This window comes from Domibacillus sp. DTU_2020_1001157_1_SI_ALB_TIR_016, assembly GCF_032341995.1.
Taxonomy (GTDB): domain Bacteria; phylum Bacillota; class Bacilli; order Bacillales; family Domibacillaceae; genus Domibacillus; species Domibacillus indicus_A.
In genome coordinates this window covers 2,011,869-2,066,289 of sequence record NZ_CP135439.1, presented here as the reverse complement: position 1 = coordinate 2,066,289, position 54,421 = coordinate 2,011,869, and the positions used below count along the sequence as shown (strand labels likewise).

At 40.8% G+C, this 54,421-nt stretch carries 65 protein-coding genes, 1 pseudogene and 1 riboswitch; of the genes and pseudogenes, 35 read left to right on the top strand and 31 right to left on the bottom strand.

All coding sequences use genetic code 11. From position 1 onward, the window contains the following. The first annotated feature begins 49 nt into the window (after positions 1-49). The 4 genes and pseudogenes from RRU94_RS18530 to RRU94_RS18515 all read left to right on the top strand — a co-directional run bounded on the left by RRU94_RS18530 (position 50) and on the right by RRU94_RS18515 (position 4,298). The gene (locus tag RRU94_RS18530; protein ID WP_315692319.1) at positions 50-319 is read left to right on the top strand and encodes a hypothetical protein; all 270 of its coding nucleotides are present in this window, start codon (positions 50-52) and stop codon (positions 317-319) included. Between the two features lie 319 nt (positions 320-638). Beyond that, positions 639-963, top strand: a pseudogene (locus RRU94_RS18525) (phage terminase large subunit); the annotation flags it as partial. Positions 964-1,752: 789 nt separating this feature from the next. Continuing rightward, on the top strand, positions 1,753-3,957 hold the full coding sequence (locus RRU94_RS18520; RefSeq protein WP_315692317.1) for a S8 family peptidase: 2,205 nt from the start codon (positions 1,753-1,755) through the stop codon (positions 3,955-3,957). Further along, positions 3,957-4,298 carry a hypothetical protein gene (locus tag RRU94_RS18515; protein WP_315692316.1) on the top strand — a complete coding sequence of 114 codons (342 nt, stop codon included), beginning with the start codon at positions 3,957-3,959 and terminating at the stop codon, positions 4,296-4,298. Before RRU94_RS18520 ends, RRU94_RS18515 begins: the two co-directional genes overlap by 1 nt. A gap of 50 nt (positions 4,299-4,348) precedes the next feature. Here RRU94_RS18515 and RRU94_RS18510 read toward each other — a convergent pair whose 3' ends face one another. After that, entirely contained in the window at positions 4,349-5,035 is a 687-nt protein-coding gene (locus RRU94_RS18510; protein WP_315692314.1) for a toxin regulator, read from the bottom strand. Positions 5,036-5,772: 737 nt separating this feature from the next. On the opposite strand from RRU94_RS18510, the gene RRU94_RS18505 reads away from it, so the two are divergent. From RRU94_RS18505 to RRU94_RS18490, 4 genes are all read left to right on the top strand, one after another. Beyond that, positions 5,773-5,976, top strand: coding sequence for a hypothetical protein (locus tag RRU94_RS18505; RefSeq protein ID WP_315692312.1), 204 nt, complete (start codon positions 5,773-5,775; stop codon positions 5,974-5,976). Positions 5,977-6,553: 577 nt separating this feature from the next. Beyond that, on the top strand, positions 6,554-7,699 hold the full coding sequence (locus tag RRU94_RS18500) for an S-layer homology domain-containing protein (protein ID WP_315692311.1): 1,146 nt from the start codon (positions 6,554-6,556) through the stop codon (positions 7,697-7,699). 110 nt (positions 7,700-7,809) lie between these two features. After that, a complete protein-coding gene (locus tag RRU94_RS18495; RefSeq protein ID WP_315692309.1) occupies positions 7,810-9,519 on the top strand; it encodes an S-layer homology domain-containing protein in 1,710 nt (569 codons plus the stop codon). Continuing rightward, on the top strand, positions 9,519-9,776 hold the full coding sequence (locus RRU94_RS18490) for a DUF3006 family protein (RefSeq protein WP_315692308.1): 258 nt from the start codon (positions 9,519-9,521) through the stop codon (positions 9,774-9,776). The genes RRU94_RS18495 and RRU94_RS18490 overlap by 1 nt, the downstream gene beginning before the upstream one ends. A gap of 99 nt (positions 9,777-9,875) precedes the next feature. On the opposite strand, the gene RRU94_RS18485 is transcribed toward RRU94_RS18490, so the two are convergent. Then, entirely contained in the window at positions 9,876-10,337 is a 462-nt protein-coding gene (locus RRU94_RS18485; protein WP_410493053.1) for a CarD family transcriptional regulator, read from the bottom strand. A gap of 473 nt (positions 10,338-10,810) precedes the next feature. On the opposite strand from RRU94_RS18485, the gene RRU94_RS18480 reads away from it, so the two are divergent. The 3 genes from RRU94_RS18480 (at position 10,811) to RRU94_RS18470 (ending at position 15,411) form a co-directional block, all read left to right on the top strand. Then, a complete protein-coding gene (locus tag RRU94_RS18480) occupies positions 10,811-12,163 on the top strand; it encodes a 3' terminal RNA ribose 2'-O-methyltransferase Hen1 (RefSeq protein ID WP_315692306.1) in 1,353 nt (450 codons plus the stop codon). Continuing rightward, entirely contained in the window at positions 12,160-14,754 is a 2,595-nt protein-coding gene (locus RRU94_RS18475) for a polynucleotide kinase-phosphatase (RefSeq protein WP_315692304.1), read from the top strand. The genes RRU94_RS18480 and RRU94_RS18475 overlap by 4 nt, the downstream gene beginning before the upstream one ends. A 453-nt stretch (positions 14,755-15,207) precedes the next feature. Continuing rightward, the gene (locus RRU94_RS18470; protein ID WP_315692303.1) at positions 15,208-15,411 is read left to right on the top strand and encodes a DUF6366 family protein; all 204 of its coding nucleotides are present in this window, start codon (positions 15,208-15,210) and stop codon (positions 15,409-15,411) included. A 1,053-nt stretch (positions 15,412-16,464) separates the two neighbouring features. Here RRU94_RS18470 and RRU94_RS18465 read toward each other — a convergent pair. Beyond that, positions 16,465-16,791 carry a hypothetical protein gene (locus tag RRU94_RS18465; protein WP_315692301.1) on the bottom strand — a complete coding sequence of 109 codons (327 nt, stop codon included), beginning with the start codon at positions 16,789-16,791 and terminating at the stop codon, positions 16,465-16,467. 648 nt (positions 16,792-17,439) lie between these two features. On the opposite strand from RRU94_RS18465, the gene dctA reads away from it, so the two are divergent. Then, positions 17,440-18,780 carry a C4-dicarboxylate transporter DctA gene (gene dctA / locus RRU94_RS18460; protein WP_315692300.1) on the top strand — a complete coding sequence of 447 codons (1,341 nt, stop codon included), beginning with the start codon at positions 17,440-17,442 and terminating at the stop codon, positions 18,778-18,780. Between the two features lie 1,816 nt (positions 18,781-20,596). Here the strand turns inward: dctA and RRU94_RS18455 are convergent. The 3 genes from RRU94_RS18455 to RRU94_RS18445 form a co-directional block, all read right to left on the bottom strand. Further along, positions 20,597-20,758, bottom strand: coding sequence for a hypothetical protein (locus tag RRU94_RS18455; RefSeq protein ID WP_315692299.1), 162 nt, complete (start codon positions 20,756-20,758; stop codon positions 20,597-20,599). Positions 20,759-21,070: 312 nt separating this feature from the next. Next, complete coding sequence (locus RRU94_RS18450) at positions 21,071-21,535, bottom strand: hypothetical protein (RefSeq protein WP_315692298.1); 465 nt, start codon at positions 21,533-21,535, stop codon at positions 21,071-21,073. Between the two features lie 610 nt (positions 21,536-22,145). Next, positions 22,146-22,700 carry a DUF7010 family protein gene (locus RRU94_RS18445; RefSeq protein WP_315692297.1) on the bottom strand — a complete coding sequence of 185 codons (555 nt, stop codon included), beginning with the start codon at positions 22,698-22,700 and terminating at the stop codon, positions 22,146-22,148. Positions 22,701-23,845: 1,145 nt separating this feature from the next. Between RRU94_RS18445 and RRU94_RS18440 the strand changes: the two genes are divergently transcribed. From RRU94_RS18440 to RRU94_RS18405, 8 genes are all read left to right on the top strand, one after another. Continuing rightward, a complete protein-coding gene (locus RRU94_RS18440) occupies positions 23,846-24,073 on the top strand; it encodes a hypothetical protein (protein WP_315692296.1) in 228 nt (75 codons plus the stop codon). Positions 24,074-24,287: 214 nt separating this feature from the next. Continuing rightward, a complete protein-coding gene (locus RRU94_RS18435) occupies positions 24,288-24,485 on the top strand; it encodes a hypothetical protein (RefSeq protein WP_251270129.1) in 198 nt (65 codons plus the stop codon). A gap of 180 nt (positions 24,486-24,665) precedes the next feature. Next, a complete protein-coding gene (locus RRU94_RS18430) occupies positions 24,666-24,860 on the top strand; it encodes a hypothetical protein (RefSeq protein WP_315692295.1) in 195 nt (64 codons plus the stop codon). A 105-nt stretch (positions 24,861-24,965) separates the two neighbouring features. Next, the gene (locus tag RRU94_RS18425; protein WP_315692294.1) at positions 24,966-25,115 is read left to right on the top strand and encodes a hypothetical protein; all 150 of its coding nucleotides are present in this window, start codon (positions 24,966-24,968) and stop codon (positions 25,113-25,115) included. A gap of 301 nt (positions 25,116-25,416) precedes the next feature. Then, positions 25,417-26,448 (top strand): FUSC family protein, encoded by a 1,032-nt coding sequence (locus RRU94_RS18420; RefSeq protein ID WP_315692292.1) that lies wholly within the window; start codon positions 25,417-25,419, stop codon positions 26,446-26,448. 292 nt (positions 26,449-26,740) lie between these two features. Further along, positions 26,741-28,099 (top strand): glutamine synthetase family protein, encoded by a 1,359-nt coding sequence (locus RRU94_RS18415; protein WP_315692291.1) that lies wholly within the window; start codon positions 26,741-26,743, stop codon positions 28,097-28,099. A gap of 296 nt (positions 28,100-28,395) precedes the next feature. After that, entirely contained in the window at positions 28,396-29,574 is a 1,179-nt protein-coding gene (locus tag RRU94_RS18410) for a beta-ketoacyl synthase N-terminal-like domain-containing protein (RefSeq protein WP_315692289.1), read from the top strand. Positions 29,575-29,751: 177 nt separating this feature from the next. Next, entirely contained in the window at positions 29,752-30,135 is a 384-nt protein-coding gene (locus RRU94_RS18405; protein WP_315692288.1) for a DUF6173 family protein, read from the top strand. An 80-nt stretch (positions 30,136-30,215) separates the two neighbouring features. On the opposite strand, the gene RRU94_RS18400 is transcribed toward RRU94_RS18405, so the two are convergent. The 3 genes from RRU94_RS18400 to RRU94_RS18390 all read right to left on the bottom strand — a co-directional run bounded on the left by RRU94_RS18400 (position 30,216) and on the right by RRU94_RS18390 (position 31,636). After that, positions 30,216-30,365, bottom strand: coding sequence for a hypothetical protein (locus tag RRU94_RS18400; RefSeq protein WP_315692286.1), 150 nt, complete (start codon positions 30,363-30,365; stop codon positions 30,216-30,218). Between the two features lie 136 nt (positions 30,366-30,501). Further along, a complete protein-coding gene (locus tag RRU94_RS18395; RefSeq protein WP_242233099.1) occupies positions 30,502-30,669 on the bottom strand; it encodes an aspartyl-phosphate phosphatase Spo0E family protein in 168 nt (55 codons plus the stop codon). A gap of 178 nt (positions 30,670-30,847) precedes the next feature. Beyond that, positions 30,848-31,636 carry a hypothetical protein gene (locus RRU94_RS18390; protein ID WP_315692285.1) on the bottom strand — a complete coding sequence of 263 codons (789 nt, stop codon included), beginning with the start codon at positions 31,634-31,636 and terminating at the stop codon, positions 30,848-30,850. Between the two features lie 301 nt (positions 31,637-31,937). Here RRU94_RS18390 and RRU94_RS18385 point away from each other — a divergent pair, with 301 nt between their 5' ends. From RRU94_RS18385 to RRU94_RS18375, 3 genes are all read left to right on the top strand, one after another. Then, entirely contained in the window at positions 31,938-32,345 is a 408-nt protein-coding gene (locus tag RRU94_RS18385) for a hypothetical protein (RefSeq protein ID WP_315692284.1), read from the top strand. Between the two features lie 223 nt (positions 32,346-32,568). Beyond that, a complete protein-coding gene (locus RRU94_RS18380) occupies positions 32,569-33,192 on the top strand; it encodes a hypothetical protein (RefSeq protein ID WP_315692283.1) in 624 nt (207 codons plus the stop codon). Positions 33,193-34,207: 1,015 nt separating this feature from the next. Then, the gene (locus RRU94_RS18375; protein ID WP_251270117.1) at positions 34,208-34,561 is read left to right on the top strand and encodes a hypothetical protein; all 354 of its coding nucleotides are present in this window, start codon (positions 34,208-34,210) and stop codon (positions 34,559-34,561) included. 95 nt (positions 34,562-34,656) lie between these two features. Here RRU94_RS18375 and RRU94_RS18370 read toward each other — a convergent pair whose 3' ends face one another. Continuing rightward, complete coding sequence (locus RRU94_RS18370) at positions 34,657-34,869, bottom strand: hypothetical protein (RefSeq protein WP_315692282.1); 213 nt, start codon at positions 34,867-34,869, stop codon at positions 34,657-34,659. A gap of 198 nt (positions 34,870-35,067) precedes the next feature. Between RRU94_RS18370 and RRU94_RS18365 the strand changes: the two genes are divergently transcribed. Together RRU94_RS18365 and RRU94_RS18360 are read left to right on the top strand one after the other, a co-directional pair. After that, entirely contained in the window at positions 35,068-35,325 is a 258-nt protein-coding gene (locus RRU94_RS18365; RefSeq protein ID WP_315692280.1) for a hypothetical protein, read from the top strand. Positions 35,326-35,415: 90 nt separating this feature from the next. Further along, positions 35,416-36,051, top strand: a complete 636-nt coding sequence (locus tag RRU94_RS18360; protein ID WP_315692278.1) for an MBL fold metallo-hydrolase — start codon at positions 35,416-35,418, stop codon at positions 36,049-36,051. 56 nt (positions 36,052-36,107) lie between these two features. Here the strand turns inward: RRU94_RS18360 and RRU94_RS18355 are convergent, their stop codons facing one another. The 4 genes from RRU94_RS18355 to RRU94_RS18340 form a co-directional block, all read right to left on the bottom strand. Continuing rightward, complete coding sequence (locus tag RRU94_RS18355) at positions 36,108-36,614, bottom strand: hypothetical protein (RefSeq protein ID WP_315692277.1); 507 nt, start codon at positions 36,612-36,614, stop codon at positions 36,108-36,110. Between the two features lie 412 nt (positions 36,615-37,026). Continuing rightward, entirely contained in the window at positions 37,027-37,467 is a 441-nt protein-coding gene (locus tag RRU94_RS18350; RefSeq protein WP_315692275.1) for a hypothetical protein, read from the bottom strand. Positions 37,468-37,704: 237 nt separating this feature from the next. After that, positions 37,705-37,854, bottom strand: coding sequence for a hypothetical protein (locus RRU94_RS18345; protein ID WP_251273592.1), 150 nt, complete (start codon positions 37,852-37,854; stop codon positions 37,705-37,707). Between the two features lie 372 nt (positions 37,855-38,226). Continuing rightward, positions 38,227-38,409, bottom strand: a complete 183-nt coding sequence (locus tag RRU94_RS18340) for a Spo0E family sporulation regulatory protein-aspartic acid phosphatase (RefSeq protein WP_251273591.1) — start codon at positions 38,407-38,409, stop codon at positions 38,227-38,229. Between the two features lie 183 nt (positions 38,410-38,592). Here RRU94_RS18340 and RRU94_RS18335 point away from each other — a divergent pair, with 183 nt between their 5' ends. Beyond that, complete coding sequence (locus RRU94_RS18335; protein ID WP_315692274.1) at positions 38,593-39,021, top strand: hypothetical protein; 429 nt, start codon at positions 38,593-38,595, stop codon at positions 39,019-39,021. A gap of 126 nt (positions 39,022-39,147) precedes the next feature. On the opposite strand, the gene RRU94_RS18330 is transcribed toward RRU94_RS18335, so the two are convergent. The 3 genes from RRU94_RS18330 to RRU94_RS18320 form a co-directional block, all read right to left on the bottom strand. Further along, entirely contained in the window at positions 39,148-39,339 is a 192-nt protein-coding gene (locus RRU94_RS18330; protein ID WP_315692273.1) for a hypothetical protein, read from the bottom strand. 187 nt (positions 39,340-39,526) lie between these two features. Continuing rightward, positions 39,527-39,670, bottom strand: a complete 144-nt coding sequence (locus tag RRU94_RS18325; protein ID WP_315692272.1) for a hypothetical protein — start codon at positions 39,668-39,670, stop codon at positions 39,527-39,529. 87 nt (positions 39,671-39,757) lie between these two features. Then, positions 39,758-40,084, bottom strand: a complete 327-nt coding sequence (locus RRU94_RS18320; protein ID WP_315692271.1) for a hypothetical protein — start codon at positions 40,082-40,084, stop codon at positions 39,758-39,760. A gap of 165 nt (positions 40,085-40,249) precedes the next feature. On the opposite strand from RRU94_RS18320, the gene RRU94_RS18315 reads away from it, so the two are divergent. Next, the gene (locus RRU94_RS18315; protein ID WP_315692270.1) at positions 40,250-40,492 is read left to right on the top strand and encodes a hypothetical protein; all 243 of its coding nucleotides are present in this window, start codon (positions 40,250-40,252) and stop codon (positions 40,490-40,492) included. Between the two features lie 83 nt (positions 40,493-40,575). Here the strand turns inward: RRU94_RS18315 and RRU94_RS18310 are convergent, their stop codons facing one another. The 3 genes from RRU94_RS18310 to RRU94_RS18300 all read right to left on the bottom strand — a co-directional run bounded on the left by RRU94_RS18310 (position 40,576) and on the right by RRU94_RS18300 (position 41,615). Next, positions 40,576-40,755 carry a small acid-soluble spore protein H gene (locus tag RRU94_RS18310; RefSeq protein WP_251273586.1) on the bottom strand — a complete coding sequence of 60 codons (180 nt, stop codon included), beginning with the start codon at positions 40,753-40,755 and terminating at the stop codon, positions 40,576-40,578. Between the two features lie 159 nt (positions 40,756-40,914). Next, the gene (locus tag RRU94_RS18305; RefSeq protein ID WP_315692269.1) at positions 40,915-41,127 is read right to left on the bottom strand and encodes a hypothetical protein; all 213 of its coding nucleotides are present in this window, start codon (positions 41,125-41,127) and stop codon (positions 40,915-40,917) included. Between the two features lie 125 nt (positions 41,128-41,252). Further along, complete coding sequence (locus tag RRU94_RS18300) at positions 41,253-41,615, bottom strand: hypothetical protein (protein ID WP_315692268.1); 363 nt, start codon at positions 41,613-41,615, stop codon at positions 41,253-41,255. A gap of 318 nt (positions 41,616-41,933) precedes the next feature. Between RRU94_RS18300 and RRU94_RS18295 the strand changes: the two genes are divergently transcribed. After that, positions 41,934-42,182: a hypothetical protein gene (locus RRU94_RS18295; RefSeq protein ID WP_315692267.1), complete on the top strand. Its 249-nt coding sequence runs from the start codon at positions 41,934-41,936 to the stop codon at positions 42,180-42,182. Positions 42,183-42,257: 75 nt separating this feature from the next. Here RRU94_RS18295 and RRU94_RS18290 read toward each other — a convergent pair whose 3' ends face one another. Together RRU94_RS18290 and RRU94_RS18285 are read right to left on the bottom strand one after the other, a co-directional pair. Further along, the gene (locus RRU94_RS18290) at positions 42,258-42,521 is read right to left on the bottom strand and encodes a hypothetical protein (RefSeq protein ID WP_315692266.1); all 264 of its coding nucleotides are present in this window, start codon (positions 42,519-42,521) and stop codon (positions 42,258-42,260) included. A gap of 220 nt (positions 42,522-42,741) precedes the next feature. Beyond that, positions 42,742-42,849 (bottom strand): YjcZ family sporulation protein, encoded by a 108-nt coding sequence (locus tag RRU94_RS18285; RefSeq protein ID WP_285881603.1) that lies wholly within the window; start codon positions 42,847-42,849, stop codon positions 42,742-42,744. A 108-nt stretch (positions 42,850-42,957) separates the two neighbouring features. Here RRU94_RS18285 and RRU94_RS18280 point away from each other — a divergent pair, with 108 nt between their 5' ends. After that, complete coding sequence (locus tag RRU94_RS18280) at positions 42,958-43,122, top strand: hypothetical protein (protein ID WP_309087374.1); 165 nt, start codon at positions 42,958-42,960, stop codon at positions 43,120-43,122. A gap of 207 nt (positions 43,123-43,329) precedes the next feature. Here the strand turns inward: RRU94_RS18280 and RRU94_RS18275 are convergent, their stop codons facing one another. The 3 genes from RRU94_RS18275 to RRU94_RS18265 all read right to left on the bottom strand — a co-directional run bounded on the left by RRU94_RS18275 (position 43,330) and on the right by RRU94_RS18265 (position 45,730). Continuing rightward, on the bottom strand, positions 43,330-44,613 hold the full coding sequence (locus RRU94_RS18275; RefSeq protein WP_315692264.1) for an ATP-binding protein: 1,284 nt from the start codon (positions 44,611-44,613) through the stop codon (positions 43,330-43,332). A gap of 188 nt (positions 44,614-44,801) precedes the next feature. After that, on the bottom strand, positions 44,802-45,293 hold the full coding sequence (locus RRU94_RS18270) for a YhcN/YlaJ family sporulation lipoprotein (RefSeq protein WP_315692263.1): 492 nt from the start codon (positions 45,291-45,293) through the stop codon (positions 44,802-44,804). A gap of 278 nt (positions 45,294-45,571) precedes the next feature. Then, positions 45,572-45,730, bottom strand: coding sequence for a hypothetical protein (locus tag RRU94_RS18265; RefSeq protein WP_315692262.1), 159 nt, complete (start codon positions 45,728-45,730; stop codon positions 45,572-45,574). Positions 45,731-46,382: 652 nt separating this feature from the next. Between RRU94_RS18265 and RRU94_RS18260 the strand changes: the two genes are divergently transcribed. Next, positions 46,383-46,688, top strand: a complete 306-nt coding sequence (locus RRU94_RS18260) for a hypothetical protein (protein WP_315692261.1) — start codon at positions 46,383-46,385, stop codon at positions 46,686-46,688. A 236-nt stretch (positions 46,689-46,924) separates the two neighbouring features. Beyond that, positions 46,925-47,596, top strand: a complete 672-nt coding sequence (locus RRU94_RS18255) for a Bax inhibitor-1/YccA family protein (protein ID WP_315692260.1) — start codon at positions 46,925-46,927, stop codon at positions 47,594-47,596. A gap of 54 nt (positions 47,597-47,650) precedes the next feature. Here the strand turns inward: RRU94_RS18255 and RRU94_RS18250 are convergent, their stop codons facing one another. Beyond that, positions 47,651-48,022: a hypothetical protein gene (locus RRU94_RS18250; protein ID WP_315692259.1), complete on the bottom strand. Its 372-nt coding sequence runs from the start codon at positions 48,020-48,022 to the stop codon at positions 47,651-47,653. 259 nt (positions 48,023-48,281) lie between these two features. Next, positions 48,282-48,372, top strand: a riboswitch (cyclic di-GMP riboswitch). A gap of 52 nt (positions 48,373-48,424) precedes the next feature. Here RRU94_RS18250 and RRU94_RS18245 point away from each other — a divergent pair. Both RRU94_RS18245 and RRU94_RS18240 read left to right on the top strand, forming a co-directional pair. Beyond that, entirely contained in the window at positions 48,425-48,760 is a 336-nt protein-coding gene (locus tag RRU94_RS18245; protein ID WP_315692257.1) for a hypothetical protein, read from the top strand. Between the two features lie 225 nt (positions 48,761-48,985). Next, a complete protein-coding gene (locus RRU94_RS18240; RefSeq protein WP_315692256.1) occupies positions 48,986-49,213 on the top strand; it encodes a LexA family protein in 228 nt (75 codons plus the stop codon). 94 nt (positions 49,214-49,307) lie between these two features. Here RRU94_RS18240 and RRU94_RS18235 read toward each other — a convergent pair whose 3' ends face one another. Next, a complete protein-coding gene (locus RRU94_RS18235) occupies positions 49,308-49,505 on the bottom strand; it encodes a hypothetical protein (protein WP_315692255.1) in 198 nt (65 codons plus the stop codon). Between the two features lie 341 nt (positions 49,506-49,846). Then, on the bottom strand, positions 49,847-50,164 hold the full coding sequence (locus tag RRU94_RS18230) for a DUF2642 domain-containing protein (RefSeq protein ID WP_315692254.1): 318 nt from the start codon (positions 50,162-50,164) through the stop codon (positions 49,847-49,849). 124 nt (positions 50,165-50,288) lie between these two features. Here RRU94_RS18230 and RRU94_RS18225 point away from each other — a divergent pair, with 124 nt between their 5' ends. Next, the gene (locus tag RRU94_RS18225) at positions 50,289-50,708 is read left to right on the top strand and encodes a hypothetical protein (protein ID WP_315692253.1); all 420 of its coding nucleotides are present in this window, start codon (positions 50,289-50,291) and stop codon (positions 50,706-50,708) included. Between the two features lie 106 nt (positions 50,709-50,814). Continuing rightward, a complete protein-coding gene (locus RRU94_RS18220; protein WP_315692252.1) occupies positions 50,815-52,074 on the top strand; it encodes an ATP-binding protein in 1,260 nt (419 codons plus the stop codon). Between the two features lie 59 nt (positions 52,075-52,133). Here the strand turns inward: RRU94_RS18220 and RRU94_RS18215 are convergent, their stop codons facing one another. The 3 genes from RRU94_RS18215 to RRU94_RS18205 form a co-directional block, all read right to left on the bottom strand. Then, positions 52,134-52,628, bottom strand: coding sequence for a L,D-transpeptidase family protein (locus RRU94_RS18215; RefSeq protein WP_315692251.1), 495 nt, complete (start codon positions 52,626-52,628; stop codon positions 52,134-52,136). A gap of 104 nt (positions 52,629-52,732) precedes the next feature. Further along, a complete protein-coding gene (locus RRU94_RS18210; RefSeq protein ID WP_315692250.1) occupies positions 52,733-53,161 on the bottom strand; it encodes a YugN family protein in 429 nt (142 codons plus the stop codon). A gap of 139 nt (positions 53,162-53,300) precedes the next feature. Beyond that, complete coding sequence (locus RRU94_RS18205; RefSeq protein WP_242233061.1) at positions 53,301-54,158, bottom strand: manganese catalase family protein; 858 nt, start codon at positions 54,156-54,158, stop codon at positions 53,301-53,303. Positions 54,159-54,421 lie beyond the last annotated feature (263 nt).

Sequence of the window (54,421 nt, the reverse complement as noted above, 5' to 3'; positions counted from 1 at the left end):
GAATAGAAAACGGTATTAAGTAAAAAGGCTCCTGGAGGGGGCCTTTTTATTGTGGAGAAACAATGGAGGTGGTGGTGTTAACTGGGATGACATTAGATCAGAATGGGAAACAACAAAGATCATGCTTGCTGCATTAACGGAAAAGCAGGGTATAAAACTCAGTACCTTAAAAACCGGAAAAGCTGTGAAGGATGGTCGAGGAATCCAACGAAAAAGGATGCAGCCAAAAGTGGATAGGTTGCAACCATTCAACAAAAGGATACAACTGAAAAAACCAAGGGCCTCAACGAAAGAGAAGCGTAAATCCACATCCGAATAACCAATTTACAAAACGGAACAAGGCTGCTGAGAAGCATGCGTTGTTCTCTAGGTTTCTGCCAGATGAAACAAAAGAGATCACGGATGCAATGACCGGTCTTTCTGCTGCTGATTTGATACGGCAGCAGATACAGATCCAATTTACTGCAATCATCCGCTTTCAACAAATTATGTGGGTTGAAGATAAAGATGAATTGATCAAAGAGATTAAGAAGGCCGAAACTTATTCGGATGCTAATTCAACTTTAGAAAAGCAGGAATGGGAATTTCAATTTGCCTGGGAGCGGCAGGCTGCCTTTTTAAACGCTCAATCTCGAGCGATGGCCGAACTCCGCGACTTTTTATTTGATTGGTCCACTAAATTTCAGTTTCTTGTCGGCGGCTATGGCAGCAGCAAGAGCTATCATGTAGCTTTAAAAATTATTTTGAAGCTGCTTAGAAGAAAAACGAACGGCTTTGATTGTCCGTGAAGTTTATGATACACACCGTGACTCCACGTTTTCTTTACTAGAAGAGCTGGTTATCGATTTGGGCTTGGAGGATCACATTAAGTGTATGACATCTCTTATGCAGATTCGCTTTCCGAATGGCAGCAAGATTATATTCAAAGAAATGGACAAGCCAGCTAAGCTAAAGTCCATTAACCTGCTTGTGCCATTCATTGTATAAAAGAGTCTCTGTAATTATTCCTTCCCTTTGATAGCTTCTAGAACGGCAATGTCTGTTTTATATAGGTGAGGTAGAGTCATAAGATATTAAAACCTGATATACAATCCATGCCCAACTGCCAGTACATGGTGTGATGGTGACAAGCCGGAGGTACATAAAAATGCATAGCGAAATGACCCGCTGCCACTCTTGAAAGATTCTAAAGTCATAAGGGAGCAAGTATTGGTTTCCTGAGTGACGGAGAATATGCGCTGCTTCATGCGCATATTCTGGTCATTGCAGGGCACAAGAAAGGGAATCATTAATAAGATAAGTGTATGTGATCCGGCTTCCATGCACTCGCTGGGACCGGATATATAGTCTGCTTCAATATCCATCTTTGCTGAAGTTAGATTACTATCCAGCTCTTCTGGTCTGGATATGCTGATTTATAAACATAATGCATCTACTCAAAAAAAAGGGAGAAATACTGACGAAAAGAAAGAATTACTAAAAAGTACAGCAGGCGAAATAGAACTACTTACAAATCATCTTCAAAGGAACCTTTATAGAAGCTTCGTAGAAAAACAGGGCTTGCTTCCGAAAAATACTTAATAAAAAGATGCTCAAAAAGATTAACTTAGTTAGAAAGAGGAGGCTGAATTAGATACTACTAGTTATTATTTTTTATTTTTAGATACGTTTTTTAGGGTTTCATTACTTTCTCAAGCAGGAACGAAATAATGGGGTATTTTTCCGAATTATGTGATGAAAGGGAGTAGTGAATTGAAAAACTTCGTCTGCGGAGTAATAGGTATCGGGTTGTGGCTGTCAATTCACGGAAACCATCCGGTCTTTGCTGATAGTAATGAGGAAAAACAAATGCTTATTATTTTTGATGAGGAAACTAGCCAGCAAGAGATTGACAAAACGGTGAAGAGTGTAGACGGTGATGTGATAGATGCATTTGAGCAAGTGGCGGCTGCATCTATTGAGATACCAGAAGATTCAATCGATGAGCTACAGAAATCTCCTTCTGTAAAGCATGTAGAGGAAGATATTCTCATTCATCTGAGCGAACAAATAGAAGATTGGGGTATTCAGGCCACCAATATACCTTCTGCCTGGAATTCCGGTTTTACAGGTCAAGGGGTTAAAGTAGCGGTGATTGATTCGGGTATCGCACCGCACAGTGATTTGGCGGTTGCAGGAGGGGTATCAACGGTTGGCTATACGACTTCATACAACGATGATCAGGGTCATGGAACACATGTGGCTGGTATAATCGGCGCACGAAACAACAACTTCGGTGTAAAAGGGGCGGCTTACGAATCGGAACTTTACGCTGTAAAAGCGTTTGATCAAAATGGTGAAGCTTATTTGTCTGATTTGATCGAAGGGATCGACTGGTCCATTTCAAATGGAATGGACATCATTAACTTAAGTTCAGGAACTCAAATAGAATCCGCTGTATTACACTCTGTCATTGACCGAGCTTATGCAAGCGGCCTGCTTATAGTTGCAGCTGCCGGAAATGATGGAGCGCCAGATGGACTAGAAGATACAGTAGACTTTCCGGCGCGTTATTCGTCGGTTATCGGAGTCGGTGCTGTAGACAGCTATTTTAATCGAGCTCCTTTTTCATCTACAGGGCCAGCTGTCGAGGTAGCTGCTCCCGGCGTAAGAATTCTAAGTACTTATTTAGGGAACCAGTATGCTTATATGAGTGGCACTTCCATGGCAGCACCTTATGTAACAGGGGAACTGGTTTTATTAAAACAGGCTTACCCACGGCTTACCATTGAAGAATTGCGCCAGGTACTAATTGAGCATACAAGAGATTTAGGCTCAGCAGGAAGAGATCCGTTTTTTGGCTATGGTTTCATTCAGGCTTCTTCCTTTACAGAGCCTACAGAATTTGAGGAAGAGAATCCATTGACCGGTATAAACCTCAGTCAAAGTTCCCTCTCAGGAAGGCCGGGAGATACCCTCAATGTCATAGCATCTGCGGTATTTAAAAACGGCGAAGTCCAGAATGTGACGAACGAGGCAGCGTGGTCATCGGCTAACACCGCTGTGGCAACGGTTCAGGACGGAAGAGTGGAACTGAAAGGCTATGGCAGCACAATAATTACGGTGACATACGAAGACCAATCCGCTGTGATCATTGTAAATGTTCCAGCTCCAGATCCAGAACCAAATCCTGTTGTCAACCTTGAAGTCAACCAAACCATTCTAATAGGGCAGCCAGGAGAGGCTATTAATGTAACAGCATCCGCCACCTACAAAAATGGTGATAGGCAAAATGTGACGAATGAGGCAGCATGGTCATCGGCCAACACGGCTGTTGCCGTGGTCGAGGACGGAAGAGTAGAGTTCACCGGCTATGGCAGCACAACCATCATAGTTACGTATGAGGGTCAATCAACTATGATTGTGGTCAATAGCCCAGAGCCGCTGCCAGAATCAGAAACAGGTATTCATTCTTTCCAGGACGTTTCTGCCTTTTATGCGCCGGCCGTAGAATATTTGGTTCGTAATCAAATTACCCAGGGTTTATCTCGGACAGAATTTGGTGTTCAGAAAGATATTATCCGTGCAGACGCTGCTATTTGGTTAGCTAAAGAACTAAATTTAAACACGGAAAGTGCAGAGGAATCTGGCTTTGTGGATGTACCGTCAAGGGCTGCAGGGGCCGTAAATGCGCTGAAACAAGCAGGGATTATTGGCGGAAAAACAGCAACCAGATTCGGCGCCTCTGATCCGCTGACACGTGGAGAAGTTGCGCTTATTTTACAGCGGGCTTTTAATCTCACAGGGGACGGAAGGTCATCTTCTTTTACAGACGTGTCTTCTCGTTACAAGGAAGCTGTGGATGCATTGGTTGCAAATAATATCACATCTGGTTACACTGCAACACAATTTGGGGTTGCCCGTAATATTACCCGCGGTCAGCTGGCCGTTTTCCTCTATCGATTGTCGTCTAAATAATGTTTATAGGAGTACCTAGATTAAACTGGCATAAAAGCATTCATGCTTTTGTGCCAGCTTTTTTATTGTTAAACTTTTGTGGAAAAGTAAGAATAACGTGGCTTTTATTATCCATTGAAAAAGGCCAGGCGAAACTGTTATGGTGTGAAGACAAATCAGTTGAAGAGGCAGTAGAGGCTGAAAAGCTTGGTGCCCATGTGAAGGAAGGGGATTTGATTAAGATCGAGTCTCTTCCAGAAGGGCTTCAGGTTGAGTTTTTAGAAGAGGAAACAGAGAACATTAAGGAAAAAGCCAGAGTGATTAAAGAGCAGCTGCTTAAGCGAAATGACGAAAATAATTAAAAAAGGCCGTGTCAGCATAACACTGATGCAGCCTTTGATTTTGCAAATCATTATTGCTCGATTTTGTCAATAAATATACTAGGGATAGTAATATCTCCACCCATTGTAGACTCATAAGTTAACAGACCATTCGATGTTCCCATCACAGTAATTAAATCATCTTCTAATATTCTAGAATCGGTAATGTAGGAATCGTAAGCACCAAAAAGTATGGTGTCATAATCTTCGTTAACAGCAATCCTTACTTGGACTTCTCCATCGCCTTCCATTACCTGAACAACCTTGCCATAAAATTTAACTTTCTCACCGATATAATCATCAGGTGTTCTAGCTAATTGGTCATAAGTGATACCTGTCTCGTAACCTCTTTTTTCTTCTTCTTCAGCTTTTCTTTGAGCTTCAGCAGCGGCGGCAGCTTCAGCTTCAACTTTTTTCTTCGCAGCAGCTTCTTCAGCAGCTTTTTTAGCGGCGTCTTTAGCTTTTTGTTCTTCAATCTTTTGCTGCTGTTCTTTTTCTGTTAGCTCAAACCATGGCTGTGCCTCTTCGACTTTCTGTTCTAATGTAGTGATTTTAGTGTCCTGATCATTGATGGTTTTTTCACTTTCATCAAGTTTAAGTTGTAAAGCAGCTACCTGATCTTCTTTTTCAGATACAGAACTTAAATTCGTGACCAGTAAAATAGTCACCAAGATAAAAGCACCGAGCAAAACCATGACTTTTTTGTTTTTCCAATCCACTTATGTATGTACCTCCATCCAAAATAGTTCTCCCAGACTAAATCAACGATATTTTCAATTCTAAAAGAGTAAATTTATAATTGAAAAAACAACTTCTTTATTATGCTATAAAAAACTAGGAGTTTCTACATAATTTCCCTTAATATAAAACTGAAAATAATGTATTTAAACATAATTATTACCATTTATAGAAATATATTTACGCATGAGTATGTTCCTGTATAAGTAAAGGGGTTTTTTTTAAAGGGGCAGGGGTAGAAGTTATATTGCTGGTGTTGTCACTTTTTTCTTCGTTACTAGAGTAACTTCTGCATACAGTATTCATCGCTGATAGAGGTTGAAAAGATTGGAGCTTATCTTATGTAAAGAAAGCAGAACGAGGAGATGCTCTTCGTTTTTCAAAAAACAACCAGAGAAGAAGGGATGAGCTGTCTCTAGTGAGGCCAAACATGTAGCAATACGAGCGCTGCCTCGAGTAGAAGTAGAAACCAGCAAAGCAGGACGACTGCACAGTCGAACAGTATTATATGGCTACGCTAGAAAAGCGCGCGTGTTTATAGTGATAATTGCAGCTAATATTGCAGACCAGATTTTCGGATTAGACGGCGTGCTTGCTGTGAATACTAAGAGTTCCGGATCTGCTATGTGTGACGGGAGCTTTTTTTGAAAAAAGTTTAAAACACAAGGATAGAGTTAATTAATCATATTAAATGCTGCTAAAGAAAAGGAGAATCAATATGAGCGATTTTGCAGAAATACTAACACAACCAGAGGAAACTCCAACAAAATCACCGCCAGAGACACCGGTAGAGCCGCCAATGGAAGCACCGACAAAGTCACCAGTAGAGACACCAGTAGAGCCGCCAGCTGAAGCGCCGGCAAAACCACCGGCAGAAACACCCATTGAGCCACCAGAAGAAACACCCGCAAAAAATAAATAACTATTTTAATTTAATTCTTTTAAGCCCGCTGTCTGCTATTGATGGTGGGCTTTTTTTGTGGAGCAAGGGATCGATTATTGATTAACTTCTTTCTTATATCGTGTCTTGAATGAAAGATAATCTTATCTGGGAAAAGGCCAGCCACAGCCAGTCATAAGTATTTTTTACCATCTCTTTAAATTTTCCTTCTTTTGATTTGTATAGGAGTATCTATTCGATGACAGTATACAAAAAAGTAATTTGGAGTAAAAAGGAAAATAAAGTAATTTATGAACATGTTTCCTTGCAAAATATAATTGGTGAGTTTGCAGCAGTTAATGAAACTTATATTTAATTACCCGAATTGACGCTTATATTTTACAGTATTATGCTAATTAACAATTATTTTAAAAAATAATATAGATTGTAACAATAATGGGTATTTAAGCTCATTGAACCCACCATATTATAAGGTAATATATTGTAAAATTGATAAGGAGAGTATAGTTTGAAAAAATTTATCACATCATTGTTTTAGACACCTTTGCTTTTTTCGCTTGTTTTGTTAGTGCCAGCTTTTGCCTCAGCACAGGAAAATGTGACAGAGAAACCAGAATGGGAAGTTCCAGCTGAGATTTACAATATTTTACGAGAAAGAGCAGGAATGACTGTTTACACTCATACGCACAAGCCGGTTGACTTTAATAATATGAAGTATGGGTTTACTAAAATTTATGAGCAAACACCCAATTATATTATCGCCCGGCCTCATAATACAAAAGATTACATGCTTGTAAGTAAAGATGGATTTTACGCTGCTTATACGACAAAAGAAAAGGGTGCGGCCATTGACGCGGAAAATGGCTCAATGCTTTGGCGTACGCTGCGGAATTATGCGTTTGAAGATATCTGGGATGAAGATAATCAGTATGGATATTTTCATTTTGGTCAGCCACAAGCAACTGATTTAGTGGGCGAAGTACTTTTAACTGAAGATTTTTTAATTCCTGAAGGTACAAAGGTGTATGAATTTGCCTTATATGATGATTCCGATTGGTATAAACAATTACCAGTAGACATGCTGAAGATCGGTGGAATTAATGTGTTTTCAAAATGGGGTTCAGTCAACGGTATTGAACTTTCTGAAGAGGAAAGGTATCACTTACGCAGTGTACTATTTCTGACATCTGGCGGAACGCCTCAAATGAGTTATGATCCAGATAGATTGCATTGGAAATTAGAAAACTGGCTATATCCAGCATTTATCGATGTTCGAAAAGACCATTGGGCACGTGAAAATATTACGTGGGCATTCCGAACAGGATTGATTCAAGGATTCCCGGATGGCCGGTTCCAGCCACTATCCTTGTTGAAAGAATCAGACTTCACAGTTATCGCGGCAAAGTATTTCGGCTTTAAGCCAGGTGCCACATATGGTCACCGGGCACAGCAGTATTATGATTTCTTTAAACCGTACAATCTGCCGCTTAAAGGGTACACAAATGATACTGCGAAAAACGGTATCGTAACACGCGGCCAATTGGCACAAGTCATTGCGGCTTCTCAGGGAGCTGCTTATGGACCATATTCAGCAGTCGGATTTATGTACAAAAATAATCTTTCTTCTGGCACAACGGGAGCTAAAACATTTGAAGACTATCACTTTAATGAACCGTTAACCCGTGCTCAAATCTCTGCTTTCTTCCGGCGCATGGAGGCAGCAGGGATGACTGCATTGAAGTAAACGAGAAACCGCCAAGCTATTTGGCGGTTTTCTCTTTAAATCGAAATATTGACACCTAAAGAAATAATTTAAAAATATAAACAGGTTGGTAAATGAGGGAGGAAGATCAGTTGAAAAAGCCATTAGCTTTATTATCAAGCATTGTTTTTTCGCTTGGCATTGCGGCTCCGCTTGCTCAGGCAGCAACATTTAAGGATGTTTCTGAAAGTTACAGATTCTATGAGGACATTGATTATTTATCCAATACAGGGATTATTTCTGGTTTTCCAGATGGCCGTTTTATGCCTGATACGCAGGTAACCCGTGCTCAGGCGGCGATTATGATTGGCCGTGCATTTGATGTGGATGGTACGAAGCGATCGACAGTCTTTGATGATGTAAGCCCATCCAGTGTCGCGTCCGGTTATATTGCGCAAGCGGTAGAAGGGGGCATTATTAGCGGTTTTCCAGACGGAACATTTCGTCCTAATGAGCCGGTTACCCGGGGACAGCTGGCGATTTTGCTAACACGTGCTTATGAATTGACAGAAACAGCACCAGTAGTATTTAAAGATGTATCAAAGAATTCAGCAGCTTATTCTTATATCGGTAAGATTATTGCAGCCGGTATTACACAAGGCTACCCGGATAATACATACCGTCCTGATACAGCAGTGAAACGCGGCGAATTTGCGGCGTTTATGTCACGTGCTATAGATGCCGCAGACACTTCTGAGCCATTGCCGGAAGGACCTGCATTATATGTAGATTTCTTAAATGTTGGCCAGGGGGATGCCATTTTTCTTGGATTTCCAAATGGGCAGACGATGATGGTGGATGCTGGCCGGTCGGACGCAGATATCAAGGAAGCAGTCAGCGGATTTGGTCCTGGCTTTGCAGTTGACACTTTTGTGGCCACTCATCCAGATGCTGACCATATTGGTGGGGCTGATGCTGTGATTAAAGATTTTGGTGTAAAAACCGTTATTGATTCCGGTCAGGATCATACGACGAATACGTATCTTGATTATCTGGCAGCCATCCAGGTGTCAGGTGCCGACTTTAAGGTAGCAGAAGAAGGCCAGGATATTTCGCCGGATCCATCTGTTTCAGTGAAGGTACTGCACGCAGACAGCCAGGCAGCAGATCTTAATGAAGGATCAATCGTTCTTAAGGTGAGTTATGGTGATGCTGACTACTTATTAACAGGTGACGCCGATATTGAAGTAGAAAATGAAATGATGGCTAAATATGATCTGGAGGCAGAAGTATTGAAAGTTTCACACCATGGATCTTCAACAGGAACTTCAGCGGCCTTTTTAGCTGCCGTCGATCCAAATGATGCGATTTTGTCTTATGGAGAAGGAAACACCTATGGGCATCCTCATTCTGAAGTGCTAAACCGCCTGCTTGATTATGGTGTTAATGTGTGGAAAACACCAGAAGGCAGCATCGAAACGTGGACAGAAGGCCAGGAGATTCATTTCACACAAGGGATTGATGTACCGCCAACTGTAGAAGATCCAGTGGAAGGCAGCAGCACAGTCCAAATTGTCAGCAAAGATTTGAGTGGAGAAACAGTAGGCATCAAGAATAACGGCTCTAGCAGCGTAGGCATGTCGGGATGGAAGCTTGTCAGTGTTCAAGGAAACCAAACGTACACATTTCCAGATGGCTATACCCTCGGAGCAGGGAAGACCGTTTATGTGACTTCAGGGCCTGACGCAAAAGAACAGCTGCCAACGTATCTGAAATGGACAACTTCTAACATGTGGGCCAATATCGGAGATCCAGCACAGTTATTTGATTTAAATTGGGAAATCGTGAGCGTGATGGACTGATGAGAAACGGTATTTATACGATTGATTCCATTGAAAAAGGCCAGGCGAAGCTGTTATGGCGTGAGGATGAATCGATTGAAGAGCTGATAGAGGCTGAAAAGCTGGGGGCTCATGTGAGAGAAGGGGACTTGATCAAAATCGTGTCTCTGCCAGAAGGGCTCCAAGTTGAGGTTTTAGAAGGGGAAACAGAAAGTATTAAGGAAAAAGCTAGAGCAATGAAAGAACAGTTGCTCAAGCAAACTGAAGAAAAGAAATGAAAAAAGCCGTATCAGTTATTTACTGATACGGCTTTCAGTTTGTAGAAAAAGTCTTCATTTTGAAGACGATGTCTGCAAGCTTTTTTATTACATATATTTTTAGCCAGCGGTTTTTACCCGGCTAAGCCGATCTTGTAATAAGTCTTTCGCCTGTGGCTGCGTCATGCTGTTACTTAGCTCAAGTTCGCTGACAAGAAACTGCATTGCATCGCGGAGCATTATTTTTTCGTTTGAATTTAATGGTTTTTCCTTTTGGATCATAACCAAATCGCGGATAACTTCAGCTCCGTCTTTCGTCATACCCGTTTTCATTTTGTCGGTGTTAATCTTAAATCTTTGTTTATATGTTATAGACCGATCAATTTCTCCCTGCCCGAACATGTTCATGACTTGCTCAATAGCCGTCATGTTCAATACGAGCCGCATCCCATAGTCGCTCACTTTCGTGATTGGAATCATTACCTGCAGTTTCCTAAGAGGAAAAGCCATAATGAAATATTGCTGTGTTTTCCCTAGAATTTCTTTTTCCTCAATGGCTTCAATTACGCCTGCCCCATGCATTGGATATACAATCTTGTCACCAATCTCAAACAAACTAATCCACCTCCATGGATGATTCCTTTCTTGAGATTAACACAACATGAATTTTTATTCAAATTTTACATAATATCATATTTCATTTTTTATTGTCAATATGTTTTCTTTTCGAAAAAAGACTGCTTTCGAGTAAGCAGTCTGGGAGTGTAGATGAAGTCTTCCGGACATCATGTTCTATCTACTAATGCTCAAATCTTTATTCATGTTGTCGGACGGAATTTAAGATTAAAAAAGGAAAAGAAGATGACGATGTGCAGCCGAAATATATCCTGTTTTGGAGTGATATTGTTGAGTTTCGTGATGAAGAGATAAAAGCTGATTTTGCGATCGATACCGAGATAGATCATATTTAAAAGCCTTGCTATTGAGACAATACAAGACAATAATGGATCTTAATAACATGAAATACAGAAGAGAGCGGAAAAGGGGTATTTAATATGCAGCTGACAATACGAGCGGTGGGAGAGAACGCACAGGTTCTGTCGCACCTGCTGGCGAAAAATCCAAACAATGTGTACGAGCGAAAACAAAAAGGGCATCTAGTACGCTTTTTTTATCGTCTGTTTAAAGAAAAAGAGGTAGAGGCGACGATATTTGTCACACCTGATCCTATTGAATTATCAAATAGCCGTTCCAATCCATACGATATTACTCATTATATTAATGATCGTGAATTTGCGGTGAGCAGCATTTTTTGCTCGTTTATCCGCAATGCGCTTGGTACAGCGTTGAACGGTCAGCCAAAAGAGGAGTATGCTGAATGGGTTCATCATCCATTTGATCTTCATGTGGAGTTTGGCCCTATTGTTTCATCACTTTCCGACAAGCAGATGCAGGAGCTGTTTGATCCACTTGGCTTCAGTGTGGATATTACATATGGAGAAACAGATTACAAAGCAAAATTAAAAGACCGCAGTACGGCCCGTTTTCTGTCAATACGCGGGATGAAAACATTGCGTGATACACTGCGCCAGTTATTTATTCTGATTCCTGTAATGGATAACTACAAGCATTATTACATCGATGAAAAAGAAATTGAAAAGCTGGAGCGCTACGGGGAAGGCTGGCTGGAAGATCACCCGATGCGGGAGTATATTTACCGTCAGTCACTTCGATTTAAAGACTTGTACAGTATGATTGAAAACACAGAACCAGTAAAAGCGGCAGTAAAACAAGAGAAAAAAGTGCGGCTGAATGACTTAAGATATGAGAAAATTATTAATCTTGTTAAACAGGTAAAGCCGAAAACCGTCGTTGATTTCGGATCCGGTGAAGGGAAGCTGGCAGTCCGGCTTGGATTTTTGCCCGGAGTGGAGGAAATCCTGGCAATGGAGCCTTCTGAATCTGCTTCTTTGCAGGCGATCCGCCGATTTGAAAAAGCGCAGGAGAAAAGCGGCTTTGTTCCGCCCATTTCCATGTGGGGATCGCTTTTTTATTACGATGAGCGGTTAAAAGGAAAAGATGTGATCATTCTCTGTGAAGTCATTGAGCATATTGACGAATACAGGCTTCCAAAAGCTGTTGAAACGATTTTGCATGAATATAAGCCAAAGACGTTTATTGTAACAACACCTAACCGTGAATATAACGGAGTCTATGACATGAACGAAGCTCTTCGCCACACCGATCACCGCTTTGAATGGACAAGACCTGAATTTGAGTACTGGTGTAAAGAACGAAACAAAGATCAAGCCTACGAGCTTCGGTTTGATGGTGCAGGAGAAGAGCATGAGCAGCACGGTTTTCCGACACAGATCTGTGTATTTACAAGAAAGGAGGCGGGAATATGAACATTTCTTTGCCGCATGCAGGCATAGTTCTGCTTATTGGTCCGTCAAACAGCGGGAAATCAACGCTTCTCCAAACAAAGATTGACCAGGGGGAAATCAAGCAGTCAGAAGTAATCAGTTCGGATGCCTTTCGGCTGCTGGTGAACGACGAGGAATTTATGGAGTGGCGTGATCTGTCAAAAGACGAAGCACTTTATGCTAAAGAGTTGTACCAGAGAGTGTCGCAGGAAGCGTTTGCGATGATGGAGGCGCTTATTGAAACAAGGTGCCGCTTAAATAAGTTGTCAATCATTGATGCAACAAACCTTCATCCAGACGACCGGAAGCGGTACGCAGGAATTGCCAGGAAACATCATCTGCCGATCACAGCGATCCTGTTGGATACAGAAGAATTTGTTTTGTTAAATCGGGATGAAGCGCGAAAGCATCCACGAGGAAAGCGCCGGGTCCGGCAGCAATACCAAACGTTTAAACGGGAAAAACGCTTTGTCAAAAAAGAAGGCTACAAGGCAGTGTATACCATTAATACAACAGAAGAAATACATGTACATCGCCATCCGAATCCTTTGGAAATTGATATCGGTCAGGGCATTGATGTGATTGGTGATATTCATGGCTGCTTTGAGGAAATGATTGCGCTGCTTGAAAAGCTGGGATATGAAAAAAATGAACAGCATTTTTATGTTCATCCCGAAGGAAGGCGCTTTTTATCGCTCGGCGATATTATGAGCCGCGGGCCAATGTCACTAGAGACCATGCTGTTTTTCTGCCGACATGTAAAGGAAGGCTTTGCTTATATGATCGACAGTAACCATGGATGGAAGATTGCCCGCTGGCTCGACAAGCGCAAGGTTACACTGTCCCATGGGGATGAGCGAGTGAAAGAAGAACTGGATCTTTTCGAAGTGCAGAACGGAAAAGAGCAGACGGAAGAAATAAAAAATGACTTAAAAGAGTTTCTCTTAAAAGCACCATCCCATTATGTCTTAACGAGAAACGGGTCTCCGGTTCTTGTTTGTACACATGCGGGGATTAAAGATGAATTTATAGGCAGGCAATCACCTGCTGTGCAGGACTTTTGCCGGTACGGTGATACGGATGGATTTGATGAAAAAGGAAAGCCTGTACGAAAAGATTGGTTTACTGGTCATAAGCATCAAACTCTTATTGTTTGGGGCCACGATCCGAAGCCGCGCTCACTCGTGATAAATAATACAATTAACATTGATCAAGGCGTTGTGTTCGGCGGAGAGTTGACAGCATTTCGTTATCCAGAGAAAGAATATGTTTCTGTTCAGGCAAAGGAAGACTACTCAGGGGTATTGGATAATCCGCTGACAGAGTGGGAAAAAACCCGATTAAATCTCCCAAATATCGGCGCGTTTCTGAACGGCTACAGCGTACTGACAAAAGAGCTGGGAGAAGTTCAAGTGGCGGAGAGTATCGTAAAGCCGGCTATCGATGCAGTATCTCATATAACAGTCCCGATCGAGCAGCTTGTCTATATCCCGCCGACGATGAGCCCGACACCTGAGACCTCTTCTGAAGCTGGTTTTCTAGAGCATCCGGCAGAAGCGTTTCGGTATTATCGGGACCATGGGATTCCTACGATGATTGCGGAGAAAAAGCATATGGGCAGCCGGGCTGTCTTGCTTCTGTTTAAGGACTGCGAATCCTCTAAAAAACACATAGGAATAGATTCGCTTGGTGTGATTTACACAAGGAGCGGCCGGCACTTTTTTAGCCGTGAGCAGGAAACGGAGCTACTGGCAAAGCTATGCGCTGATTTAACCAAAGGCGGCTATTTCAAAAAGTATGAAACCGACTTTGTTCTAATGGATGCGGAAATCATGCCATGGAATTTAAAAGCGAAAGAATTGATTAGCAGCCAGTATGCTCATGTGGCAGAAAATGCTGTGCTGGATCGGACAGCATTAGTTGAAAAACTCGGCACCTCACATGGAAATCAGGAGCAGGTACAGGAATGGCTGAGAGAGTACGAACAAAGGCTTGAGAATGCTCATACGTTTAAACAAGTTTTTCAGAAATATTGTTGGGATGTCCAAACAATGGACGATATTCAAATTGCCCCTTTTCACATTTTGGCTCATAGCGGAAAGGCCTTTTTTGATCAGCCACATACATGGCATATGGAGATGAATCGTTTGCTTGCCGGCATGTCTGACTATTTCATTGAAACAGACTATAAAGTGATCACAAATGAGGACGATGAAAAAGAGGTAATCAAGTGGTGGGAGGAAATGACGAAGGATGGGCACGAGGGCATTGTAATCAAGCCGGAATTCTTCGTTGCCCATGGAAAAGGAAAGCTGATACAGCCAGCAATCAAAGTGAGAGGCCAGAAGTATCTGCATATCATTTATGGAATGGATTATTTAGAGCCCCAGAACCTGGAGAGACTGAAAAAAAGAAATACTGGCAAGAAGCAAAAGATGGCGCTGAAAGAATTTGCACTTGGGATAGAAGGGATTGAGCGATTCGTTAACAAAGAATCTATTGAACGAATACACGAATGTACACTGGCGGTGCTAGCTCTTGAATCGGACCCTGTTATAGATCCAAGACTTTGATTCAGTAATAAAGGTATTATCCAAAAATCCCTTTGAGATTAAAATTTTATAAAAAAACAAAGCCGGTAACGTTGATTTAACAACAGTTCCGGCTTTGTTTTTTCATATTTATAGTTGTTTTCATACTCTTTATTTTTATATGCTCTTCCTTTCTCTCGTTATTTCCCTGCTCAACAGTATAGGCCTATTGCTGACTATAAAGATAAGTAATAATTCTTTGCAATTTCACTTTATCGACTGTTAAGTTATGTGGAAAAGCCGTATCAGTTCACATGCTGATGCGGCTTTTTGTTTCTTAAAAAGGCTTTTTTCATAAAGAATATTACTTTGGCTACAGGTAATTGAGAACTTTTTATAACATTGTGCGATTACCTGATATATCCATTTAAACAAAATCGATTATTTCATAATTAACAAATTATGTTAGAATTATAAAGAATAGGGGGTGCTAAAATGAGTAAAGATAAAGAAACTCCTGAAAGAACAAGAGAAAGACTCAGGCGAGAAGAACTAAAAAGAAATCCAACCGGAAATATGAATGATGCATTTAATGAAAACCTTGCTGATTTAGCAGGTAGTTTAGGTTGGAAAGGCGTCGGCATTTTAATCCTTGTAATTTTAATAAGCTTTGTCTTGATATCAATATTTTTCAAATAAGAAGGCCTCTTTTTGAGGTTTTTTATTATGCACTTTTTAAGGGCTCAACCGTAGTACAATTAGTTTTCGATCCGCTGAAATAAGTGTCTGTTCCATTTGTTTTTCAAAGGATGAATGATTGTCTAATATGCTCAATAAATAAGGGGAATAGCCTTTAAAAAAGTGGAGTCCCACTCTAAAAGATATGCATAAAATAATTAAAGTAATCTTATATTTAATTAGGTCAAGAGCTTCTTGAAGGGAGTTATACCGTTATGCACTCGTTTAAATTTATAATCAAACAATTCTCAACAGAGCCTTTGTGGTTTAAAATACTAATCTCTCTCACTTTACTAAGTTCTATTATTTTTAGCAGTTCATTTTTCTCGAACAATGCCTATTATCAAAGTGGCTCCAAATTAGCTGCAGCAATCTTTTTTTGTGCATATGGCATTAAAATGCGAAAAAACCTTTTGAATTCTTTTTTCTTATTTACTGCGGCAATTGTATGTATTTATCTATCAATTCTGGCACAATATTAGTAACGCTTATTCTTTTCTGTTTATATATTGAAGTCCAAGAGAATCTGCTCAAGCGTAATCAATGAGTAAAAGCCGTATCAGCATGCTAACTGATACGGCTTTTACTTTAGGGTATTCATTACCTTTCGCAAGCCTATCCGCTGTTATCACAGTCGCGCTTGCGTTATAAGCTTGGTGGTCTTATATCTCTTGCACAGATTTGTATCAAAAATGAAGTGTGTTTTGATCCGCCTTGTGCGCTTTTTCAGCTAGTTCAATACTAGTGACGTTGACATGCCTGATGACCAATCGCTTGATTTTAGGATTGATGGATTTGATTTTTTAAGTGAAAATTGGTTCGCTATTGATTATAAGGGGATAGTCTTTTTCTGATTCGCTCAAAATGAAACAATCAATACGCAAAGAGCCTCCATGTTATACGGGGCTCTTGAGAAAAAAGGTATATTATAACTCGGGCTCAAACGCAATTATGAACAAACTTTAGAGAGAACTTCTGTTTGGATAATATGTATTCACTAAAAACAAGAGAATCTTATTTGAAATTTTGGATAAGCGATTCTGCTTCATAAATAAATTGGTCTAATTGCTTTTTGGCTTTTGCAGCATCCATTATGTTTTCCGAGCGGATTGTCTCGATCTCTTCTTGTTTTAATGACCGCAATGTTTCAGCAAGAAGTTCTAATGTGGGGATAGCGCCTGAGTCGAAAAAGAAAGACGGACGATCAGATTCAGCAGGCTCCGATTCTTCTTGGAACTTAATTCCCGTTAGAGTTGAATAACAGGGCAGGCAAAAAGGTTTTTCATTTTCTTTTAAAACGGCCTGACTTGTATGACAGGACACGCATAATGTGACAGACATTAAGGGACAACCTCCGTATTCAATTGTTATTTCATGAGTGTAACAGATTCCTGTTTTGCCAAGAAAGGGTAAAGCCTCTCATTTTCAGTAAGGAAAATTAACTATAACGAACAGAAAAAAGAAAGGCTTACTGCGTATCTATGCCATTTTTCACAGGACGTCCGCTTTTATGTCGCGTTAAAAAGAAGGCATCTTAAAGTTCAATGTTGAAATGTAGATAAAATTATAAGGGAACTATTTTGTGGCTGCATCCATCTTTTGTCATGCTGTCAGGGTACTTCTTGCGGAGTTCAGGCAGTTTTTAAACGATTCTTTTTTAGATGCAGCACTAGCTGCTTATATTGGATAATAGGTTTTACTATTCATTAAATTATGAGTAAAAGCCGTATCAGTCATTCTGCTGGTACGGCTTTTTATTTATTATTATAAATTTAGTGGGATGAAATATCACATAAAGCAATTACAATTGTTTACTATACAGTTTTATTCAGGAAGATAAATAGAAGAAACAACCAAAAATTATAAAAAAATTAGCTATAATAAACAATGAAATCTCACTAATCATAGTTTAAGATGATTAAGAGATATTTAATGTTACATTTTATAACATTAGTGATCGGTGAAATATTGCAAAAGGGGGAGAGGAAGATGAAGAAAGAAAAAGCGAAAGTTCCATTTTATAAAGGACTATTCTTTCAAATCATGGTTGCAATTATAGCGGGGATTTTAGTTGGCTATGCATTTCCTGATATTGGACTTGCTTTAAAGCCGCTGGGCGATGGTTTTGTAAAACTGATCAAGATGATTATTGCTCCGCTTGTGTTTAGTGTCGTCGTAGTCGGAATTGCTAAAGTAGGGAATATTAAAACAGTAGGCAGGATAGGCGGAAAAACACTTCTGTATTTTGAAATTGTAACTACGCTTGCATTAATTATCGGCATGGTAGTGGCAAACCTAATGAACCCAGGTCAAGGAATGAATGTGGATCCTTCCACTTTAACTACAGATGCAGTAGAAGAAAAAACCCAAGGATCTGAATTGCCGAGTGAAGCTGAATTTTTAATGAGTATTATTCCTGATAGTGCGGTAGGTGCTTTTACAACAAACTCAATGCTGCAGGTTTTACTTATTTCCTGCTTGTTCGGCTTTGCTCTTGTTCATGTAGGCGGGCGTACAAGTGAAACGATTCTTGATTTACTAGAAAAAGTGAATGAAGTCTTGTTTAAGATTATGGATTACATTATGAAGCTAACAGCAATTGCCACATTCGGTGCGATGGCTTTTGCCGTTAGTCAGTATGGAATGGGGACACTTTTATCTTTCGGTAAGTTATTTATTGCAATGACCATTGCGTGTCTTGCTTTTATTGTCATATTAGCTGTTATCACACGTGTATTTTTAGGTCTAAACCTTTGGAAAGTAATTGTCTACATTCGTGAAGAAATTATGCTCGCTTTTGCAACAGGATCTTCAGAAGCTGTCATGCCGCAACTAATGGACAAGTTAGAAGACGCGGGCTGTAATCGTGCGGTAGTCGGGCTGGTTATTCCAACTGGTTATTCTTTTAACTTGGACGGTGCTTCTATTTACCTGTCACTTGCCTTGGTGTTCCTTGCGCAGGCAGTAGGGATTGATTTAAGTTTAATGGACCAGCTTATGATTTTAGGTGTTCTTTTATTAACGTCAAAAGGCATGGCCGGTATTCCAGGATCTGCATTCGTAGCGCTTTCTGCAACCGCAGCAGCCACAGGCTCTATTCCTGTTGCTGCGGTAGCGCTGATGCTTGCTCCAGACCGCTTTATGGGTAATTACCGTACAACTGTCAACATTATTGGTTATGCAGTAGCAACATTTGTCATCGCACGCTGGGAAAGACTGCTCGATATAAAACGTGCAAAAGACGTATTGGCCGGCCGTATTGAAATTGAGCCTGTTAGTATGACGCCTAAAGCATCCAGCAACGATTTACCTTTAAAGAATTTCAAATAAATAATGGATAGAGATAAATGATAAGGGCTTGCTTACTTGTGGAGCAGGTCCTTTATTATTTGCTGTTATTTTTCGTAGGTTAGGTATTTAAGTATTCATTGCTGATGCAGCTTTACTTAGTTGACTGCTTAATTTTATTGTTCACATGCAATGCCGTCTTTTCGTTGCTCTTCTTTGCGTAAATATCAGGAGTTTCGGACCTGCTGTGTACGACAGGTCCTTTTTTGAAACACGGGTTTAAAACACAAGGATAGAGTAAATTAATCAAATTAAATACAACATGCTATACAGGTAAGGAGAATTAATTTGAGCGATTTTGCAGAAATACTGAAGCTGCCAGCAGAAACTCCAACAAAGTCACCAGAAGAAACACCAGCAAAAAATAAATAACTATTTTAACTTGATTCTTTTAGGCCCGCTACCCGTTATTGATAGTGGGTATTTTTTGTGGAGTAAGGAAAGCAAAGCTAAAAATGTAGCGGAGGTCATTTTAGTAAAACAATGGAATGGACCAATCAGTACTGTGGTGGTTGCTTTCATGAAGGAATATAGCGAATTTGGAAATCTTGAAAGGCGATGAGGCGGCATGAAGTGTGCGAAATGCTCAAGGAGCATCATAAAAAACAGGTCATACAATGACTTCTCTGCAAATGATTTTAGCTGTCAGCGAAGAACTCCTATCATCGATGCTGTTCATAAATTCAGCAGTTATGTAGACGGTTGGAGGGGGGACAGCATAAGACCAATTCAAGTATTTAACCGATGCGGCAGTTTAAAGCTAAAGGAACATGGGTCAAATAAATGAACAAAATAAATAATGTGCAAAATTCAATAATTGAATCTGAGAAAGAAAAAGGTAATATATCCTACTTTTCCTGTTCGCATTCCAGCAATGCTTTACTCAAAAGTTGAATGTCATTGTGGATGAGTTCCTTAAGGTTCTCATCTTCACATTTATGATAGTCATCTACAAGACGGCCAATCTCAGCAGAAAAAATGATGAATAGATCTTCCAGAGTGAACAGCTCCTTTCTATTTTTGAGTAGCTTGTTTCATTCCAGGTGTATTATGCATGAATACGTATGGAGCTTTTATGAGGAAACAAAAGCTGAACATTAAAAGATATAGATAAGTCAGATGACAAAAATGATCGTTGTGTTTCTTGAATAAAAAGCATGGTGAGAGTGGAAAAGGAGATTGGGTTGATTCATTACATTTGCAGTAAATGGAGAGCCGGTTGCGCCAGGCCGATCAAGAGCTTCGTCTTTTCGTGGCAAAGTTCAAATATATGATCCACAAAAATCAAGAAGTGCGTAAAGTTCGCTGCTTCCCAGCGCTGACCCGTTCAGCTTCTAGAAGTTCCATTGGAAATACTGACCGGGTATTCGAGTCAACACTGAAAAGCTTCAGAAAAAAGAAAGCAGCCACAGCAGGTCATTTAGGTAGATGACAGTCAGGTTGTTAATTTAAGAGTTTCGAAGTTTGGTAGTGTCACACCGCTCGTTAAAATCACCATGGAGTCAATTGAGCTGCAGCAAATGCAATTTAATCATTTTTTTCCCAATAGTAGCCGAAAGTGATAACAATTGAAAAAAGGAGGAACATAAAAATCTACAAAGCAGGGTTCATTATATCAGCTCCTTACAAGTATTAAATGATTATGGTCTCTGGCTGAGCGAAAGGTTTCAAACCTGCAAATTGACAAATGAAATAGTTTCTCCGAATTAAATAAAAGGGGCGGTAGGACGATTAAGGACAAGAATGTGGTTAGGAAGTGATAGTAGTAAGAACAAAAAAATGAAGCCCTTTAATAAAATCATCTATCGTTGTCTTTGAGTTTTTGATTATTGTCTGTTGAAGACTCGTCGTTAGATTCGGAAAAGGATTTGGATTTTCTTGATAGGAAAATGACCGAAACAATGAAGCTTACCGTTAAAACCGCGGATAAAAACCATCCGAACAGTTCAATTGGATGCATGTTTTGGAAACCTCCTTGTTAAGGAAATCTTTGGATTATTTATTTACCCCTTTAAAAGAAAATAAAGCGTTATTTTTCAATTTAAGTCATAACAAAACGTTTGAATAAAAGGGGCAGCCTTGCCATTTTTAGAGGGAGATTAGGTCTTTGTTAATGTTAGAGACAGCCTCTCGCCCCGAAGAAAGTTTCTAGAGTGAGGGATCGGGCAGGAAGTGGCAACAGCAGTGGGGTACAGTCGCGGTGAGTAAGAGAAAACGCTAAAATCGTTTTTTAACTAAAAAGAAGCCGTGAAAAACGACTTCTTCATAAAAATTAATACATTGGATACTGTCCAGGCATCATATGAGGAGCGTTGTTATCATGGCTCTGAGGCATCATATGAGGAGCGTTGTTATCATATCCCTGAGGCATCATCTGAGGAGCATTGTTGTCATATCCCTCAGGCATCATTTGAGGAGCATTGTTATCATGGCTCTGAGGCATCATCTGAGGAGCATTGTTATCATGCCCCTCCCCCATCATATAAGGAGCATTGTTATATCCTTCAGGCATCATTTGGGGAGCTTTGTTACATCCGCATCTTTTAGGCATTCTTTTAGGGGCATGGCTGCGCCCTTCCAGCATCATGTAATGCTGTTCCACCTTCATTACGTAATGAAAATGTTTTTGATAATAATACATGTGCTTTTGAGGATCTACATACTCGTATTTTTTTGCGAGCAGTCCATATAAGCTTGCTTTTTCTAAAAGATCCTTTAACATGTCATCCATTTTCATTAAAAATTCCCCCTTTTAACTTTACCTTAGTAGGGTATTCACTTCATTTTATGTTGTATAAGAAGATTGCCTGCTTTTGCATAATAAAACGGCAGATTGAGGTTTTTAAGAAGGAGGCGATATGCTGTAAGGCGCGTGTATCGATTTTGTGTGCGTCCCTTTTTCAGGAATATGCGGCTGATATTATTGTGAATTTTTAGGTATGCTCAGCAAAGAAGAGACTTTTATTTTAAAGTGCTGAGCAGATGATATACCCTCGAGAAGTTGAATGATGATTTATATAAAGAAAGACCTCACAGGTGCCGTGAGGTCTTCAAAACTTGGTTAAGTACCGCAGTCGTAATATGCACCTGTTTAAAGTATGCCCAATAGGTAACCTTTTAAAACTTTTGTTTCCTATCAGGTAAGTTGACAGGCAGCAAAGATGCAGCCTTAAAGAGATGACGAGAAAAGAAAAAAGGGGATTTAAACAAAAACAGCCAGGGGGCTCTGACTGTAAATAGCAGGGTCATGTTTAGTTTATGATATTTCCGTCGGAAAGCGAATCTAAGCTGTCGTGAGTAAGGCTGCCGGTTAGTATATCGCGTGGAATAATCTTTTACGTGAAGAGTTACACAGCATCAGTTTTAAGTTCCTTAAAAATCAGCAAAATACCGATTGCGTATACGATAGAAGTGGCCAGGGGTACAAGTGTAAATGCCTGTTCAACAAAGTAACCACCTAAAACGAGAGCGGAAGAGCAGGTGCCTAATGTGATAAACAAATAGGCCTTACTTCTATAGATCCACATGTAAGGGAGAAAGTGCGAGCCTCCAAGCAGGCCGATTGTAAAAGGAAGGTATTCAGGCATATGTCTATACACAAGGATAAACACAGGAATAAAAAAAGCCTGGGCAGCTGCAATCATACCGCCTAAAACACTAAGTGGATTATCGGTTGATAATAAATGGACATTCATCATTTTACATAGCACTAGACCAAATGGAAAAATCGCACTCATACCTAAAATCCATATCAAGCACACTGGTTTTAAAGGCAAGACAAAGGGCAGAAAGGTGAATAACAAAAAAATGATGGAACCAGATAACAATATGGGAAATCCTTTTTTGGCTGCCAGGATCATATCGGTTTGAAACTGTTCAAGTGTTTTATTCAAGTAGTTCACTCCTTACACGGACATATTACGACCTGCCTATAATGTGCTATTGAATGCTTATATTTATAATGAAATTTAAAGGTTAAATCATTGATGGGATATTTTCAGGCTGCATGAAAAAGCAGCCAGGCCGGGGAGCCTGACTGGAAAAATGGTGACGAGCTGTCGGAGTTGGGTTTGGGTTGTAACAGTATCATTATGGGCCGTTAGATGAAAATTTATACAAAAAAGCCAGGGAGGTTTCCGAGCTTCAAGGTCGACACGAGGTGTTATGCGTGAAGGCGGCGCTGTTATTTAACGCCCTGATATTGGTCATTTCCTATACTTGGAGAAACTATGCGAAATCAATGTTCTTACTTTATAAGGAAGGCAACTACTAGATATAAATACACCGTTACTAAGATCAAAACTCACTTGCGAAGCAGGATAGCATAACACGCTGAATGGGATTACTCATCTTTGGGGACAAATAAAACAAACAAAGTTATACAAGGAAACACTAAATGCGAAGCATCGGAGGAGCAACCTTGAAAGTGATACACTGGTCTCTGGTATTTGCAATTGCTACTTTTTTTGCAGTAGCCGAGTACACAAAGGCGAATATTAATCCCGTAGGTGTATCAGCATCTATCGCAACCGCCGTCGTAATTGGAGCATTTATAAGACCATTCATTAAGTAACAGGCAGCAAGAAGAAAAGAAATAATGGGGATGTGCGTAAAAAAAGAACAGCCAGAGGGGGCTCTGGCTGCACGGTGTGAATATTACATGGGAGAGAGGAGTCTCTCGCTATCGGTCAGTATGGACAAGCTCGTCATATTTTATACAAGCCAAATAAAAAAGCTTATAGATAGGTTAATGAAGTCTCCAGGCTTTCTTGAAAGTAGATTAGTCAGCAGCTGCCAGCTTTTCGTTTATTTTTCTGCAATAAGCGGATTTCCTTAATTCTTCAACCGTTATGAATACAGGGGCGAAAGGCAGAAGCTGCTAATTTATTGACTGGCTATACATGGACAACTTCTGAGTCCAATTCTCGTTTTGTTTCCATGCTGCATCCTCCTTTTGAGTCCCTGTACAATATCATATGAGAGAGCAGCTAAGAAAGAAGGGAATCACCTCCTTTTGACGAAATGTTAGAAAAAGGGGGAGCGCGCCATGGATAAAATCATCTATAAAGTCAAATTGCAATTCGATAAAGACAATAGTGAGATTATCGAAGTCAAAGGTCCGCCCGGTAAGGAAGAAGTAGTATTGAAGATGTTTACGGATCATGAAGAAAAATGGATTATTGACGAAAACAACCAGGCGATTAACTTGAATTTAGTAACAAAGATCTCATTTGTAAAACCGGTCAGTATAAAAGGTGAACCGGTAGACATGTAATGCGGGAAAAGATAACTAGCATCCTCCGGGGTGCTTTTTTCTTTGTTCAAAAAATCTTGGAGGTGACGGTGATATAAATTGGCGAACTGGGATGATATTAAATCAAAGCGGGTAAAGTAAAAAACTAAATAAGTTAGCTATTAGGACAAGTAGTGTTTGAAGGAAGTTGACCGCTTTAATCGAAATAAACAATAAAGGTAAAGGAGGGTTTCGAATGAAGGTAGAAGTAAAATATCGAAGATTTGATATGAAAGAAGGACGATTAGTACCTAATCTCAATTATTCTTACGAAATAGTGGAAATCGATAATCAATCAATCGACGACTCAGGAGAACTGGCAGGAGACGCCTTAAGCAGGAAATTACACTTAAGTAAAGATCGGTTTGAAGTAATCGAGAGCAGGCCTATCTGAGCGTATAACCGGCTTTCTCGCTTGAAAACTTAAAAAGAACATAGGTATATCAAGAGAAGTAATCTTCACGTATCACTTTCCTGAATAAAAGCGACCGTCGTCCTGTCGGAATTTGATGAATGATTTTTATTGGATTTTAGCGCTTCCTCCTGCAATATATAGGAGGGAGGAAATGGGAAAATGAGTGAGAAGCCAACAGAATTGAAAAAATACATTGAACAGCTAGAGAAATTCAAGGAATTATGTAATATATTTCCACACATTACAGCCGTGTCTGCTTTACTTAGTGAAAAGAATATCGCAACGGAAGAAGAATTTTACAGGGAACTAAACAAATTTATAAAAGAAAAAAGAGAAACAATTGCATCCAAATAAACGGGTGCTATTTTTTTTATCCGAATAAACAAAGCTCTTAGCAAAAGAGATCAAGCAGGAAATCATTCTTCTATTGCCGAAATGTAAATAAAAGGAGACGATGATATGACTAAACAAACGGAATTGACCGCAGAGGAAATGAACAAAATATTAAAAAACATTGAAATTGACCAGGGGACGAAAAAGCTATTGAAAACGTTAATTTTGGAAAAGAACCAGTTCATTCCTGATCGATTGGTATCTAAAAATGGCTGACTCCTCTATAACACTTAATTAATGGTGGAAAAAATATACTTAAAATATAAAACAAGCGAGCAGCCTTCGGGGTGCTTTTTTCTTTATTCCAGAAATACGCAGGTTTTAAGACACTGCCTGGCTGCTTAAGGCACCCGGCTTTTAAGGTGCATATAAAAGATATACACAATTCTAACCAGACTGCTATACATACCCTCTAAAATGGATTAAAGAGAATTATTTGTAGTAAACTGCATATTCCACTAAAATCAAATGAAAGTGTCTTTGTTTATATTGAAAAGCCAAACAGGAGGATTAAAAGATGACGTTAGGTCCGCGTGTCTTTAAGACAGGCATTGCTGTCACACTATCACTATACATATGTTATTTCTTAAATCTTGAGCCGGCTGTTTTTGCAGCGGTGGCAGCCCTTTTTACAATTCAGCCATCGATTTACCGATCCTGGCGGCAGCTGCTCGATCAGGTAATGACCAACACCATGGGCGCTGCGATTTCCCTTTTTTCTATTTACTTTATAGGGGACAACCCTATTATTATCGGGGTGTTGATGATGCTCGTAATTTCATTGAGCTTGAAAATGAAAATGGAAAGCACCATTCCACTGACCCTCGTGACAGTACTGGCTATTATGAGTACCCCGGACAATGAAAATATCGATTTTATATTGAACCGCTTTTTGATTATTTTAGTTGGTATTGGATCTGCCTTGGTCGTGAACCTGCTGATTATACCGCCAAACTATAAAAAGAATTATCTTGAAAAAACAAGAACGGTTTTTCAAAATATGTCACTGCTGCTGCGTACGGCCGTGTCCAATGAATTAACGGAAACATCTTTTCAAGAGCAAAGCAAAAAGCTCCAGGATGATATTCGGAAATTGGAGGACTTGTTCAAAATGTTCGATGAAGAGCGCACCAAGCTGTCGAAATTAAAGCCGGTTGATGTGCGTGAGATTGTCCTATTTAAGCAAATGCTCAAGACGCTTCAGCAGGGAGAAGAAATATTAGAAAATATCGAAGAACATTATTTCCAAACCGGAGCAAACGAAGCAGAGGATTATTTGTTTGATACTCAGATTGAACAATTAATTAAATATCATGAATATTTATTTTTAAAATATGAAGGGAAAATCAAGCAGCAGGAAAACCATCACGAACTAAAAGAAATAAAGGAAAGCGCCGCTTTTTTTGAACGGGCGCTGGATATTTATAAGCAAAACAAAGACCAAAAATTTCGCTTATTGATTATTGCTTCTTCCATCGTTGAATATTCTTTTCACCTGCAGAGGATGGACCAATTAATCGACCAATACTACAAGGTACGAAAGGTTTGAGGGAAAAAGCAGCCGCTATAAGTAGCGGCTGCTTTTTTTATGGATTCATATTTTATACATTGGGAAAACGGGGTTTAATCCTGCTTTATTTGTTTTAAAAGAAAACGATAAAGTGCTTTAAGAGGTTTCTATTTTTTAACCGAAAATCTGGAAGATTTCACTTTATAGAAAAAAACCATTACTTAAACTAGCATAAATATTCAAAAAAATGATTGTCAAAACGTGTCGACTGAACTATAATCAAAATATCAGATGTGATATTACATAACGTGAATTCGGAGGAAAAGATGACATGACAGAAACTCTTATTTCAAATACAACAGAAGCAGCTTTAGAACAAATTAAAGAAACTATTAAAATAAAAAGTGTAGATTTACTTCACTTACAGTTTGTAGATATCGAAGGAATCTTAAAGCATGTCACTGTAACAACTGAACAATTAGAAGATGTCGTAGAAGGCAAAATGATGTTTGATGGTTCATCTATTAAAGGTTTTTCTGCCATTAACAATTCAGATCTTTATCTTCAGCCTGATTTATCTACATTTGCGGTTCTTCCTTGGACAGAAGAAGAAGGCTACGCGGAAGCACGTTTTCTTTGCTCGGTCGTAAATCCAGATGGTTCTTTGTTTGAAGGAGACACGCGTAACGTTTTAAAGAAAACAGTAGACCGTGCAGCGGAACATGGCTACACGATTTCAGTCGGACCGGAATTAGAATTCTTCTTGTTCAAAGCAGACGAAAATGGAAACCCGACTACTGAATTATCAGATAACGGCGGTTACTTTGAGCCATCTCCAAAAGATCTTGGTGAGCGTGTTCGCCTGGAAATTTACCGTGCATTAAAAGCAATGGGCTTCACAATTGAAGCATCGCATCATGAAGTGGCTGAAGGCCAGCATGAACTTAGCTTTAAATATGCAGATGCATTGGGTGCAGCGGATAAAGCGACTACGTACAAATGGGTCGTTAAAACAGTTGCGAAACAGTATGGCTTACACGCAACATTTATGCCGAAACCAAAGTTCGGAATCAATGGTTCTGGTATGCACGTGAATATGTCGTTCTTTAAAGGAAACGAAAATGCATTTTTTGATCCTTCTGATGCTTTGCAATTATCAAAAGAAGCGTACCACTTTATTGCTGGTCTATTAGAAAATGTGAAGAGCTTTGTTGCAGTAACAAACCCATTGGTAAACTCATACAAGCGTTTAGTTCCTGGCTACGAAGCACCTTGCTACCTTGCTTGGTCTGCGTCTAACCGTTCTGCTCTTATCCGTATCCCGGCGAAAAAAGGCCTTGCAACGCGTGTGGAACTGCGCTGCCCGGATCCATCTTCAAACCCTTACTTAACGTTTGCGGTTATTGCTTCTGCAGGCTTGGATGGAATTGAGAAAGAACTAGAAGCGCCAGCGTCTATTAATGAAGACATCTTCCACATGACGGAAGAACAAAGAGCGTCTTACGGAATTGAAAGTCTTCCTGGCAGCTTAAAAGAAGCAGTAAAAGCACTGGAATCAGGCGATATTGCAGTAAATACATTAGGGGAACACGTTTATAACGAATACGTTTCTTTGAAAAAAGCAGAATGGGACAGCTACCGTACAGCCGTTCATGGGTGGGAAATCGAAAATTACCACGCAAAATTCTAATAAAAAGCGGGCTTTTGCCCGCTTTTTTTAATAGCTCTTCATTTCACCTTGTTGGTAAAATGGAGGGCTGTTTTTCTTTTTCTTTTCGGAGGTGGCTGTGAGATCCTGTTTACACTAAAACGGATCTTTATGTCGTGCAGGCAGAAAAAGATTGCCTCAATCTCTTATAACGTTCTTTAAAGGGCTTCGGCTGCTTTCGCCCCATCACCCTTGATAAAGAGGAGGGAAAATAACTCATTCATTTGTAACTTCAGTGTTATACTGATAAAAAACAGGACTTTAGAAACGAGAGATCAATGATGAAAGTAGCAGTGACGGGGATGGGCGTGCAGCTTCCAGGAGCGGACAGTGTGAGCCGCTTTGCTGAAATGCTGGCTCATAATATTTGCCCCTTGCAGGTTGTAAAAAATATAGGAACGCAAAAACATAGAGATTTAGTCATGGGTGTGATCGATCATGAGATACTGAGTGATCCTTGTTTTAAAAGGTATTCGAGGATAAACAAACTGGCCATCGCCGCAGTGAAAGAGGCGTTTAAAAATATCCATATAGAAAATCATTCAGGTAAACGCATATCCGTGATTTTTGGGACGTCTGTAGGCGGACTCACAGAAATCGAAGAACTCGTGGCAGCCGCTGCACAACAAAACCTGCGGCGTTATCCGGTGACGGGTGTTGCCCATGGCAATATTGGGTCACTTGCAATGGGTATTGGTTCATACATAAAAGCAAATCATCTTCAGTTGACACTTGGAAACACATGTACCGCCAGCACCGATGCTATTTTGCTCGGAAAACAACTTCTTGAAAGTTATATCACGGACATATGTGTAGTAGGGGGAGCAGATTCTTTAATTAATCGAACACTCGTGTACGGTTTTTTAAAACAAAGAGGTCTTGCTGTTGAAGAAGATGTACGTCAGGCAGGTATGCCGTTTTCAACATCGACTCAAGGATTTGTTGTGTCCGAAGGGGCTGGGGCGCTTGTGCTGGAGCGGGAAGAAGATGCTGTGCGAAGAGGGGCAGACATTTATGCTTTTATCGAAAAAGGCTTTTCCAATCATGATAATATCTCAGTGTTTCAATCCGATCAAACCGGAGAAAACATGACTGAAGTAATTCAGGAAATATGCGGCACCCGCCTGCCGTCATACGTGAACAGCCAGGCTTTAGGTTTAGAGGAAAATGACCGGGTGGAGGCCAGTGCTTATCGAAACTGCTTCGATGGCAGTGTTCCCATTACGTCTATAAAAGGACTGTTCGGCCATACCTTCGGAGCCTCAGGTGTAACACAGGCGATTGCTTCCATTATCAGCATTCGGGAAGGCTTTATTCCTGCCACATATGGAACCAATAAAAAGAGCTTTGAATCACTGCCGGTTGTAACCGAAAAACAAGAAAAGCCGGTTTCCTCGGTTGCGGTGACGACACACGGCTTTGGAGGAAGCAACACAGGGCTGCTTATTACAAGATAAGGCGGCCTTTGTTCTGCACAACGGCGACTGATCCGACTGAATCGGCAGGCTTTTTCATATCGAGCAGTTTAAAAGGGAAGAACGCTTCTGAGGACTCGGGTAATAATTTCACGAAAAAGGAGATAATAAAACGGGATGTAAAGCAGAACTACCCGGCTCGAAGAAGGAGATGATAAAGTGGAACAAAAGCCAGATTCATTTCAATCAATGAACGACAGTGATATTTGCAATGAGCTGCCTCTACCGATGAGTGCACCGGGACAAAAAAACCTGGCAAGTGAAGTGTATAAGCATTTAAAAAAGAGAGCTGAAGATTTTGACAACAAACTGGATGGCACCCAGGGGGTGGGTGTGAAACTGATTCCGTCCGGGCAGTCGGTTACTTTTCAAGTCAGGGCATTAGGTTATTGTGATCCGAGTTTAATCATATTTGACGGCGTTACAGAGAGTGGACTGGAAGTGCAGTTGATTCAGCACGTAACGCAGCTTAACTTTTTGCTGATGGCCATGCCCCGGCCGAACCCTAAAGAACCAAAAATTCCACTCGGTTTTATTCAGTAAGGCAAAAGTCACCTTTATAGGTGGCTTTTTTATTTGAAGCTTGGAGAAAAAAGGGGTAAACGCCATAAAAGGCGCTCGCTTTACCCTTCTTTATTCTTTTTTCCATCATTGCTTTTATCTATGCCTGTCACGTTGTTAACCGCTTGAACAATTAAGTTAAACCCCTGATCCATAGCTTTAATGGATTCATCTTTCTGTCCCGTTTTTTTCTCCTGCTCTTGCTTTTCCATATTGTCACCTCCTCTATATAGAGTTTGTTGAACGCCCGGAAATATTCGGAGATGCTGTAGGGAAAGGAGAAAAAAGATAAGTTTATGTTGGGTAAACACGCAAAAAAGCCAGAAATTTTTCCGGCTCTATAAATAGTCAGCTCGTTTGAAGCTGATACTCAATAATTAATTTATCTAATTCCTGGCTGTAACCTAACACTTCCTCACTTCCGAATCCATAAATAGCAGCAGCGAGAATCATTAGATGGCGCAGTTTTTTAATTTGGAATGATAATTCTTCAAGAATTGGCTGGTTCGTATCCATATGCATTCTCCCTGTCAAAAAGAATAGGAACTAACTTGATTATAGGATATTTTGCATAGAAAAGAAACAGTTGTTTGTGAGAAAATCTGACGAAAGTGAAGGGGAGTGCTTGAAGTAACATGCGCAAGAAATGAGAGGAAAAAGAAGTAAAGTTAAACGCTGGTCATCCAGCCGGGATTTATTTTATCCTCGGTTCCTCTACTTTTAGCTTTCCGGTGTGCATACTTTCTAGAATAGGCTTTCCGTCCTTTGACTCCATTTTCAAGATGCCATACTGCCGTTTGATTACCCCTTTTTTCAAATCAACTGGCGCCACAATAAAGTCGCCATTATACTTTCCTACCACCACCTGGCGAGGTTCCTCTGTCGTTACGTAGTAAGCCGTTTTAAAATAAGCTTGAAAATAGCCGAGCGCGCTGCTTAACATTAACACCCCGATTCCAGCTGATATATACCAAACCAATTGATTGTGTGTACCTGAATTTTTTCGCCTTACAAGATAGGTGATTTCAGAGAAAATAAGCAGAAATACAATGATCGTGCCGATTGTTAAAAGCAAGGTAAAAGCTTTATCGTATTCCGATGTCACAAAAAAATCAGTGGATTTAGAAAGCACAAGCAGGGCCGTAATAAGGAAGGAAAAAATGAAAAGGATTCTAGTGTACCATCTTTTTGAATACATTTTTGAATAAGCTTTTGATGAGGAAAATAGGGAAATAAACTGTGCCAGCACGAGGCATAAAATAAGCAGGTAAAATAAGGTCCCGGTGAAGTTAATCAATTTAATTTCAATCAGTTCAGCCGGCACGCCGTAATACCTGAATTGACTTTCCGTATAAAAATACATAAAAGCAACCGACAGAACAGAAAACAGGCTGAAAACAACAGTCAGATCTGCTCCATGTATAAAAGAAAATAAAGGGAAATTCTTTTTTTGGATGGTTTCCTGCTTTTCAGAGTTTCTCATTGAAACACCCCTCCTAAAAAGCCAGCCGCAAAAAAGCGGATACTGGATAATAGCATATACAGCACTCTTATCATATGAATTCGCCGTTATTTGTTGCTTTTCTTAAGCACTGATCGATGAATATGGCTCGGCTGCAGCGGTGATACTATCCGCTCAAGCTGTGTACTGCGCCGCTGTATGGCCGAAGTAGAAACGTACATGGAAACCTCGGTAAAGAAAGGATGAAAAAAGTGGGCAGAAACGGAATCGGTGAGAAAGCTGCTGTAAACGGCGAAGAAAAGATAAGAAAAGCGGCAGACTTATGAGTGAAGCAGTTCCTTTTAATGAATCACTCATTCAGTACTCATCCGGCTGGCAATGGGACGACAAAAAATACTGGGGAGAAGCGGGCGAGATTATCGGTGTTGTACCGGATCATATTGTGATGGGAAAGCCGCATGATCAACGTTCAACGGAGTATTGGTTTTACTTTTCTGCCATCAGCCGGTCCCTCACCGCTGATTTTGTGCAGAAAGAAAAAAGAGCCCTAACGTCAGATGAGGAAAGAGCGTTAAATGACCGGACCAGAGAGCTGATGAAAGAATCGATTTTGCACAAAACTCCCGTGAAAATGCTTCTGGCCAGGTATGAAGTGACCAATCCATACAGACCGCCCGATCTTTCCGGATTGAAAGTAGTCGAATACCTGCCGGCAGGCCCGGCTCATTGAATAAAAGTGTTTTGTACAAAAAGAGATAAACTGAACAACAAAAGGAAGAAAAGAAGCGAAAAAAGCCGTATCAGCGATTCAACTGATGTGGCTTTTTTGTATACAACAGCATTTACTTCTTTGCAGGCGGATCTTTTTGTTCGATCAAGTCCGTCGCGAAAAGAAAGCTTCTTTTCTCTGCCTGCGTTACTATAAAAGGAGAGAAAAAATGGAGGTTTTTTGTATGAAAATGTCTGTGACCCGGGGGCTGGCAGAATTGAAGCTGCTGGACAAGCGTATCAAGACAGTGATGAATTCGGCTGCATTCGTTGACTTCGCCATCGGTGAAAAAGCGGTGAACGGATACACATCGAACAAAGAATATGAAGATAAAGTGCAATCAGCTTATCAGTCTGTGAAAGATTTGATAAAACGACGCAATGATATTAAGTCTGCAATTGTTCTTTCCAATGCCATGACAAGGGTGAAAATTGCGGACAAAGAATATACGGTAGCGGAAGCCATCGAGCGAAAAACATCTATTCAATATGAAGTGCAGCTTATGCAAAAAATGAAAAACGAGTATACAAAAGCGATAAACAACATTCAAAGAATAAATGAGGAAGTCAAAGAAGAATTGAATCGAAAGCTCGATGCTTTGTATGGGCGCGAAGCAAAAACGAAAGTGGACGAAAACAATGAGCTTGTGAAAAGTTACCGAAACGATAACGAAGCTAAAATGATCGATCCGCTGAAAATCCGCCATACATACGAGAAACTGGAGCAGGAAATTGATGAATTTTTATCAGAGGTCGATTTTGTCCTGTCTACCTCGAATACCTTGACGGAAATTGAAGTGCCGGAATAAGATAAAGCGGTTAGTCAATCGAAAATCAGCAAAACTAAACAGGTGCCGGCGGCTTTGGCCTTACAGCTGCTAACTTTTCATTCATCCATTTGAGGATATAGGGAACTTAAACGCGAGCGAGCGTTATCAGGCTGAAAGCTCAAAGTTAAACGTTCAAACCTTAAAGGTGAAAGATCAAAGCTCTTAAAAGTTAAAGCTTAAGGCTCAACGTTGATAAGTTCGATAAAATCCATGAGAACGGCTTAGGCGGTGTTTGTTTATCGGCCGCGTTGATTGCCGCATGGCTGATTGGCTAACTGCCTACATAAAACAATACATCCTTTTTCAAATCAAAAAAACCGTTCATTATGAACGGTTTTTTTGATTTGAAAGAAAGATTGTAATGACAAGGATGTTGATTAAATTATTTGTTCTATTTTTAGAAAATGTAAAGTAAGTAGAAAAAAAGTAAATTAAAAAGTATTAAGCAAATAGAATATTTTTTAAAAATTACATATTTTAAAATGTGCAAAATTCAAATAAAGAAATAAAAAAGAACAACCAACATATTTTTAAACTGGTTGCTCACACTCCAGCAGTGCATTTTTTAAAAGCTGGATATCTTCTTCTATTAATTTCTTAAGGCGCAAGCTGCGACACCGGTTATAATCATCTATTAAACGACCCAATTCAGCAGAAAGAAGAATGATCGTGTCTTCCAGAATGAGCACTCCTTTTTGGATAATTTGTTTTCACCAAGGTGCGGGACAGATGAACGTGTGGGTGATGTCTATCAAACTACTAAAGGGTAAAATAGTCAAACCTATATGTTTATACCCTAATTTTAAAAAAATATGCGTAAATATATAAAAAAATTCATTTATTGGAGAACGAAGCTTCTTCAATCCGATAAAAGACATGTTCCCGATGGGTAATAAAAGAGTTTTTGTTTATTTTAAAACGAATGGTGAAAAATATGGACATGAAAGTGAATATTCCAAACCAACTGTACAAGTAAGGAAGGAGACGGCTGTGAATGACACAGTGTATTTTGCAAATTAACAAAAAAGCGCACCGGGCAGGGGACCATATTGCGTTTGCAGCAGCGGAAACATTGGATCCGCCCATCGATATTGGCGGAGGAATGTGTTATCACCGATATATTGAGCATTATGAAAAGCTTGCTTCTGAAGAGGAAAGAAAAATAGGCTTGACGAATATTTTAAGCACTGAGGAAACAGAAAACGAAATTTTTTATACGGTAGACGAGAGCCAGATTCCGTTTATAAAAGAGGTGGCCGTTTCAATTACGAATGAGTTTCCGGAAAGCTATGAGCGCCAGTACACGGAGTTTATTCAACGTCTTCAAAATGAAAAAATTATTGCTTGAGAAAAGTAAAAAGGATTATAGAGCCGTCGTTTTAAAGGCTTAAATGAGAAATAAAAAAACAAGCAAGCCGTTCTCTTGTCCGGCCTGCTTGTTTATTAGTACATGGCATTAGGAGGCGAAAAGGAAAAAGAAGACGGGCCATGGTGTTTTTCCAGCATTTTGAAATGCTGTTCTAACTGATCGACGTATTTAAGGTGAAGCAATTCAAAGTGCATATGCTTTTGCGGATCTACATACTCATATCTTTTTGCCAGCAGGCCATACAAACTCGCCATATCCAAAAGATCTTTTAAGGTTTGGTCCATCATCTCAAAAAAAAGCCTCCTTTAAAGAGTTACTTTAAGATATTCAAATACGGAATCTTTGTATAAGCCGTATGCCTGTTCTTTGACCGTACACTTGAAACGGCTATTATAAGGTTTTCTTTTGCACCGGCAAAATAGAGGTGAATTTTGCTCTTTTTGGGGGAACATAAAGAATAAAGCTAAAAAAGGAGAGTGAACAAAATGGAAAGAGATTCCGGCACAGAAAATGTTATTGACGGGCTTAGTCAGCACGAAAAAGACGTGTATCGTTTTATGAGAGACGAATACGAAAGAACGATGAGCTACGGTGATGCGTATGATGCTAAAGTGCAGGATCCTCAGCTTACCGCACTTGTGAGCCGTGAATTTAATATTTCCGCTGATGAAGCAAGAAACATTTATATGGATGTTGAATCAAAAATAGCCGATTTTCGCAGGAAACAATCAGCAAAAGTGTAAGCGCCTATCCGGGCGCTTTTTTGCTGGGCAGCATATCCGGAGAAGGACAGCCGTTCTTTCATGATAAAATGAGGAGAAGAGGTGATAGACATGGAATGGATTGGGCTGCCGGCAGGGGCGCTTCAAGCGAATGCATACGTGATTTACGAGAAAGGAAGAGCCTTACTGATCGATCCAGGCGGAGAAGGAGATAAAATTCGGCGGTTTATCCGGCAGAAAAAATTGCAGCCGGAAGCCATTCTTTTAACACATGCCCATTTTGATCATATAGGGGCAGTGGAACCGCTTCGGGAGGAATACAGTATACCGGTTTACCTTCATCACGCTGAAAAAAAGTGGCTGTTCAATCCGGCTTTGAATGGATCGGCTTCTTTTGAGGGAATAGAGCCTATTGTAGTAAACTCCGCTGATCAGCTGTTCACAGGGGAAGGAAGGCTTTCGATTGGCAGCTTTTCTTTTGATGTGTACGAAACTCCGGGACATTCTCCTGGCAGTGTCAGCTTTTATTTTAAAGAAGGAGGCTTTGTTGTTGTAGGAGATACCCTGTTTGAAGGAAGCATCGGCCGTACGGATTTAAAAGGCGGGCAGGAAACCCAGCTGTTGAAAAGCATTCATCAAAAGCTTTTAACGCTGCCGGACGATACATATGTACTGCCGGGTCATGATAGTGTGACAACGATTGGCCGGGAAAAGGAAAATAACCCTTTTTTAAAGAAGCATACATAAAAACTTCCGTAAAAAAGCTGTGTTTGTTAAAAGAACAAACACAGCTTTTTACGTTTTTAAGCGGATGTGTCTTTTCCTGCCTGTCTCTCTTTCCAGGAGGCATGCATTTCCTGAACACCGCTTATAACTGTTTTTAATCCCTTTTTTCGGATTCCTTTTGGTGAAATAGGTTCCATCAATATGTCTGCTCCAGCCGCTCCCGCAATCGTTGCAAAAACACCAGCAGTTCCGGCAGCCACCGTTCCGGCTGTGACCGCGGCTCCCGAGACGGCTCCGGTGGCAGTGGTTACAGCACTGGCTAATCCGGCCGCGCCGGCAGCCGCAGCTGCGCCAGCGACGGCGGTCCCGGCTGTGGTCACGGCTCCGGCAGCGGCCGTTCCAGCCGCTGCAGCCGCCGTCGCTGCAAGCGTTCCAGCTGCAGCAGCGGTGCCTGTGATAACTGCTGCGGTCCCGGCGATGGCGGCTCCTGCAGCCGTCGCAGCAATCGCGCTAGCAGCAAGCGGAGCGGCTGCTGCAGCTGCCACTCCACCTGCTACATAAGCAGCACCTTTCCAAAATCCCATACAAACACCTTCTTTTTTGATTGTTATCTGCATTCGTTTAAGCAGGAAACTCCTATACTCATTATGTACCCCGAACGGTCTTTCAGCACACATTTAAAACAATGAACGCCCGTATGAAATCTTCCCGGCGATCAAGCCTGTAACAACAGGGGGTGTAATCATAGCTTGATGCTGTTTATGTTCACTGAATTCTTTGAAAGAGCAAGAAAGGGTATACCGCCCATTTTTGAAAAAGTGGAAAGAGATAAGGATTCGACTGTACATGACTTTGGGGCAGTTTAATGAGCAGCTGCAACGGGTACACTAAAGTATGGTTTGGTAAGCCGTGTATATAAAGTACCCATTTCGAAATAGTACACACATAATAAAAGCACTCACATGGCGTGAGTGCTTTTTTATTGGCTGAAAAACTTTATTTTTCAAGAGAAAGCTCAGGCTGCTCTGGCTTGGCCGGGGGAATAGGCTGCAGGACAGGCTGTTCTGCGCCCGCTTCATCACCCATTTGGTTATCAAATGAGGTTGTATCCGCCTCATTTGTTTCTTGGTCCGTTTGTTCTCGGTCAGCCAGTTCGTTATTTGCTTGATTCACCGTTTTACTGTCAGCTGTAGAATCCGCTTTCTCCTTTTTTTGTGTATCTGCTTGGTTAAACCAATCGGATACATAGCCGTCTTTTTTTTCAGACGTCTGGGATGTTGTTTCTTTTTCCTGTTTTGTTTCATTGCTTGTTGTATCGTTTTCATTTGAGGCAGCAGGCTGTTCCTTTTCCGGTGCGGTTGTTTCGGTTTGTTCAGCTGTTACGTCTTCGGTTTTTTGTTCTGGTTTGTCTGTTAAAAAAACATTCAAAAGCAGCAAAAAACAGGAAAGTGCTGCAAGCAGGGAGACCAAAAGGTACATACTCGATTTATAGATTTTTATAGCCGCTCATCTCCAATAACAGGACTTATTGTGAAAGTATAAAGCTATTGTACAATACGAAAGAAAAGAACCAAAGAGGCGGCTGCTTTTTTTATATCCTATACTGCAAGCAAAGAGCGAGTAAAATTAATAATGTGCAAAATTCAAAAAAATAAAGCAGCCGAAAGGGCTGCCCTATGTTGACTGCTCACACAAAGAAATAGCTTCGTTTAATAACTGAATGTCACTTTGAATCAGTTCTTTAATCTCTGGATCATCGTATCGGTAATAGTCATTAATTAATTTTCCCAGCTCATTAGACAGGATGATGGCTAGATCTTCCATAGTAAACGCTCCTAGATAAAGGTTTTTTTGCGTAATCCTTATTTAATTTTACCTAAAATAGGTTTAACATACTAGATATAATTACCTATATTTTATGAAGCAAATGAACGGACCGGTTTTTAATAAAAAACTCATTGGGCCGGCCGCCGAAAAAGGAAATGCTCTGATGAACCATCGGCAGAGCCAGATTCCATTATGACAGCAGAAAGCCAATATAAGGTTCAGCCAAAAAAGCTTCGGTCGAGCTTCAATGATCAGGAGAGTTAGGAGTGCATAAAAAAGCAGCCAGGTGAGAGCCCGGCTGATACAAGGTTTACTTATAGGAGTAGGATTTGGAACTAACAGTGCTAGTATGTACCATTTGAAAAAATCTTATACAAGAAGCACCTGCCTGTTTTGAAGCTGGGCATGAAGAATTAATGTATTTAATTCTTCACTGTAATAAAGCGCTTCTGCACTGGAAAGTCCATAGAGCTGAACCGCGGAAGCCAGCAGCCCGCGGACTCTTTCGATTTCTTCATACAAATAATTTATAGGGTCTTTTTCATTTAGCATCTTTTTTCTCCATTTATGTACTTCGCAGGTTCAGTTACCCCGAAAAAAGAGGGAAACCTATTTATATAAAATGTAAAAGGTCTTTGAACAAAAGACATGGTTGAAAGCTGTTAAAGCACTGGGAAAAGAAAGAGAAATTTGTTATGTTAATAAAAGCATGATGTACATTTAGGAGGATATAAAGTGAAGACATTATTGAAGCTCTTCATTGGACTGGCATTGCTTGTGGCTCTTCTAGGAGCCGGACTGTATTACTTCGGAACCAAAATTGCATCTGATAAAATAATGGATGAAGTAGCACAACAGATTGAAAACAGCGGAGAAGTGGAACAGATTAAGGAGCAAATTAACAACAACCCAGAGCTGAAAAAGCTGGTGGAAGAAGGCGCAAATGCCGACACTTCTTCTCTGCCGTTTACGACAAAAGAAGAAGCGGCAAGGGAAATGGTGAAAAAGTTCAGCCCAGGCGAGCTTAAATACATTCAATCGACCGTACAAGGCGGCCTGACAGAAGAAAAGAAACAAGCACTATTAGAGACACTCCAGAGCAAGCTGACTGAAGATGAAATACAGGCTTTAAAAGTGCTGGCTTACAAGGAACTTTATCAATAAAAGGGGGGCACCGGGTGCGGTGTTCCTCTTTTATTATTTAGTCGAACTCATAACGAGGCGCTTCTCTACCTGTTTAGATGGCCAAACAGGAATAAGCCCCTGTTTTGATAACGAGGGGCTCATCTGTCAACTTTGTGTTTGATCTTGTTCGATCCACCAGTCGATTTGATCTAAATCAAAAATAATGATGTCTAAACCAACTTTTTTATGAGGAAGCTTCTTATTTGTGATTAGATCATAAATATCCTTTTCAGCAATTGGATAGTTTACTGACTCAAGATAGGAGATTAATTTCTGTATTCCTTGAATTCTTCTCATTTCATCACCTCCCACAAATATTTCTCCAGGCTTGGGAGAGAAAAACTTGTGTAAAGGATCAAATGAGTGAATATAAACCTTTTTACCCTGTTGGCCTCAGTTATATGCCTGATCGTTCAATTTTTAAATGCTCCATGTAAAATGGCAGCTGCGTATACATGAGGCAGCTGCCATTTTAAACATGAGTTCAACGGCTGTTCTTTTTTAAGTCATCCATCTGTTCTTGAATGGTTATATGGTGAATAACGGTTAAAATCAAAATGATGATATTTAACACACTTGATAAGATCGTACCGCCTAAGAGTATACATTTTGCTCGGGAATAAAGCATATGATCACCACTTTTTTAACGAAGTAGGGTTAGGTGAAAAAATAAAGCCTGTTTCACATACACACATTTAAAAAGGGTTTGGCACGTTTACTCTACCCGTATCGTATTGGCATCGCCAAATTGCTGCTTGTCGTTCTGCTGCTGCGAGCCCTGGCTGCTATATGAGCCGTTTTGTTGATTGTCCCCTTGGCTCTGGCGGCTTACGTTTTGACCGCTCGTTTGATACCGGGCGCTTTCATTGTTGTTTTGGTTTTTCGGCTGGTTTTGGCCGTTTTGATTCTGGTTGTTTTGGTTTTGGTTATTGCCCGTTAATGTGTCCATAACATTTTCGAGGCCTTTGCCAATCGTTTCTAAAATACCATCGTTCTGCTGGCCGTTTCGGTTTTGATTTTGATTTTGATTTTGATTCGCCATCTTTTTCACCTCCCGAGCTTTATCGTGCACAAACGAAAAAAAATTATTTATAAGTCGGCCAGGTGCTTTTTTCAAGGCGCTGTATGGGTCGATATGTTTTTGGGTTGAATATAAAGGGAAAGGACATGCTACTGAGTAAGAAACTCGTTAAGGAGGGACTTGAAAATGGGCGTAAGCCGAAAAAAACAAATGCTTATGAGCGGAATAGCGGTTCTGTTTACACTTGGACTGGCTGGCTGTGGAAACGAAGAAAGTCCGCCGACTGAGCAGGAAGAAGTGGAACAAAACAATCATAGTGACATTAATGAAGGGATGGACGAAGAGAACGATACAGGCACGAATAAAGACGATCAAGTAGAAGTCGATCCGAATGACGGCGAAACCGAAACGAATGAACAAGGTTCGTAAGCTGGAAAGGAGCTTGCCGGCAACTAATGAAAAGGTGTATCTGGCCCCGCACAGATACACCTTTTTCTGATAACACAAAGAAATTAATGCTCTTTTAAGGCAGCTAGGGGAACACTTTGTTCTTTTTCGGGCTCATCCAGAGGGTAAATACGAGCCATTTCATTGTCTTCGTCTACATGTTGGATATAAATAGGTAATTCGTTAAACGTCACGTCAGCCATTACAGGAGAAGCGGCGATTTCCTGAGCTCGTCGTAAATTCATCATAGCGGCCTCCTTTTGTTTAATAACACTTTTAACGTTTACTTAAAAAGCGTTCCTTATTCTGTCCGATGTGAAATGAACGAAAGTGTATCTGCTGCCAATGTTTTGGCTGCGTAAAACGAGGAGGGGTGTATCGGAAGTTCAAACAAACAAGCCAGTTCAAAGCGCAGCTTGTTTGTTTGAATACGTCCCATAATGAAGGCCAAGGTACGGCTTTTCCATCATCCTGCAATGCTGTTCCACCTGATTAGCATATTGAAAATGAAGCTGGTCATTATACACGTGCTGCTGCGGAGCTATATACTCGTACTTTTTTGCTGACAGGCCATACAAGTTCGCCATAGCTAAAAGCTCTTTTAACGCCTGATCCATTCAAACAAAAACTCCTTTAAAGGATTACGGTATTTGAATGATCTGGCATAGGTAAGCCATTTGCCTGCTATAGTGAATAATCTCATGTATGAGAGCAGCCGCCACTCCACCAGCTGAAGGCGGGCTTACTTGTGGACTTCATTAGCCGCTTTTTGTTTGATGAGGCTGTCCCGCTCGGCGGAAAGTGCTTCGTTTTCTTTTTTTAAACGGGCCACTTCCTGTTTAAGCGCGGCGATGTCTTCCGTTATGATCTTTTTTTCTGAAAGAGCCGCTGCATTGGCTTTCTCTAAAGCCATGCTGTATTGTTCGGCACCCGCCATCTTTCCCTCTAATGTGCTTATCTCTTCTTCCAATATCGTAATTTCCTGTTTAAGCCGGTTGTTTTCATCCAAAGCGGCTTCAAAAGCCTGATTTTCATTTCCAAGCATCGCCAGCGCAACAAGAAAAATCCCCACAAAAAGTGCCGGGTAAAAGATGCGCTTGAACACGCGATGCTTCCTGCTGAATAAGCTGCACAAAAAGTGAAAAAGAAAATATAAACAAGCAAAAACGATCAAAATAAGTCCGAGCAGGCTAGCTAAAATCAAGCGATCCCTTCTTTCAAGCGAGCTGTGATTTTCCGTGAATTCATGCCTGGTCTGGAAGCGGACAGCTGACGAAGGAACATAATTATGTTTATTTTCAGCCAAAAAACAAAGAAAAGCCAGCTCTTTAAGCCGACAAATCATAACAATATCTATTGAAAAAGGTTGCTATTTTCTTTTAAACAGTGTTAGCTAAAAACAGTACATAGGAGGAATCTTTACATGCGCGATAAACAGCAGAGCACCTTTTACATTGTTGATTATGAATGGACAGGGCAGCACATTTTATTTGTAAAAGCAGCGGGCTTCGATGCCGAAAAGGGGAAGGCATTCGAGGAAGTCATTAAGTTTTTAAGGGGCAGGCCGTTTGGGGACAGCATTCATCCCCAAAAGTCTTCTCTGTCAGCCGATTGCAGAAAGGGCCTTCATGCTTATATCACAAAGAAATTTAACGACAAAGAATTTGAGTAAAGGGAAAAACAGCACTCTTGGATGAGAGCTGTTTTTTGGCATTGTATTATAAACACCATGCGTTTTGACGGAAGTTTACCGTCTTTTAGCTGCTTCACTTGTTAAAAAATCAAGCTGTTTTTGCATGGCTGTTAATTGCTTTTGAATCGACTCTGTCTGCTGTGGTGCTGAAGACTCGGCGCTTGCTGCTTCCTCTAAAGCGAGCAGTGCGGCAAATGTGGCAACCGCATCCGCAAGGGTTGTAAGGGCTGTAGCAAGAACCGTCAGCTTGGCTGCATTCACTTCAAGAGACGCCGAGGAGTTTTCCTGTTGAGCTGCTTTTACATAACGCTGATTCACTATGTGCCTCCTCTCCCAATGGAATAAGCGTATATCCGTTCACATTGTATGCAGAAACCGGCACAGTGTGCGAAGCAGCAAGGCTTTCGCCTGCACGGAAAAAAGCAGCTGTATGACCAGGCATACAGCTGTTAACATAGTGGTTTGGCGGGTAAAACCGGTCAGAAAGCAAAAGCAGGAGTCATGTAAACAAATCTTGTGCATACTCTCTTAATACCTATTAAAATCCTCCGCCAACGTAAGACGCACCAATGATAATAAGAAGGATAAACAGAACAACAATCAGCGCGAAGCCAGATCCGTATCCATCACCGTTTTTGTAGCCCATCATGATCACCTCCTTTTCCATATAGTATGAGAAAGTAAAGGCGGCTCTTGTGCGAATGGTCATAGTGAAACAAAAAATGTTAGAGGAATCGTGAAAGGAGCAGAATGCGTGAAGTATGGCTTTGTTGTGAAGGACAATAAGGTTGTCGCAACATTTCGAGGCAAGGGGCAAAACTTTAATATGGCTGCTCACGCATTTATGATGTCTGGTTACGGGATAAGGTGGGTGTCTGCAGAAGAATATCAAGCAGAAAGGGAAAAAACGAAAGAGTAATACCGCCTTTTCCAGATTAGCAGCAGAATATACGCAAAAAAAAAGCAGCCAGGCAATGCCTGGCTGAAAAGTCATGTTCACTTATAGGAGTTGGGGTTGGGAACTAACAGTCCTATTATGAACCTTTCCATAAAAATTTATACAAAAAAGCCAAAAAACGTTTCGCTTTCCTCTTGAATGCCCGCTTTGAAAGAAAAGCGGGACAGGCTAGCCAGCGGAGCCTGACTGCTCAGCAGCAGGAAAGGAAAGAACAAAGCGTGTACCTTTTGCAGGCTCACTTTTTACTTGAACGCTGCCGCGCATAGACTTGACGGTACTGTAGACCACCATTGTGCCAAGTCCCGTGCCGAGATCCTTTGTCGTGAAAAAAGGGTTTCCCAGCCGTTCAATTTGTTCTTTATTCATTCCAATGCCTGTATCCGCTACAGTAATAACAGCATGATCTTTAAAGCGGTTCAATTCGATTGTCAGGGTGCCGCCACCGGGCATGGCTTCAATTCCGTTTTTTGCAATATTGAGGATACATTGATGAAACTTTTCTTTTTCTCCAGCCAGCAAGCTGTTTTTCTGGAAATTTGTTTTGATTTCTACATCGTTCATAGCTGCATAAGGCTCCACAAAATGTGAGATATTCATTAATTCATGCTGCAGATCTAACACTTCCACATTTTCCAATGAAGGCTTGGCAAAGGTAAGGTAGTCTGTAATGATCGATTCTGCTTTGTTTAAGGCTTCTACAGCCGTGCTGATGTAATAATCCTTTTCTTGATTGGAAAGCTGCGGGTCGCGCAGCAGCTGAAGAAAACCTTTCGTGACGGTTAACGGATTTCGCACTTCATGAGAAATACTGGCGGCAATGGTGCTGACGGTTTTTAATTTCTCGAGCTTGGCTATTTCTTCGGACAATATCATCTCTTTTTTTGCTTTTTCAATCATCCATACACAAAGGAGGAGACCAATTGTTTGCAGCGCTGAGATCAAAACAGCGAATACAACAAACGCTGCCGTGACAGCTAATGGCAATAAAAGCAGGTTCAGAGCGAGTGTAGCCAGGGCTGCAGTCAAGGAGATGCACAGGGCAACCCATAGTTTCTTTTTAAGAACGGCTGCTTTTTTGAAAAAAGGCAGAACCACAACCAATAAAAGCAGCAGCAGAGAATAAACGAAGAGGGCAGATAGAAAGTCTGGAACTCCTAGTACAAAACGATAGCCGAGTAAAATGGCTGTCAGAATGCAGGCAGCCCGGCGTCCTCCGTATAATGCTCCGATGATCAAAGGAATTTGGCGGAAGTCGATCGGTATTTCATTTAAAAGAATAATAGGAAAACTCATTGAAAATACAATCGATATCCCACAAATCAATATAATAATCAGGGTATGTGCGATCTGGTTTACTTTCCGTTCCAGGAATTTAAAATAAATTGTAAAACCGAAATAAATCAAAAGAGTGTTTAATAAGAAGCTTTGAATATTAGTAAGAAGAATATCCAATCTTGCAACTCCAGTCGTGTAAAGTGGTAAAAGATGAAGGAATGTTTCACTCCAGCTTTGATACGTTTTTTATCATAACACGGAAGGAGCTTTTTTCTTCTATTTGATTAGTAAAAAATGTGAAAAATAAAAAAATGCCTTCAATCAAACAAAAAACCCGACTGCCCAGCCGGGTAAAAAAAGATCCGTTATTCGCTTGGAAACACTCTGCGAACGGTATCGCTAAATTCATCAACAAGTCCTTCTACAGGCTCGCCTGCTTCAATCCGCTCAGCATAATCCTTCATTTGAGTAGTGAAATCCGGGTCTTCCGAAATATACACTTCTTCAAGGGACGTATCTGATTCTTTTACTTTGTCTTCCATGTCTTTTTTCAGTTCGTCCGTTACTTGAGTGCCATTTTCTAACTGAACGGCGGCATAAGCACGCTCTCCTGCTGCCAGAACAGTGGCGTCTTCTACTTTATCCATGTCCTCAAGGCTGCCCTCTGCTTTATCCAGTACAGACAGGCGGGCTTCATTATTACCTTCATCCTCATTTGTTGTCTGCTCATTCTGTGAATCCTGTTCAGCTGCATTATTGTCGGCTTTGTCTGCCGTTTCATCATTATTATTATTCATACATCCGGCCAAGAAAAAGATTGTCATACAAGCCGCCAAATACATTGATGCTTTTTTCATCGAACATCCTCCTTTGTACAAGTTAAAATGAACAAAGGATATTTTCTCCAATGGATGCCGGAATATACCATGAAGATGAAAAAGAAGCCTTTATGAAAAAGGCTTCCTGCTATAACCATTCTTGTATAAAGAGTTTAAAAATAAAATGGAGGAACGATCAAATGAGTCCGGTCGTACTTTTTATGCTCAATCTATCGACATGAACGGGTCGAGCCTGCACAGAAGCAGATACCGCTCGTTTCGATTACCATATATCTAGATAAAAATAAAAAACTTTTTTATATCGGCTGTTTACATTGTACTAAAGCTTCGCTTAAAAGCTGGATATCATCTTGAATCTGTTTTTTAATGATTAAATCAGGACATTTTAAATAGTCATCAACGAGCCGTTCCAGTTCAACAGATAAAAGAAGGGCAACCTCTTTCAGAGCAAACACTCTCCTTTAAATAAATTCTCCCCACTTTACATACTGTCTGTGAACATGGAGAGGTTGAAAAGGACAAAAAATAAAAATGGTTATTTTTAAATTTTATGTGAAGAGGAAGAAAAACATTCAAACAATTATGTGTGAAATAAAAAGGAGGCAGAATCAGCATGAATTTCTGCCTTGAGGATGACCAGCGCTTGACTAGGATGATTTCTTTTTGTAAAATGCCATCATTTCTCGAATGGAACGCATAATTTCTTTGAATTGCAGAGCAAATAAACACAGGCTGGAGAAAGAAAAAAACACAACCGGAACAAATCGAAACCAGTGCATAAAATCCTCTCCGTTTCTGTCTGGCGATAAGTATACATCCTTGAAGCTGCAGTGACTTTCTGTTCACTTATCTAGAAACGAATGCAGTAATTCCTGTTTGCCAAGAACCCGTTCTGCACGAACTCATTATATGCGGTCCCTTAAAAGAGATGTCTTTTTTTGTTGCTTATTTCTGTCTCTTGATGAAAGGGGTATCTAAATAGGAGAAAAGCCGTCTGGCAATGGAAGAGGCAGGCGGCTCTGTTTTTTTTAACGGTTTAAAAAAAGCGGCTTTTATTGAATAAAAAATAATAAATGGACCATACTGACGGATACAGGTGGTGAAACGATGATAACAAACAGCCGCATGATGCTGTCCGGGCACATTATGTTAATTGACATTTTAAACCGTCCGTTTTACCGTTTTGCCATTGTGGCAGAACAAAGAGACCGGGATCAGCCTTTTATCAAGCCAGTGCCTATTTATGGGACTATTACATTTAATAAAAACAAACGTGAAGTTGTCGCAGATAGTTTAAATACTTCATTTGGCAATCTAGAGAGCAGCACCCGGCAGTGGATTGAAAAAAAGCTCATGAAAGAAATTGATGAATACCATGAGCGGCAGCTGCTCGTTCAGCGGAAGCACTCGTAACAAAAAGAGCATCCATTTGGATGCTCTTGCTCTTAGCCTGCCTTCTAACTTTACCTTTATAAGCCTGAAGCTTCCTTATAAAAAAGGAAGCTTTTTTGTGTGGCTGATCGGCTTTATTACTGGTTATTAAAAACGGAAATGGAACATTAAGTAATAGAGAAAGTGAAAAACAATGAAACAAAAGGAGGGGTTGATCCGTAGAAAAAAATGAAACAAAGAGAAGGAGACTGGTTATTATGCAATCAGGAAAATCATTAATTACGTCCCATGTGCTGCCGAGATTTTTCAGTGCGCTTTTGCTTTCGTTTATCGGTACATTAGTTGGCGGGATGTTTATTCCAGAAACAGTAGCACTTGCTTTAGGCCTGCTTCCGATCCTTGTATTGCTGCTGCTTTTAATAAAATCATTTTCAGCAGGAAGAAAAAGAAAGAAAGGACTCAGTACGTATGGATTGAGGCTTCCTATGTGGCTCGTGTACGTGTTTACCCTGCTGGTTGGAATTTCTATTTATCCGGCTATCGATCTATATGTCGATGCGATGGGGATGGCACTCGTCGTAGCAGCGTTCGGTATTGCTTCCGCTTTATTCGGCGGATTGGTTGTTTACACATACTTCACGAAAAAAGATTTCTCCTTTTTGGGCGGTATGCTCTTTTTTGCACTGCTTACACTGATCCTGCTTAGCATTGCCAACATTTTTATTGGTTCCAGCTTTATGGACCTTGGTCTTGCTTTTGCTGGAATCCTTATTTTCTCCGGCTATATGCTATATGATATCTCCCGGATGAAGGAGTCAGGGTTTAAAGAAGCGGACGTGCCAGCAGCGGTCTTTGATTTGTATTTGAATTTTATTAATATCTTCCTGGATATTTTGCGGGTGCTGAACTTTTTCACTTCAAGAGACTAATACACCCTTCCAAAAAAGAAAGTCCCGGCCTATATGCGGCCGGGACTTTTTATGTTATTGATTGTTTTCCGTTGGATCATTTTCAGGGTCCAGCTGGTCATCGGCTGTTCCATCATCGATACCGTTATCCTGATCTTTTCCGTCATTGATACCGTTAGCATCTTCGTTGTTGCCGCCGCTTTCTTGATCCGTCCCATCGTTGACGCCATTTCCTTTATCGTTTTCATCTCTTAGCTCGGCGTCTAAATCGCCTTCTGTTTCATCTTGTTCAGTTTGATTTTGAGTATCGGTATTGTTTTGTTCTTCCATTTGTTCCTGCTCATTATTTGTGTCATCATTTTGTCCGCCGCCGCAGCCAGCCAGCCCGAATACGAGCAAAGCCGTTAGTCCGCTGACAAGAAGCTCTTTTGTGCCGATCAATTTCATGTGTGCATTCTCCTTTAAGTAGGGTTGTCGTCAATGGTAGCATGCCCAGTGTATGAAGAAGTAAACAAAAAGAGCAGGATAACCAAAGAATTTTTTGCAGGCAAAACGAATCCGCTATTTATCGCTAACCAGAACAGGTTAAAGCAGACGGCGGTTGAGTAAAAAGGCTGAATAGTGTATAGGTATAAAAAGCTAATCTGGTTTGGAATATAGTTCATTTCAGCTTGACTTGACATAATTCGACATGATTTAATGGGACTAAAGATAAAGGCAAACTTCTTCGAAAGGGAAGGACGCAAAGCCACGGGTCTACTTTTCAGCCAGTGAAAAACGACAGCCGGGTTGCCAAATAGGGAAGCTTCTCCGTATTTGGTTGAATAACTGTTTAAAGCAGGAGGAAACATGCGGAGAAAATCAAACGACGTAAAAGCACATGTAGAAAAATTTTTTGTTTTATTGAAAAACTATCCGGACAGTACAGATTCAGCTTTAGTTTTTGTGCGGTTTTTACGCTCTTTTTTAAGGGGTTGCTCCCAGCCGGAAATACTGCCTACGATTGAAATTATGACGCTTCTAAAAGAACATAAGCCGATCGCGTTTCACTCTATGAGAAAGCTTTCAGAGCGTGATGACCTATTGGCTTTCTTAACTGGTTTATCGATGAGTCCCCAGGAAGCCGAAAATAAGCTTCAAGCCATATATGAAAGCCGGGAATATAAAACAAAGAAAAGCTCCTGATGAAGGGAGCTTTTTTTGTTTAAAAGCGGGGGCTTTCCTTTAATTGTGGAAATATGTGGTTGGATTTTATTTGAAAATGAAACATTTGTTCTGTATAATGAAAAAGGAGGAGATCAAGCAGATTATATAAACGTGTATCGCTTTACATGTTAGGAAGTCAAAGCATTTTTGTCCCGTTATTTGAGTGCCAGCCGAAAAAATCCTGCGAAAAGGAGAAAAAACCATATGCTTAAGCAGCTTTCCGCCCGCCAGCAGAAAATGCTTCTTTATATAAATGAGTTTGTCCGCACGAAAAATTATCCGCCTACAATACGTGAGATTGGTGAAGCGGTAGAACTAAAATCTGCTTCAACTGTAAAAGGCCATTTAGACCGCTTGAAAGAATCCGGCTATGTAACCTGGGAAGACAGAAAGCCAAGAACCCTGCGTGTAACCGAAAAGTTTATTTTGTAAAGGGTTCCATCAGGATGGCAAACAAAAAGCGAACCGGGAAAGATCGGTTCGCTTTCATGAAAGTGCAGAGGATACAAGCCACCACGTGTGAGCTTCAAGGATTCTTTGAAGGCTGATTTTCCGATAACCACCAGTCAATATGGTTTAAGTCAAAGATCATCGCCCCGTTCATCAGTTTTCTATGAGGAAATTGTCTTTTTCGGATTAACTCCTCAATCTCTTCATGTGTGAGCGAATAATGATTGGCATTAAGATATGTAAGTAAGCTGGGAATACCTTGAACTCTCCTCATATGATCACCTCCCACTCTTTATTCTCTGCTATCTGAAAAAAGTGGAGAAATGTGTTGGAAAAAGCAGATAAGAGAATGTATATCCAGCGTACCCGTTTTTTAAAAGACGCAAACGATTTAATTGGAAGAAGGCATCGGCCGTCAGTTGGGCAGATGGTCTGCTTTCTGGTTTTGTTCCTCTGGTGCATTTAATTTGCTGTTTGGGCTGAAGCCTTCATAAAAAAGCGAGCCGATCACGGTGATAGCGGCCGCAAAATAAACAAACGCAGTTATACATGCAGGATGACCTTTTAAAAGAAGTTTATACACAACCGAACCAAAAAACCTGAAAGTGGACGCTTTCAGGTTTTTTGGTTCGGTTGTGCCATACTGAAAGAAATAATGTGCGGATACCGAATGTGATGATGAACATCATTGATGGTTAACTGAAGGTGATCAATGGCCACTCCAGTCAGCTTTCCTGTCAATAACCCGCCGGTTGTGGCTACTTGAATCGTTTTACCGCTATGCATTAGAAGGTGATCGAGAAAGACGGGTTCTGCTGTTACGGTATAAACCGGCGATAATTGCTGCATAATGGCTGGAAATTGGGGAGAATACAAATAATGTCCTGGCGGCAGCAGCGAGTGTTGAGGCGGCTTTGGATATTCCTGTACCATCGATTTCACTCCTTTATATAGCTACAGTATGCGTTCAATGGCGGAGTGACACTTTGCCTTCGTGTACTTTCCGGCTTAGCTCGCTCATAATGTTAGGACAAGCAGAAAAAAGGAGGGTGCTGTAATGAAAAAATGGATCGCAGCGGCTGCAGCGGCTATCGTATTAAGTGCCTGTTCGGCAGAAGAAGAAATGGTTCAAAGCACGTTTTCAGAAGGGACGGAATCAATTATTGAAGAGCCGTCAGAGGAAGAGCTGGCCGAACAGATGAAAGAGGAAGCTGTGCCGGCGAAATTTACGGAGTTAAATGCTGACGAGCCGCCAGTCGGTAAAAAAGTGGCTGCGACAGGACGCGTTACGGAAGTGATCGAACCCGGCTTAACGGGCTCATTTTCCCTTCAGGCACCGGATGGCACATATGTGATTATGAATGCCACACAGACGGAAGTCGAAATAAATGAGAGCGTTACGGTGTATGGAACAGTGGCAGTGGAAAAAGCGAAAGATGGGACACCGGCTATCAATGCAGTGATTGTTGAGAAGTAGAAAACGCTTTTAAAAATCAGTTGCAGTTCCATCGAAGGATCGATTATTCTTAAAGAAATAACATGAATGAGCCGATTTTATACATTCAAGAATGGTCGGTGCCTTGATGGAGCTTATCGTAAAAGATTTACTCATTAATTTTTTATTTGTTCTTCTTCCGATCTTTTTTATGCAAATGCTTTACCTCGCCTCCTACTTATACCGTTTTGAAAGGATAAAGGCATCATGGTTTGTTGTGTTTCCGGTTATATCTTTTGTTTTATGTATGCTGTTTCCTTTTTCATTTGGAGACGGGTTTAACTTTGACTTGCGCCGGGTTCCTTTTCTGCTGGGGATTTTATATGGAGGGCCGGGATTCGCTGCATGGCTGCTTCCGGCTTTGCTTGCTGCCCGCTTTTTTATAGGAGGATCCGGCTTTTTTATAACCCTTTTTACCTTTACGCCTATTGCCGTGCTGGCGATGTTTTTCTCAAAGTACTATTTAAAGATGCCATTAAAACAAAAACTCCCTTCGGTGGGCGTGCTTACCCTTTTTTCTTTGCTGCTTACAACGTACGTGGCCGGGCAAATATATGATATGCATATGACGGTAAGTATGTGGGTGATCTTTTACATGCTTAATATTGTTTGTATCCTGATTGCTACCGTTTTGTTAGAGGTGATTAAAACCAATTTTGATGTATTGCAAAAGCTGATGAAAGCAGAGAAATTAGAGATTGTCAGCAACCTTGCCGCCAGTATTTCACATGAAGTGCGAAATCCGCTGACGGCCAGCCGGGAATTTATGCAGCTTTCCTATGAAAGTGACATACCACCGGAAACAAAAGAGCAAATTCTGATTTCCATTCAGGAACTGGATAGGGCTACTGGTATTATTAATGATTATTTAACATTTGCAAAACCCGCTCCTGATGAGGCAGAAGCCATTATTCTTCACGAAACAATAAATCATGCTGTGAACGTGTTAATACCGCTGGCCAATATGAACAGTATAGAGCTCGACGTGTCTGTAGAAAAAAAAGAGCACTGTTATATTCTTGGCGAGCGAAAAAAGCTTGAGCAGGCTTTCATCAATATCATTAAAAATGCAATCGAAGCCATGTCGAATGGCGGTAAAATAAGGATCAAAACAACATATGAACACCATCTTGCTAAAATCCGTATTTGCGATCAGGGAAAAGGAATGACACAAAAGCAAATAGATCGTCTTGGTGAACCATACTTTACAACGAAAGAAAATGGAACCGGTCTCGGCACGATGGTTTCTTTTAGCATTATTCAAAGTTTAGGCGGAAGAATCCAGGTTACAAGCAAAGTCAATAAAGGAACGTGTTTTGTAATCGAGCTTCCGACCGTTCATAAATAACAAATGAACATCAACTGAAAAAGCCGGGCTTACAAGCCAGGCTTTTTCAGTTCAGTATACTAAGGCCGAATGGATACAGGAGTCCCGATAGGAATCGTCCGGGAAAGCTCTTCCACATCCTTATTGTGCATTCGAACACAGCCTTTAGATACATACTTTCCGATAGAGGAAGGATCATTTGTGCCGTGAATACCATAACTTTTCTTCGATAAACTCATCCACATCGTTCCGTACGGACCCCCCGGGTTGGGTGCTTTATTAATAATGATAAAATCTCCTACAGGCGTTTCATGCAGCATTCTGCCAACGCCAACCGGGTATACTTTTCTGATTTGGCCCCGGTAAAATAGTGTTAAAGTTCGATTCGAAAGAGAGACCACAATGGAAAAAGGAAGGCTTGCAGGAGAAGGGAAGCCTGGAATGGTAATGCGCTGTCCCACATAAAGCAAATTGGGCGTAATACCCGGATTGCTGGCAATGAGAGAAGCTAATGAAATCCGGTAGTCTCCTGCAATTGAGGAAAGTGTTTCCCCGCGTTTTACAGTATGAATCACGTGATTCCTCCTTTTTTGCTTTGACCCTTTAGTTTATTCAAGGTCCCTGCAAAACGGGAGAAATCGTACTAACATTCATACTAATATAAGTAACAGTATGAACATCAGCTGGCGCTCAGCCCTTTTTCCAAATGTTGAATCAGCCGGCTGACTGCTTGTTCTCCTGCTTCTTCCCATTTGTTTTTTTGATTGATGGGCGCGTCAGAAGAAACGGGATCTTGAAATTGGTTCCAGCCGGATGCTGTCAGTAAAGAATGCTCGTCTTTTTCTAAGCCAATATTGATCACATGTTTAATAATAAAAGGAGATTGAAACGAAATAAAAGCATCATACTCATCAAGCATACCGTCGAGTACTCTAAACGGAAGGCGAATATAAATGGTTTCATTTTTACTGTTCCATAATGTGTGATCAAAGCTGCCAGCGTCATACTCCCAATTTCCGCCCAAGTCGTATCCAAGCTCATTCATTTTGTCTCTTATATCACCAAAGCGGGCCGTTTTTCCTTCCAGCTCTGTTTGCAGCTTTAACATATTTCTTCACTCCTGTTCCGAAAGTTCGTTTACAGTTTTGACGGTAAATCTGTATTCAATACGTACAGTGACCGAACGAAGTAAAAAAGCACCAAAAACCCCGAGTCTGTTTGAACCCGGGGTGTAGGTGTATGGTAGACTAAGCGTTCAAGTCGTTTGTTCCTGGACTATGTTCATTTGGCATCTCCGGCATAAGGGGAACAGGGAAGCCGGCCGGAGGATCGACAACCGAAAGCGTACCATCATTTCGGCTTGGAGACTCGCCTTGGAAAATTTGGGCTATTTTTGTTTCGTCCATTCTGAAGTTAAACAGCGCATTATGGTAGCCCATTTCTACGTATTTCCGGCATTCTGGGTATTTATTGATATCGTAATTTGGAACCGGGAACAGCTTGCCCCAATCAACTCCCAGTGTTTCAAGTGCTTTGGCAAATGCATTTTGATGGGCATTATCCCGGACAATCAGGAAAGCCAGCGTTTCACGAAATGTTTGGTTGCTGCTCATCTCGTAAATACGTGTTTTTTGCAGAACACCCGTTGATTCGAGAACGAGGTTATCAAGCAAATCCCCAATCAGGTTTCCATGGCTGTACACCCAGGAGCCATTCCACGGATTTCCTGCTGCGTCTACTGGAAGAGAAGCCTGGGCGCCTATAATATAATGATGCGGATTCGCATGCTTGACTACGTCACCGAGCGGCGCTCCATCTGCTCCGGAATTGCCTGGCATAGGGGACTCACCGGAACCATTGAGCAGCTGGTTAATGGTGTTTTGTACAAGCTCTACATGGGCAATTTCTTCAAGAAAAATACCGCGAAGAAGATCCCGGTATTGAACGGCCTTGCCTCTGAAATTGGAGCTTTGAAAGAAAAACTGCATCATTGTCCGCATTTCCCCAAAATGTCCGCCTAATATTTCCTGCAGCACTTTTGCAGCAGCGGGATCGGGCTGGTCTGGTGCTACAATATTGATTAATTCTTCCTTGTAATAATACATATATCCGTGCCTCATTTCTTCGTATTGGTTGTTCAGTCGTTATCATGGCAGAGACCTGTTCGTTTTATTCATAGGGCAGGATTTCTTTCGAAGAAAACGAGTCATGTAATGGAAGGATTTCGAGGAGGAAAGTACATTCGGTAAATTTAAGGAGGCGTCTCAACTAAAAAAGTGATAAAGGGGGATGAAGGATAACAGTAGTACACGGGTGTTTTATGGCGGATTATCAATCGCCGCCTCATCAGGAGATGAGGACAGCGATT

What these genes read in the sequence shown, in the direction of transcription:
- RRU94_RS18390 (WP_315692285.1), bottom strand. Translation starts at nt 31,636, where the DNA reads ATGAGAAACTCTGAAAAGCAGGAAACCATCCAAAAAAAGAATTTCCCT.
- RRU94_RS18425 (WP_315692294.1), top strand. Translation starts at nt 24,966, where the DNA reads ATGACTAAACAAACGGAATTGACCGCAGAGGAAATGAACAAAATATTA.
- RRU94_RS18455 (WP_315692299.1), bottom strand. Translation starts at nt 20,758, where the DNA reads ATGCATCCAATTGAACTGTTCGGATGGTTTTTATCCGCGGTTTTAACG.
- RRU94_RS18330 (WP_315692273.1), bottom strand. Translation starts at nt 39,339, where the DNA reads ATGAGAAGAATTCAAGGAATACAGAAATTAATCTCCTATCTTGAGTCA.
- RRU94_RS18375 (WP_251270117.1), top strand. Translation starts at nt 34,208, where the DNA reads ATGACACAGTGTATTTTGCAAATTAACAAAAAAGCGCACCGGGCAGGG.
- RRU94_RS18465 (WP_315692301.1), bottom strand. Translation starts at nt 16,791, where the DNA reads ATGTCTGTCACATTATGCGTGTCCTGTCATACAAGTCAGGCCGTTTTA.
- RRU94_RS18240 (WP_315692256.1), top strand. Translation starts at nt 48,986, where the DNA reads ATGCTTAAGCAGCTTTCCGCCCGCCAGCAGAAAATGCTTCTTTATATA.
- RRU94_RS18345 (WP_251273592.1), bottom strand. Translation starts at nt 37,854, where the DNA reads ATGGAAGATCTAGCCATCATCCTGTCTAATGAGCTGGGAAAATTAATT.
- RRU94_RS18340 (WP_251273591.1), bottom strand. Translation starts at nt 38,409, where the DNA reads ATGCTAAATGAAAAAGACCCTATAAATTATTTGTATGAAGAAATCGAA.
- RRU94_RS18255 (WP_315692260.1), top strand. Translation starts at nt 46,925, where the DNA reads ATGCAATCAGGAAAATCATTAATTACGTCCCATGTGCTGCCGAGATTT.
- RRU94_RS18415 (WP_315692291.1), top strand. Translation starts at nt 26,741, where the DNA reads ATGACAGAAACTCTTATTTCAAATACAACAGAAGCAGCTTTAGAACAA.
- RRU94_RS18285 (WP_285881603.1), bottom strand. Translation starts at nt 42,849, where the DNA reads ATGGGCTACAAAAACGGTGATGGATACGGATCTGGCTTCGCGCTGATT.
- RRU94_RS18450 (WP_315692298.1), bottom strand. Translation starts at nt 21,535, where the DNA reads ATGAAAATGGATGACATGTTAAAGGATCTTTTAGAAAAAGCAAGCTTA.
- RRU94_RS18470 (WP_315692303.1), top strand. Translation starts at nt 15,208, where the DNA reads ATGAGTAAAGATAAAGAAACTCCTGAAAGAACAAGAGAAAGACTCAGG.
- RRU94_RS18355 (WP_315692277.1), bottom strand. Translation starts at nt 36,614, where the DNA reads ATGGGATTTTGGAAAGGTGCTGCTTATGTAGCAGGTGGAGTGGCAGCT.
- RRU94_RS18235 (WP_315692255.1), bottom strand. Translation starts at nt 49,505, where the DNA reads ATGAGGAGAGTTCAAGGTATTCCCAGCTTACTTACATATCTTAATGCC.
- RRU94_RS18305 (WP_315692269.1), bottom strand. Translation starts at nt 41,127, where the DNA reads ATGGATCAGGCGTTAAAAGAGCTTTTAGCTATGGCGAACTTGTATGGC.
- RRU94_RS18370 (WP_315692282.1), bottom strand. Translation starts at nt 34,869, where the DNA reads ATGATGGACCAAACCTTAAAAGATCTTTTGGATATGGCGAGTTTGTAT.
- RRU94_RS18505 (WP_315692312.1), top strand. Translation starts at nt 5,773, where the DNA reads ATGAGCGATTTTGCAGAAATACTAACACAACCAGAGGAAACTCCAACA.
- RRU94_RS18250 (WP_315692259.1), bottom strand. Translation starts at nt 48,022, where the DNA reads ATGAAATTGATCGGCACAAAAGAGCTTCTTGTCAGCGGACTAACGGCT.
- RRU94_RS18205 (WP_242233061.1), bottom strand. Translation starts at nt 54,158, where the DNA reads ATGTATTATTACAAGGAAGAATTAATCAATATTGTAGCACCAGACCAG.
- RRU94_RS18295 (WP_315692267.1), top strand. Translation starts at nt 41,934, where the DNA reads ATGCGCGATAAACAGCAGAGCACCTTTTACATTGTTGATTATGAATGG.
- RRU94_RS18260 (WP_315692261.1), top strand. Translation starts at nt 46,383, where the DNA reads ATGATAACAAACAGCCGCATGATGCTGTCCGGGCACATTATGTTAATT.
- RRU94_RS18310 (WP_251273586.1), bottom strand. Translation starts at nt 40,755, where the DNA reads ATGAATTTACGACGAGCTCAGGAAATCGCCGCTTCTCCTGTAATGGCT.
- RRU94_RS18270 (WP_315692263.1), bottom strand. Translation starts at nt 45,293, where the DNA reads ATGAAAAAAGCATCAATGTATTTGGCGGCTTGTATGACAATCTTTTTC.
- RRU94_RS18210 (WP_315692250.1), bottom strand. Translation starts at nt 53,161, where the DNA reads ATGTTAAAGCTGCAAACAGAGCTGGAAGGAAAAACGGCCCGCTTTGGT.
- RRU94_RS18440 (WP_315692296.1), top strand. Translation starts at nt 23,846, where the DNA reads ATGGATAAAATCATCTATAAAGTCAAATTGCAATTCGATAAAGACAAT.
- RRU94_RS18325 (WP_315692272.1), bottom strand. Translation starts at nt 39,670, where the DNA reads ATGCTTTATTCCCGAGCAAAATGTATACTCTTAGGCGGTACGATCTTA.
- RRU94_RS18395 (WP_242233099.1), bottom strand. Translation starts at nt 30,669, where the DNA reads ATGGATACGAACCAGCCAATTCTTGAAGAATTATCATTCCAAATTAAA.
- RRU94_RS18420 (WP_315692292.1), top strand. Translation starts at nt 25,417, where the DNA reads ATGACGTTAGGTCCGCGTGTCTTTAAGACAGGCATTGCTGTCACACTA.
- RRU94_RS18410 (WP_315692289.1), top strand. Translation starts at nt 28,396, where the DNA reads ATGATGAAAGTAGCAGTGACGGGGATGGGCGTGCAGCTTCCAGGAGCG.
- dctA (WP_315692300.1), top strand. Translation starts at nt 17,440, where the DNA reads ATGAAGAAAGAAAAAGCGAAAGTTCCATTTTATAAAGGACTATTCTTT.
- RRU94_RS18435 (WP_251270129.1), top strand. Translation starts at nt 24,288, where the DNA reads ATGAAGGTAGAAGTAAAATATCGAAGATTTGATATGAAAGAAGGACGA.
- RRU94_RS18475 (WP_315692304.1), top strand. Translation starts at nt 12,160, where the DNA reads ATGAACATTTCTTTGCCGCATGCAGGCATAGTTCTGCTTATTGGTCCG.
- RRU94_RS18225 (WP_315692253.1), top strand. Translation starts at nt 50,289, where the DNA reads ATGAAAAAATGGATCGCAGCGGCTGCAGCGGCTATCGTATTAAGTGCC.
- RRU94_RS18320 (WP_315692271.1), bottom strand. Translation starts at nt 40,084, where the DNA reads ATGGCGAATCAAAATCAAAATCAAAATCAAAACCGAAACGGCCAGCAG.
- RRU94_RS18220 (WP_315692252.1), top strand. Translation starts at nt 50,815, where the DNA reads ATGGAGCTTATCGTAAAAGATTTACTCATTAATTTTTTATTTGTTCTT.
- RRU94_RS18385 (WP_315692284.1), top strand. Translation starts at nt 31,938, where the DNA reads ATGAGTGAAGCAGTTCCTTTTAATGAATCACTCATTCAGTACTCATCC.
- RRU94_RS18365 (WP_315692280.1), top strand. Translation starts at nt 35,068, where the DNA reads ATGGAAAGAGATTCCGGCACAGAAAATGTTATTGACGGGCTTAGTCAG.
- RRU94_RS18380 (WP_315692283.1), top strand. Translation starts at nt 32,569, where the DNA reads ATGAAAATGTCTGTGACCCGGGGGCTGGCAGAATTGAAGCTGCTGGAC.
- RRU94_RS18480 (WP_315692306.1), top strand. Translation starts at nt 10,811, where the DNA reads ATGCAGCTGACAATACGAGCGGTGGGAGAGAACGCACAGGTTCTGTCG.
- RRU94_RS18515 (WP_315692316.1), top strand. Translation starts at nt 3,957, where the DNA reads ATGTTTATAGGAGTACCTAGATTAAACTGGCATAAAAGCATTCATGCT.
- RRU94_RS18400 (WP_315692286.1), bottom strand. Translation starts at nt 30,365, where the DNA reads ATGGAAAAGCAAGAGCAGGAGAAAAAAACGGGACAGAAAGATGAATCC.
- RRU94_RS18315 (WP_315692270.1), top strand. Translation starts at nt 40,250, where the DNA reads ATGGGCGTAAGCCGAAAAAAACAAATGCTTATGAGCGGAATAGCGGTT.
- RRU94_RS18485 (WP_410493053.1), bottom strand. Translation starts at nt 10,337, where the DNA reads ATGCATGGGGCAGGCGTAATTGAAGCCATTGAGGAAAAAGAAATTCTA.
- RRU94_RS18360 (WP_315692278.1), top strand. Translation starts at nt 35,416, where the DNA reads ATGGAATGGATTGGGCTGCCGGCAGGGGCGCTTCAAGCGAATGCATAC.
- RRU94_RS18230 (WP_315692254.1), bottom strand. Translation starts at nt 50,164, where the DNA reads ATGGTACAGGAATATCCAAAGCCGCCTCAACACTCGCTGCTGCCGCCA.
- RRU94_RS18430 (WP_315692295.1), top strand. Translation starts at nt 24,666, where the DNA reads ATGAGTGAGAAGCCAACAGAATTGAAAAAATACATTGAACAGCTAGAG.
- RRU94_RS18245 (WP_315692257.1), top strand. Translation starts at nt 48,425, where the DNA reads ATGCGGAGAAAATCAAACGACGTAAAAGCACATGTAGAAAAATTTTTT.
- RRU94_RS18490 (WP_315692308.1), top strand. Translation starts at nt 9,519, where the DNA reads ATGAGAAACGGTATTTATACGATTGATTCCATTGAAAAAGGCCAGGCG.